Origin of the sequence: Luteolibacter ambystomatis, from assembly GCF_018137965.1 — a bacterium.
Lineage (GTDB): Bacteria > Verrucomicrobiota > Verrucomicrobiia > Verrucomicrobiales > Akkermansiaceae > Luteolibacter > Luteolibacter ambystomatis.
Window position 1 is genome coordinate 4,664,260 of record NZ_CP073100.1, and the last position, 56,222, is coordinate 4,720,481.

The window sequence follows — 56,222 nt, forward strand, 5'->3', positions numbered from 1 at the left end:
CAACAGGCGGCTCGCCACATTGTCCGGGTCGTCCAGACCCATGTCGATCTCGCGGCGGATCACGTCCTTCTCCTTTTCGAACTCCGCCTCGGGAAGAGTCGGGAAGAACACCAGGCCTGTTAGAATCTTGAGAAATTCAGGAAGGGAGGAAGAGGGGCCGTCGATGTAATAGACCGTGCGGTCGAAGCTGGTGTAGGCGTTCCAATGGCCGCCCGCGGCCTGCACCGTATTGGCGAGCGTTTCGCCATCGTAGTCGCGCGTGCCTTTGAAGACCATGTGCTCCAGGAAATGCGAGATGCCGGAGCCGAGCCGGGCGCCTTCATGGATGCTGCCGGTTTCCACCCAGATCTGCGCGCTCACCACCGGAGCCGAGGGATCGGGATCCAGAATCAGGGACAAACCGTTGGGCAGGGTCTCGGACGTGGCGGTGACAACTGGGTATTCCATGAATTTCCGGCTTGGAGCCCATTGGATGCGCGATAAAGAAGCGGTATGCAACGATGGATTGTAATCGCCGGTGTCGTGTTAGCCCTCCTCCTCGCAGGCGGCGGCTATGCCCGGTATGCGTACAACCAGAACCAGCCGGACCGCATCTGGCTGCCTCTGAAGCTGCCGGAGAAGGATCTCCAACCGGTTTCCAAGAAGCTTGAGGAAGCGTTGCGCAAGCCCGCGGTGCTCTCGGCCATCTCCAAGGAACTCAATCTGGCCGCCAGGTTCAACGTGCCGAACGAAGAGGCCGCGGTCGCGGAACTTTCGAAGCGCATGTATATCGAGGTGGGGGAGGCGTTTCCTCCCTCCGACCGGACGCCGGCCATCAATGTGGGCGTCAGCGGCAAGCGCAAGGAGCACGCCCTGTTGGGCGAAATATCCCAGCGCCTGCAGAAGGAAGTGTCGGCCTTGTTCGGCATCAAGCAGCCGGCTTCAGGTCCGTTCTAACATCCCGGAATCTCAAACGATCCGCCGGATCACATTGTCCGCTTCGTAGCGCGCCTTCGGCCGCCGGGCGGTGTGGTCGTCTTCGGAGCGGTAGCCCACGGCGCAGGCCACGGCGGTGGCGTAGCCGCTGTCTTCGAGGCCGAGTATCTGGTCGTAGGCGTTCGGGTCCAAGCCTTCCATCGGGCACGTATCGATGCCCAACAGGGCTGCGGTGGTCATGAATTGCCCGAGCGCGATGTAGACCTGACGCACGTTCCAGGTATGACGGGCTTCCTGCGGCATGGAGCTGACGAAGCCTTCGATCATGCCCTGCATCGGGGCCAGCGTTTCGGGAGTGGTGCCTTGGACACCGGCCAAACGTGCGACCCAACCGGAGATGTCTTCCACCGACAGGTCCGTCCGGGCGGCAAACACGACGAAATGCGACGCGTCCGTCACCTGGCCCTGGCCCCATGACTTCGCGCGCAGTTCGGCACGCACCGCGGGATTCTCCACCACGAGGAACTGCCACGGCTGGAGGCCGAAGGAGGAAGGGGTGAGGACAAGCGATTGCTCGAGCGCGGCCCATGTTTCCGCCGGGATCCGGCGGGCGGGATCAAATACCTTGGTGGCATAGCGCCAGCGCAGGGCGGTGACGATGGAGTCAGGGGTCGGAACGGACATGAAATGGATTATTGGGCCGTGTCGGTGTCGATTTCGAACGGCAGGGTGACGTCCGGGAAATCCTTCAGGGTGAGGCTGAAGATCACGCCGTATTCGTCGTGCACGCGGTTGTCGCGCTTGGTGAAACCCACGCCGGCCACCCAGTTGCCCAGGTCGTGGCTGATGGTGTACTGCTGGAGTTCCAGCGTGTGGTCATCCAGCTCCCACACATGGAGCATGCCAAAGCCCCAGTCCTCGTGGATGCGGGCGTAGGCGCGGAAGTCCACGCGGTTCGAATCCGGCAGTACCGGGTGGTTGTTGAGCAGGCGGTCGCCGATCGAGAACTCGAAATCCGGGGTCGGCATGAAGCGAAGGCGTGGCGAAAGCTCGCTGTAGCCGTTGCCATCGCTGACGACGGGGAACTGGGTTTCCAGGTCGACGGACATCCACGGCAGAGGACGCCAGCGCGCATCGTTGTAGAGGTTGGAAACGCTGCGGCCGAGGTTCTGCGGATCGTCGCCGATGAAGGCGTCCATGTAGGTGTCCAGATAGAGCCACTCGTAGCTCTGCCCATCGCGATGGGTGATCAGGCGGTTCCGCATGCCGAGGCGGATGATGTTCCAGTCCGCGATGTCATCGATGGCGGTGAAGCGTCCCAGGTCCAGGGTCTGCGGGCGGGTGGAGAAGGAAAGGCGGTCGATCTTCGGGAAGGAGGAGTCGAGGTCGTCGGCATTGACCATCGACCAGCGCGCATACGGCTGGATGACGTGGAGCAGGCCATCGAGCCCCAGCGCGCGGTTCTGGTAGTTTTCGTAATCCTTCGAGAACTTCACCGAGGCCTCGGCGCCGGTTTCGACATAGGCGCGGGTGATCGCGTCCTGCGGGCCGCTCACATCCCAGTAGCGGCTGAGACCCGCTCCGACCTCCGGCACGATGGTCAGCCAGCCGCCGATGTTGAGCGGCATCGAGAACTCGTGATAGGTGTGGAACCGCGAGTAGGATGGATCGAGAAGCTGGTTCGCCAGCGACGGGATCGCGGCGTTGCCTGGTGGCAGGGCGCGGATTTGCTGGACCAGCAGGCGCTCGTAGGGCGGGAGCTGGGCGAGCAGCCCGGGGATGCGTGGATCGCCGGGTGGCAGGGTCAACAGCGGCAGGATCACCGCATTGCGGGTCGGATCGCCGGTTTCCTCACCGTAGATGCCCACCGAGGTGCTGCCTTCGTGAAGGATCTGGGTGCCGAAGATCGGCGTGCGGGCCTGGTCGTAGGCCAGCTCGACACGCTGGTCGCTGCGGTAGAAATCATTCAGGCGCAAGCGGGTGTAGAACGAAGCCAGCGAGGCACCATCATTGCGGAAGACCCCCAGCGTGTTGTCCGGGAAGGGATTGGTCCGGAAGGCTTTCGGGTCGAAGTCTTCCAGGTAGTACTGGTCGCTGATCCGGGTCAGGTTCGCGTCCACATACCACTCGGCGTCATCGCCCGGCTGGAAGGGGATGCGGTATTTGAACTGCGCCAGATAGCGATCGTTGTCGATCGGCAGGCGCGGAATGCCGGAGCGCTGGATCGAGGGATCGAGGTCGTACAGGTAGTAGAGGTTCAACCAGCCGAGGTTCGGGTTGTCCTTTACCCGGGTGTCGATGAGATCCACCCCGGTGCCGACGCCGCGGCTCCCGCGCAGGTCGAGATGCCATTTGGACAGCAGCCATTCGTCCTTGGTCTCGCCGGTCTTCGGGTCGCGCTCGCCACCGAGCATGATGCCGTAGGTATTGAGAAGGAACGGACCCCAGTTCGAACGAGCGCCCGGCACGATGTGGTAGCCGAGCTCTTTGTTCAGCGGCTGGCTCAGGTAGGGCAGCCAGAAGACCGGTGTGTCCCCGGCGTAGAAGCGGAGGTTTTCGAAGACCACCTTGTCACCCGGATAGACGGTCGTGCGCTTGGCGCGGATCCAGTAGTTCGGGTCCTCCACGTCGTTGGTGGTGATGCCGGCGTCCTCGCCGCGGAAGACCTGCTTGCCCTCGGCATCGGTATCCACGCTGAACTTGCCGGCTTCCAGCAGCAGCGGATCGACCGAGGAGCGGAGGCCGGTGGCGTCCAGAGACTTGCGACCGTAGTCGTACACCGCCTGTTGGCCGCGCTGGAGCATGTTGCCCTGATAGACACTGACGTTGCCGATCATGGTGATCGTCTTCGTGTTGGTGTCCACCACCGCGCGGTCGGCGAAAATCTCGATCTTGTTATCCGTCAGCGCCTTCACCGGGCCGGCCAGCTCGATGGTCTTGGCGTTGAGATTGGCCACGGCGCTGCGGGCATCGAGGACCGTGCCATTGTCCGTGGTCACGTGTACCGCCGAGGAGTAGGTCAGCAGGCCGGTGGGCTGGTCATATTGGATCTGGCCGCCGCCCACGTTGGTGACGACCACGTCCTTCGGCAGGGTTGGAGTGGTGGTCTCCGGCGTGGTGAAGGGGATGGAGGGCGGAGGGACCGGCTGGATTTTGTCCACCGGCGGCGCGCCTCCCGGATTGGGAAGAACTTCCACTTCCTGGGCCAGCAGGGGCAGGGTGAAAAGAAGCGGTAAAAGGGGCGCTCCGGCTTTGATCCTCATCGCGGGCGATCACACGGGTTAGACCCGGTGAAGTAAAGGTCAAAGCCCGGGCTGGCGGGTGTCTTGGGAGCGGCTAGATTCCCGTTCATGGAAAGTGCTCCTGTCGCCATTTTCGGTGCCACCGGCTTCATCGGCAGGCACTTGGCGGCCCGGTTGGCTTCCGAGGGCATCCGGGTGACCGGAGTCAGCCGTTCCCCGGATTCGCGGGTGGATGGCGTCGGCCGCTGGCAGACCTTCGGATCCCTGGATCTATCCGGCCACCGGGCGGTGGTGAACTTGTCCGGCCACCGGGTGGATTGCCGGTGGACGGAGAAAAACCGGCGTGCCATCGAGGACAGCCGGACTGGTCTGACCCGGCGTCTGGTGGAACATCTCCGCGGGCTCGATCCGGCGGTGCGACCGCAGGTGCTGGTCAATGGCTCCGGGATCGGGGTCTATGGCGATGGCGGGGATACCTTCTTGGACGAAACCTCCCCGCAAGGCGCGGATTACCTCGCCCGCGTCTGCGTGGACTGGGAGGCCGCGGCCCGCGGGGCGGAAACGCTGGGGGTCCGGGTGGTGCTGCTCCGCACCGGTGTGGTTCTCGGTGCGGGTGGAGCGGCCTTCGACAAGCTCCGGACGATCTTCCGGCTCGGGCTTGGGGGAAAATTGGGTTCCGGCCGCCAGTGGATGCCGTGGATTCATCTGCACGACGAGGTGGAGGCGATCCTTCATGCCCTCCGTTCTCCAGTCCTTTCCGGGCCTCTCAATCTTGTGGCCCCGCATCCGGAGAGGAACGCCGAATTCACCCGGAAATTCGCCGCCGCATTGCACCGGCCCGCCTTCCTACCGGTGCCGGGTTTTGCGCTGAAGCTGGCGCTCGGCGAATTCGCGGAAGCGATGCTGGGGGGCCAGCGGGCGGTCCCCGCCGGATTGGACCACTCGGGATTCCGCTTCCGGTTTCCGACTTTGGAGGAGGCATTGGTGGATCTCCTTGGCGAACGCTGAGGGGCGTTCGTTGACACCACTTTGTCATCGGATTAAATCCGGAGGGTGAACCAGAGGGGTTTTTCGATTTTTGCTGGCGTGGTTTTTTTCTGGTCCGCCGGTATCCATCAGGTTTCAGCCTGCCTTTGGGACCGGGATACCTTGGATGCGGAGAACTCGCGGTTTCCCGAGATAGAGGATGTCATCACCGGGAATTTCCCCCGTCACTCGACCGATTTCTACACTTGGAGAAAAGGAAACTGCGAGCAGCAGCTGGCGAAGGATCCGTCGCAGGCGGCACTCTACGACGATCTCGCCGTGGCCCAGCACAAGCTTGGCGATCAAAAGGCGGCGATCGCCACGATGATGGCCAAGGAGAAGATCAAACCGGGCCTGTATGAGACCTACTCCAACCTCGGAACTTTTTGGATCTATGCCGGAGATCTCCAACAGTCGCTGGTGTGGATCGACAAAGCGTTGGCCGTCAATCCCGATGCCCATTTCGGGCGGGAGAAGTATCAGCGTTGGTTGGTCGAATGGGTGTTGGCGGGAAAACCGGCTGCTCCTCCGGTTCAAAAGGTGGAAACGCTGCTGGCATCCGGCTTCGCGGCGTTCGTGTTGAAAAAGGAAGCGGAACCGGGCGAGGAGCCCGAACTCGTCATGGATGAAGTCTCCCGTCTGAACGCACTCAAGGGGGTATCGGGCATGATGAGATTCGCGGACTTCGACAATCCGCTACTGCTGGAAGCGCTTGGAGACATCCTCTGCCAGGGGGCGGGAAACAAGAACGCCATCCACCTCGCCTGCCAGGCCTATCTTCACGCCGCCAGCCGCGTGCCGGCTCCGGAGAAAAAGGCGCTGGTGGAGAAGATCAATGCGATTGGCAGGACCGTCAGTTCATTCAATCCGGCTTCGGAAGCGAAGGATTTGAAAAAGGGACTTCAGAGGGGTCAAAAGCTTGCGGGAGCGACCCACGATGACGAAGTCGCCTGGATCAAGGCAGGGAAGGATGCCTCCGCGGAATTCACCCGGGAGTATTTGAAACCGTGAAGGCCGCACGGCGGATGGCTCCCCGCTCTTGCCCCGCGTGCGGCTTTCCCGTTTTCTAGCGCCATGGCCGCCCCGCAAAACGTCATCGCTCTGGTCTATGACTACGATCAGACCCTCAGCCCCCGCTACATGCAGGATGACGTGTTGTTTCCGGAGTTCGGCATCGATCCGGCGCAGTTCTGGAAAAAGTGCAACGCACTCGTCAGCGAGCAGAAGTGGGACGGCGAGCTGGCCTACATGAAGTGCCTCTTGGATTACCTCGGCATGGACAATGTCTCGAACGCGCGGCTTTCCGAGCTGGGCGCGGGCCTGCGCTTTTACCCGGGACTGCCGGAGGTGTTCACGGAATTGCCAAAGGCGGTCCTGACACCGGAGCACGAGCTGGCGGGCATCAAGATCGAGCACTACATCGTCTCCTCCGGCCTGAAGGCCCTGCTCGATGGCTCCCGCCTGGAGCCGTTCGTGAAATCGATTTTCGGCTGTGAATTCGGCGAGGACAGCGAGGGCCGCATCAGCTTCCCGAAACGCGCCATTTCCCACACCACCAAGACCCAGTTCCTCTTCCGCATCAACAAGGGCATGCTCCGCTACGACCAGGATGTGAACGACCACATGCCCCATGACCAGCGGCCGATCCCTTTTGAAAACATGGTCTATGTCGGAGACGGTCCGACGGATGTGCCGTGCTTCACCGTGATGAACAAGAATGGCGGAAATGCCATCGCCGTTTACAATCCGGAGGACGCCACAGGCCGCAGTTTCCGGAAGTGCTTCCAGCTTTCCACCCACGCCGGGCGGGTGAAGCACATCGCTCCGGCCGACTACCGCCAGGGCTCCCACCTGTGGCTGCTGCTTTCGGAAATGGTCCGGGAAATGGCGGACCGCATCCTCTACCGCCGGATCGAGGAGCGGGAGAAGAGCACCGTGGCGGCGCCGACGTTCTGAACTTCCGGAATCATGAAGGCTGTTTGGATTTTCGCAATCTTCTGGGTGGCTGCCCTTGGCTACTGGGTGTTCCGCTTTTTCTCCCAAGTCGACTATCTCACCACGGGATTTGCAGGGGGGCGCGTGCCGGACTCAGCCATTTCATTGAAGTTGCAACTGCTGAGCGTGGTGTCCTTGAGCCTGTTGGTAGGATGCCTGATCGGGCGGAATACCGGCAGTCGTGGCCCGAAATAGAGCCAGCGACGGGTTGTTAGGCCTTGGTGACGAACGGATGATTGACGGCGGGACATCCGCGGGAAAGATGGCCTGAACCGGCCCGCGCGACGCAAAGGCGGCCGATTTTCATCCATCCCATTACCGAGAATTTCCACGTGTCCGAAAAGAAACGATTCCACTTCACCGGCGTCTGCGGCACCGCCATGGGCGCGGTCGCCGCCGCCATGAAACAGCGCGGCTACACCATCACCGGCTCGGACACGAATGTCTATCCGCCGATGTCCGACTTCCTCCGGAACCAGGGCATCACCATCACCGAGGGCTACCGCTCGGAAAACCTCCCCGCCGATGCCGACGTGATCGTGATCGGCAACGCGATCTCCCGCGGCAATCCGGAGGCCGAGGCCGCGCTCGACCGCAAGCTGCTCTACATGTCCCTTCCGGAGGTGCTGAAGGAGTACTTCCTGCGCGGAAAGCGGAACTTCGTCGTCTCCGGCACCCACGGCAAGACCACCACCACCTCGATGCTGGCCTGGCTGCTGCGGAACGCGGGCCGTGATCCGGGATTCCTTATCGGCGGCCTGCCGAAGAACCTCGGCCAGGGCGCCTACTTCACTTCCTCCGAGTTCAACGTGCTCGAAGGCGACGAATACGACACGGCCTTCTTCGACAAGCGTTCGAAGTTCCTCCACTACCTGCCGGAATGCGTGGTGGTGAACAACATCGAGTTCGACCACGCTGACATCTACAACTCGATCGAGGAGATCAAGCTGACCTTCAAGCGCCTGCTCAACGTGGTGCCCCGCACCGGCGTGGCCTTCGTGAATGGCGATGAGGCGAACTGCCTGGAGGTCGCAGCCAACGCGCCCTGTCCGGTGAAGACCGTTGGTTTCGGCGCATCCTGCGATCACCAGATCCTCGAGGTTTCCTACGATAGGGATGGTAGTTCGTTCACGCTCGATGGCGAACGCTACACGATCCAGATGACCGGCGAGTTCAATGTCCGCAATGCGGCCATGGCAACGGTGTCCGGTCAGTTCGCCGGTCTCACCATCGCCGAGATCCGCGCGGGCCTCGCGTCCTTCGAAGGCGTGGCCCGCCGTCAGGAAGTCCGTGGCGAGGTCAATGGAGTGCGCGTGATCGATGATTTCGCCCACCACCCGACGGCAATCAAGCTGGCTGTGCAGAGCCTGCGCCAGCGCTACAATGGCGGCGGCCGCCTGTGGGTGCTTTTCGAACCGCGCTCGAACACCACGCGGCGTGCTGTGTTCCAAAACGAACTCGCCGAAGCACTCGCGTTGCCGGACTTCGCGGTCGTGGCGGCGGTGCCGGATCTTCATAAGGTGCCGGAAAACGACCGCCTCGATCCGGACAAGCTCGCTGCCGACATCGGTCGTCATGGCGGCCATGGCCGTTATGTGCAGACGGTGGATGAGATCGTCTCCATCGTCGCGGCGGAAGCCCGTCCGGGTGACACCGTGGCCGTGCTCAGCAACGGCGGCTTTGGCGGCATCCATGGCAAGCTGCTGGAGTCGCTCAAGGAAGGCGCTCCGGTCTGAGGAGCGCGCTGCTTATTTCTTCCGCTTCGTGCCGCGCTGGCGTGCGCCGAATTTCACCTTCTTCGGATCGAAGGGGATCGGATCGTAGCCGGGGTTCATCCACTCGATGTCTCCGGCCAGCGCCTGCATGAAGGCGAAGGCACCGCCGAAATCCTCCGGCGGGCACGCGCGGTCGCCGCCGATCATTTCCGGTCCGCCTGCTTCACCCTCGATCTTCTTCTCGAAGACCACCTCGTGGATCCATTCGTCCGCGAAGTCATAGCGGTAGAGGATGCGCACCGGCGGCCGCTGGCGGCCGATGAACTGCTTGATGGTGATGCCGAGTTCGTCCTGGAACTCACCGGGAACCAGCTCCTGCAGGCCGACCGGACCGATCACATCGACAAGGCGCTTGCCCTTGCCGTGGCGGAACTCGTGCGGGTGCTTCGCCTCCCAGCCCATCGCGTCCTGGATCGCCTCGTGGAGATCGCGGAAAGTCGCATCTTCCGAGATCGAGAAGCTCCGCCAGATCTGCGGGGTGATCTGATAGAGGAAGACCTTGATGACGTATCGCGCGGCACTCACGGCGGAAGCCTACCGGATTTGAAGTGCGTTCTGCAAGTCCGCGGGACCTACGTGATTTTCCGGCGCGAAAGATATTATCGCGCTTGTTTCAACAACGGCCTCGCGCCCAGCCACAACAGCACTGGAATCACCAGACTGAGAACCATCGCCCAGCCGGGAGCTTGTTGGCCCGCCGCTCCGATTCCGGCGAAGATCAATCCCGTCGGCACGCTGCCACAGGCCACCGCGACCACGAACCGCCCGAACGGCATTCGTACGACGCCCGCCGTACATGACAGCGCCTCCGGCAGCACCGGCAGCGCCCGCGAAAGCGCGATCATCCACCCGCCTCCGCCGCTGAAGAGCCTCCGGCTTCTCTCGAAATCCCCCTCACCAATCCACCGCCGCGCGACTTTCTCCGGCATCAAGCGCCCGACGCCATAGCCCGCGATGCCCGCACCCACCGATCCCGCCACCGCGAACAAACCACCCGCCACCACGCCATACACATACCCGAGCGCGGACATCACCACGGTCCCGGGAACCGGCAGCAGCAGATCGGACACCAGCAAGCCCGCGCCTGCCAGACCGCCCCAACCGGGCCGCGCCCGCAACCATGCCACCGTGGCGTCAAAACCGAATGTTTCCTCAAACCTGCCGCCCCACAACAACCACACCCCGATCACCAGCGCGGCGAAGACCAGGAATACGATCACGATCCGGTTCATCGCGGAAGAGTCGTTCGGAGAAGGCTTGGCACGGCCCGATCCCTAGCCGCAAATCCCTCCATGGACAAGGAAGTGATCGTGCGGCACCCGGATGGCGGGGAGGCACCCGACCGCGTGGCGGTGGAGGAGCCGCTGCAGATCACCGTCGATGGCCATCCGGTGGCCGTGCTGATGCGCACTCCCGGCGACGATGCGGATCTGGTCCGCGGCTTTCTCCGGACTGAGGGCGTCCTCCGCCACGGCGAGGAAATGCGGGCGCTCGATCTGGAGGCCCGTCCGAACCACGCCCACGTCTTTCTTCGCGATGACACCGAGTGGGACGTCACCAAGCTCTCGCGGAACCTCTTCAGCGCCTCCTCCTGCGGGATCTGCGGAAAGGCCACCATCGAGGCGGTGATGGGCGAAAGCCCGCCGTTGCCCGAGGGACCAATCATTCCCCGCGCATCGCTGTTGGCGGCTCCGGAGCGGATGCTGGAGCGGCAATCGGTTTTCGCCCGCACCGGCGGTCTGCACGCCTGCGCGTGGTTCACGGCGGAGGGGGAGCTCGGGCTGATCCGGGAGGACGTGGGCCGCCACAATGCCATGGACAAGGTGATCGGCGCGGGGATCGCGGCCGGATTACCGCTGGCGGAGGGCTTTCTGATGGTTTCCGGGCGGTTGTCCTTCGAGCTGGTCCAAAAGGCGCTCGCGGCCCGGGTGGGGGTGGTGGCCGCCGTTTCCGCCCCGTCCTCGCTGGCGGTGGAGTTTGCGGAGCGGGCGAACCAGACGCTGGTCGGATTCCTGCGCCCGCCGCGCTTCAATCTCTACACCCACCCGCTCCGGATCGGGTGAAAGGACGGCTTCTAACGCCTGGTTTTGCGGATTGATCGCCCGCGGCGCGGCGGCTAGCGTCCGCGCCCCAGCCCCTCTCACGCGATGCCAAAGGTCCACATCCGCACGTACGGTTGCCAGATGAACGAGCGCGACTCGGAACAAGTCGCGCGCATGTTCAGCGAAGGCGGCTACACCGTCACCGCCGACGAAGCGGATGCCGATGCCATCCTCATCAACACCTGCTCGGTCCGCGACCAGGCGGAGCAGAAGGCGCTCGGCAAGATGGGCCTGATGGGCGCGCACCGTCGCAAGAAGCCGCACGTCGTCTATGGCTTCATGGGTTGCATGGCGCAGTCCCGCGGCGAGGAACTGTTCGAGCGCGTGCCGCACCTCGATGTCGTCGTCGGCACCCAGAAGTATCACAAGGTCTTCGAATACGTGGACGCCATCCTCCAGCGCCGTCTGGAGACCCGCATGGACGATCCCGCGTGGTCGCTCATTGGCACCAATGTCTGCGATACCGCCGAGGAGGAAGGCTCCCAGAACGCCATCCGCGATCACGTCCCGAAGGAGCTCCAGGCCACCGCCTTCGTCTCCATCATGCAGGGCTGCAACATGCGCTGCTCCTTCTGCATCGTTCCGGACACCCGCGGCAAGGAACGCGGCCGCCCGATCCAGGACATCGTGGAGGAAGTGAAACGCCTCGCCGACCGCGGCATGCGCGAGATCACCCTGCTCGGCCAGATCGTGAACCTCTACGGCCGCACCGAGTTCCCGAAGGTCGGTGGCAAGAGCCCGTTCGTACAGCTTCTGGAAGCCGTGCACGAGGTGCCGGGCATCGAGCGCATCCGCTTCACCTCGCCGCACCCCATCGGCTACCGCGACGATCTCGTCGCCGCCTTCACCTACCTGCCGAAGCTCTGTTCGCACATCCACTTCCCGATGCAGAGCGGCTCCGACCGCATCCTGAAACTGATGCGCCGGCCGTACAAGAACGAGAAGTTCGTCGAGATCTGCGAGAAGATGAAGGCCGCCCGCCCCGGCATCGCCATCACCACCGACATCATCGTCGGCTTCCCCGGCGAGACCGAGGAAGACTTCCAGGCCACGGTCGATACCGTGAAGCGCCTCGAATTCGACAATGCCTTCGTCTTCCGCTACTCGAAGCGCAAGGACACACCCGCCGCCATCATGGACGGCCAGCTCGAGGAAAAGGTGAAGGAAGAGCGCAACCAGCGCCTACTGGATGTCGTCAACGAGTTCGCCCGAGCCAAGAACGATGCCCTCGTCGGCACCGTCCAGCAGGTCCTCTGCGAGGGCATCTCCAAGCACAACAAGGAGCGCCTCCACGGTCGCACCAGCCACAACAAGATCCTCATCTTCGAAGGCGACCCCCACAAGCTCACCGGCCAGCTCCTCGACATCCAAGTCGAGGAAAGCACGGGCTTCACGCTGTATGGTACGGTGATTTAAATAATTCGGTCTCGTTTCTCAGTTGCCCGTCCAATCATCCGCCAGTGCCTCGGCCTGTTTAAGAACAAGCGCAATCGCCTCCTCACACCCTTCCGGTGGATACTTGTACTTCCTTAGTAGCTGCCTGATAAGAATCCGCATCTTCGCCCGCACGCTGTCCCGGAACTGCCAGTCCACCGTCGTGCTGTTCCGCAGCTTCTCCGTCAGTTCGCTGGCCAGCTTCTTCAAGGTCGCGTCGCCCATGCTCAGCAGCACCTCCGGACGATCTGCCAGCGCATCGTAAAACGCCTCCTCATCGGAATTCAGGCCCAACTCCTCGTGGCGCAGCATCGCCTCCTGCATGTCCTTCGCCATCTGGATCATCTCCTCGATCACCTGCGAGCTCTCGATCATCCGGTTGTGATACTTCCGCAGCGCCTCGATCAGGCGGTCGCTATACTTCTTTTCCTGCACCAGGTTCGTCCGCGTCTGTGCCTTGATCTTTCCTTGCAACAAGCGCTCCAACAGTTCCACCGCCAGGTTCTTCTTCTCCATCCGCCGCACGTCTTCCAGAAATGCGTCGGATAGCAGCCCGATGTTCGGCCGCTCCAGTCCGGCCATCTTGAAAATGTCCTGCACATCTTCCGCCTGCACTGCGTTGTCTAGGATCTGCTTCAGTGCGCTGTGCTTTTGGTCCGCGCCACGCTTCTTGTTCACGCCGTCGAATTTCCGCAGCACCGCGCTGATGGCGGATAGAAACGCCAGCTCCTTCTTGAGATCCTTGGCCCCGTCCAGCGTCGAGCACAGCGAATAAGCCACGTTCGCCGCCGCCATCGCATCGAGGAACCGCTTCTTGCCGTTGATCTCGTTCTTGTCGCCCAGGCCGAGGATGTGGTTCGCCGCCGCCGGCAGCAGCGCCAGCACCTCCGCCGGTGTCCCTTCGAACTTGCTGTAGTCGAAGCCATGGAAGAGCCCGCGCAACACATCCAGCTTTTCCAACAGGACCTCCAGCGCCTTCTCCGCCCTCAAGGTCGGCGTGCCCTTGCCCTTCGCATCGGTGTAGGTCTTCAGCGCGTTCTTCAGCTCCGCCGCGATCCCGATGTAATCCACCACCAGCCCGCCTTCCTTACCGGCGAACACCCGGTTCACCCGCGCGATCGCCTGCATCAGGTTGTGGCCCGCCATCGGCTTGTCCACATACATCGTGTGGCAGCACGGCGCGTCGAATCCCGTCAGCCACATGTCCCGCACGATCACGAGCTTCAGCGGATCCTTCGCATCCTTGAACCGCTTCGCCAGCCGCTTCTTCTGGCCCTTGCTGTACACATGATCCTGCAAGCCCGGCCTGTCCGAGGCCGTGCCTGTCATCACGATCCGGATCGCGCCATCCTCGGGATTCCAGCCGATGTCCTTGCCGTCCTTCGTCAGCTTCGTGCCCGCCCACTCCGGGCGCAGCCGGATGATCTCATCGAAGAGGCTCACGCAAATGTCCCGGCTCATCGCCACCACCATCGCCTTGCCTTCCAGCACGCTCGTCCGTGTCTCGTAGTGCTCCACCAGATCCGCGGCGATCTCCTCCACGCGTTCCTTCGCGCCCACCAGCTTCGCCAGCTCCGCCCACTTGCCCTTGGTGCTCTCCCTCGCGGAAACATCCTCCTCGTCCTCGATCACCTCCTCCACGTCCTGGTTCAGCCGGTCGATCTCCTCCCGGTTGATGTCCAGCTTCGCCAGGCGGCTTTCGTAATAGATCGGCACCGTCGCCTTGTCCTCCTTCGCGTCCTCGATGTCGTAGATCGACACGTAACCGCCGAAGGTCTCCTGCGTGTTCGCATCCGCCTTCTCGATCGGCGTACCGGTGAAGCCGATGAACGACGCACCCGGCAGCGCATCCCGCATGTGCTTCGCATAGCCGTAAACGTACTTCCCCGTCCTGGTGTCCAGCCGGCCCTTCGTCCCGTACTGCGAGCGATGCGCCTCATCCGAGATCACCACCACGTTCGTCCGCTCGCACAGCACCGGATGATCCTCCTCCGCGCCTTCCAGCGAAAACTTCTGGATCGTCGTGAAAATAATTCCGCCGGACTTCCGGGAGGCCAGCATCTCGCGGAGCTGCTCGCGGCTCTCCGCCTGCTCCGGCGTCTGCTTCAGCAAATCCTTAGCGCTGCAAAACTGCTGGTATAGCTGGCCATCCAGATCATTGCGATCCGTCACCACCACCAGCGTCGGGTTGTTCATCTCCGGCTGTTGCAGCAGCTTCCCGGCGTAGCAGCACATCGAGATGCTCTTGCCGCTCCCCTGCGTGTGCCAGAAGACGCCCGCCTTCTTCGATCCCGGCACCACCTCCTTACCATAGGGCATTCGATCCTCCTTTAACTTCGTGCCATCTTCTCCGGCCGCGGCGATCAGAGTCACCCGCACCGCCTCGCGCACCCCATGGAACTGGTGATAGCCCGCGATCTTCTTGATCAACCCGCCTCCGTCCTGCTCGAAGAGAATGAAATACCGTATGTAGTCCAGAAACAGATCCGGTTGGAAAAACCCGCGCACCATCTTCTCCAGCTCGAATTCCACCTGTGGTCGGTCGTTTTGGTTTAGGATCGTCCGCCATGGCATGAACCACTCCTTGCTCGCCGTCAGCGATCCCAGCCGCGCGTTCATCCCGTCGCTCACCACCAGCGCCTCGTTGAACACCAGCAGATCGGAAATCTCCGCCTGATAGGTCTGGAGTTGGTCGAATGCCTTCCACACGTCCGCCTGCTGGTCCGCCGGATTCTTCAGCTCGATCAATCCCAGCGGCAGCCCGTTCACGAAGCACACCAGATCCGGCCGCCTCGGCTTCTTCGTCCCCGTGATCGTGAACTGGTTCACCACCAGGAAATCATTCGCCTTCGCCCGGGTGAAATCGACCAACTGCGCATGATCCGCCTCCTTCTCTCCCTGCGCGTTGGTGAACTCCACCAGCACCCCGTCCATCAGGTAGCGGTGAAAGGTCCGGTTGTTCTGCACCAGCGACGGATGCTCCGGCTTCGTCACCACATGCACCACCTCTTCCACCGCGGATTCCGGCAGCTTCGGGTTCAAGCGCCTTACCGCCTCCGCCAAGCACCCCTTCAAGACCACCGCCCGGAAATCCTCTCGCTCCGCAGCCACGCCTTCCGGCGCGATCACCGCGCCGTGGACGCAAGTCCACCCGGTGTCCTTGAACCACTGGATGGCAAGCTGTTCGAGTTGGCCTTCGGTGATCATATTATTATATCAGACAGCGGCTGCAACTAGCCGATCTGAGTTCCATCCAGTTGATCGAATAGGGTATGCTCCTCTTGAGCTGGCGGCCCCAAAGGACCTTCGTCGACGCCTTCTCCTCGATCAGGACAGATCCTTATCCAAACTGCTCCACGAGCAGAGCGAAGCATCTCCCACCCAGGACTGAGCCACCCAAACGTCTCGACTGTGTCTTCAAGAATGAGTCCAACCTTAGCACCCTGTTCAATTAGTTCTTCTATTGAATAGCACTTGCGTTGCCCTAGCTTCGTGTTGCAAGTCGCGTGCCCCCAAGCAACCGATGAGGCGACGTGATCCAGGCGGTCGTAGCGAAGTGGTTCCAGATGGAACAGGTTCACGATCGTGGAACGAGTCGCTCCCTCAACCTGTAAGCCAGCGTTCTCAAGTGCGTCCTCTTCGTCGAGCGCTAACATGTCGTGCAATTCACCATACCTGATGAATCTGGTACACAGGGGACACGCAGTAAGGGCATGCCGCATCACCCCCCTGCTTTCCCATTGCCGGTCGCTTAAAAGCCCTTCAGAACGCAATATTTCCCTCAAGTGAGAGGCTTGGTGAGTTGTATAGGGGCTATGAACAGAGTGAATAATGAGCCATGCGAGAACACACTTGCTCAGAAAGTTAGCTTCTTCATGGGCATATTCAGGAGCAAATATCCCTTGAGGAGGGCCTTCGACTCGTTTGGGGTTTCTCCCAAGCTTAGGAATTCGGAGTACATAGTGTCCATCATCGGTCACCACTCCACGCCTCTTAGCCACCTCAACTCCATCTTGAAGTAATCTCCTCACCCTCCAACCCGGAATGGGAGGAAAGTCAGCAAGTGCTGCGTGACTGCCGTAAAGGATAAATGCGTTTTCACCCACCTTCACAGGAGCGTCCTCAGCGACAAACTCACGCTTTGGTAATCCCCGAGATTGGAAATACTGATCAGGAAAGAGCCTCACCACGTATCCATCCCTGAATTCGTCAAGAGGCACCACACCGAGTTTTTCGAAAGGAACGATTACCCGATTGGATCGAACCACGTGATTTTGATATGCTCCTTTAGCTCCTCCCCTTGGTGTAGCAAACCCAGCTTTTGCCAGCTTATTTCGATCCTTTTCGGTCATGAAATCCCAAGCCTTTGTTGGAAACTCAGAATGACTCCCAGAATGTCCCTCAAGCAACCTACAATTATTCTCACCGCAAAGAGTTGGCATATACTGAATTTTTATTTCGATTTTTGAAAATCGCGCGGATCTAGCTGTCCGGAAAGAAGCAGGGGAATGAGCCTCGAACAAGCAGCATCTAGTCGAGCTGTTTCGCCTCTGATCCTTCTTGTTTCGATCAGTTCAGATGAAGTTTGCTCAAGCGGAGCACCCAATAAAATTGCGAACTCCAGGGAAAGAATGGCGTTTACAATTTGGTCTTGAGTTTCGACGCTTGGAGCACAGATCTCAAATTCAAAAAGGTCATTCTTATAAAGCTCAGGGTAAGTCGATCCGTTGGCAACTCGATCCAAGTATGTGATATTGGCTTTCAACCAGAGTGCTAGGTAAAGAGGGCGGAGTTTATGCCCACACACAAAATTCATGAATCCTTGGTTCGTCGCCATGGGCACTGTATTGACAGCAACCGCGCCTACCGGAGCACGTTTTGAAAGCATCACCGTACCGGGTGGCAGCAGTTTCGCGGAAGAATTCTTCAATCCTTCTGAAGTGATGTTTCTTTCTGTGGCTGAAACGTAGAGGCCTTTGAAGTCGCCGGTGATTTCTTTGGGAGTAAGCCAAGGAACGTCACCATCCCAATATTCATCGACAGTAGTCGCTGGAGTGCTGCCCGTAGCCACGGAAACAATCAACCCCTTGAACTTGTCAGGCTCCAAGGTTGCTTTTTCCCAGTCCTTAGGACAATCAAATAGGGGTGCTGCCATTTGCGAAAGAATATAGAGTTTGAGACGCTTGAGTGGCGGAAATTGTGATCTGTTCAAGTCGCGCAGCCAAAGCTTCCAGTTCCGTTTTCAAATCAATGTGAGTGAGGTCTGGCTTCTCTTCCGCTGAGAACCCAACGTAGCGCCCAGGAACGAGAGCGAATTTGTGAAATTCAATTTCTTTGAGAGTAGCTGAACTGCAGAACCCAGGGATGTCGCGGTATTCCTCTTCGCCTTCATCGCTGCCACGCCACCGCCTATATGCACCAGCCACCATAGCAATATCCTCATCGGTAAATTCTTTGTGCACACGGTCAACCATCCGCCCCAAACGACGAGCGTCAATAAAGAGGGTTTCGCCTCTTCGCTCAGTGCCTCTCTTCTTTGAAGCGCCTTTGTTTTTTGCCAGGCACCAAATACATACCGGAATCGAGGTGGAATAGAAAAGCTGGCTCGGCAATTGAACCATGCAATCCACAATATCGGCCTCGATCAAACGGCGACGGATGTCCCCTTCGCCTGATTGGTTTGCCGACATGCTCCCATTTGCGAGCACAAAGCTAGCGATGCCGTTTGGCGCGAGGTGATGAAGCATATGCTGAATCCAGGCAAAATTGGCATTCCCTTTCGGGGGCGTGCCGTATTTCCATCGAACGTCATCGGCTAGTTTTGAATTCCACCATTCTTTAACGTTGAACGGCGGGTTCGCCATCACGAAGTCGGCGCGAAGGTCCGGGTGCTGGTCGCGGGTGAAGGTGTCCGCCGGTTCCTTGCCGAAGTCGAAGTCAATGCCGCGGATGGCCATGTTCATCGCCGCCAGCCGCCAGGTGGTGGGATTGGATTCCTGCCCGAAGACCATGATGTCGCCGATGGTGCCGCCGTGCTCCTCGATGAAGCGCTCGGATTGCACAAAGAATCCGCCGGAGCCCATCGCCGGGTCATAGACGCGGCCCTGATAGGGCTCGATCATTTCCACGATGAGGCTGACGATGGACTTGGGCGTGAAGTACTGCCCGCCCTTCTTTCCCTCCGCCAGGGCGAACTGGCCGAGGAAGTATTCGTAAACGTGGCCGAGGATGTCCTTCGCGTGAAGGTCCGCGTGCTGGAACGGGATGGTGGCGATGAGGTCGATGAGCCCCGCGAGATTCGCCGGATCGATCTGGAGCTGGGTGTAGTTCTTGTTGAGGACGTTTTTGAGCTTCGGGTTCTCCTTCTCCACCGCCTCCAGCGCGTCGTCGATGAGCTTGCCGGTGGAGGTGATCTTGTACGTGGTGGTTTTCCCGTTCTTGACGGTGATCTCCGTCCCCGCCGGAAGCTTGGCGGAGTCCTGCAAGGTCTGCCACCGCGCCAGCGCCGGCACCCAGAAGACGTTTTTCTCGATGTAGTAGTCCCGTTCCTCCAGCTCCTGGTGGATCGCTTCGTCATACTTGGCGGGCTGGTCGTAGCCGGCCGGGTCCACGAAGAAGTCGTTTTCCGGATCCTTCAGCATCGCCTCGATCTCCGCCTGCCGCTGGGCGAACGAGTCCGACACGTATTTGAGGAAGATCAGCCCGAGCACCGCGTGCTTGTAAACGGCGGCATCGAGATTGGAGCGGAGCTTGTCGGCGGCGGTCCAGAGCTTCTTATCGAGGTCGCGGAGAAAAGATTGGGAGTCGGAAGGGGGCATGATGCGGAAAGCTAACCCGGAAGTTAGAGAACGCGGGATGGGGGGTCAATGGCTGGATTTCGCGCCCGCCGGGATGCCACGTCAGCCAACCGCCTGCCGCTTCACGGCGTCCAGCGTCTTGCCGTCCTTGGTCTTCCAATCGATCCAGCCGTTGGAGGTTCGTCCCATGAGGGCGACCGCGGCCATGCTCGGGGAGCGGAAGAGATGGTCCTTTTCGAAGACGATGGAGTCTCCCTCCGCACGGACGGCACCGGTCTCGATGAGGCGCAGGCGGAAGCGTTCTCCGGCGGTGCCTACGATCGAGGGGACGCTTTCCCGGCGGCCGGTGGAGCCTTTCAGCACGACGAAGCCTTCCTGCGTGTAGAGGCCGCGGCCATTGGCTCCGGAGGCGGAGCAGAAGAAGACTTCATCCGTCGCTGGATTGGCGGTGGGCTTCGCGACCGGATCGAACAGCGGAAAGCCGAGCGTGGAGAGGAGGACCTGACCGGTCTCGAAAATTTCCAGGCAATCGGCCTCCAGCGGGGCGGGGGTGTGGGGCTTGCTGCCGGTGTTTCCGTTTTCAAGGGTGTAACGTCCAGCCTTGGTGGCGATCTGGATGCAGTTCCATTCCAAGAACAGCCCGTGGGTCTGGGTCAGGCTATTGGTGCGGGAAATGAGCACCAGGGCCCGTTGCCAGAAGGCTTTTTCCTTGTTGTGGTTGACCAAGCGGGAGCGCAGGTCGCCGGTCTGCCCGATGTAGACCTTCTGGTCCTCGCCGTCCTCGCTTTCCCCGAAGAGGAAATAGACCGCCACCTGGCTGCTCTCCGGCATTTTGAGGAAGTCTCCGAGAAGGCTGCGGGGGATCTCCAGGATCTGCACGATGCGGGTCGTGATTTCCGCGACGCGGATGCCCTGCGGATCTCCGCTTGGCAGGAAAATCTGGATGGTTTTCGGCGTGGGGAGCATGTGTCAGAGCAGGAAGAGACAAGACACGTTGCCCCAACTGTATGGGGCGGGAAGAAAAATAGTCTGGGCGGATATGTCTTTTCCCACGGAAGGGCGCCTTGCATGGACACTCACAGGAGTTTCCAGATCATACCGAAGGCCGCACAGGCACCGAGAACCGGAATCACTCCGACCTTGAAACGTTCCATGGCGAACCAGGCACTGAGTCCAACCGTAGCGATGAACCAATCGTAGCGCCCCGGTTCCGGATGGATGGCGTGGAGGGAGAACCAGATGGCGAGGTTGAGGATCACGCCGACCACGGCGGCGGTGACGGCGGTCAGCGTGGTGGCGACGGCGGGGCGCTGGCGCAGGTGGTCGACGTGGGGAGCGCCGAGGAAGACGAAGAGGAAGCAGGGCAGGAAGGTGGACCAGGTGGTGATCAACGCGCCAAGCACGGCGGCGACCGGGGAGGAGAGGTTGCCGGGGTGTTGCCAGGCGGAGACGAAGCCGACGAATTGCAGCACCATGATCAGCGGGCCCGGTGTGGTTTCGGCGAGGCCCAGTCCGGCCATCATCTGGTTTTGGGTGAGCCAGCCGTGATGCTCCACCGCCATTTGGGAAACGTAGGGCAGGACGGCATACGCGCCGCCGACGGTGACGAGCGCGGCCTTGCTGAAGAAGAGACCTTGTTGAAAATGGATGCCGCTCCAATTCGTGAGCCATCCGGCGGCGAGAATCGGCAGCCACCATAGCGTGAGGCAGACCATGGCGACGGTCAGGGATCGGCGGCGGCTGGCGACCGGGGGTGGAGGGAGTTCCACGCAGCTTGCTTCAGCAATATCGGCCATCCGGGCGTGGCCTTTGCCTGCGGGGAATTGATTGGGGAAGCGTTTGCCGCCGAGCCAACCGATCAACGCGGCGGACAGGATGATCAGCACGAAGGACACCTTGAAAAAGAAGATCGCGATGAACGAGGCGAGAGCGAGAGCCCACAGCGCCGGAGTCTTCAAGGCCTTCGTGCCGATCCGTTTCACCGCCGAAGCCACGATGGCGATCACCGCTGCAGTCAGGCCGTAGAAGAGGCCGTTGATCCACGCGACGTTCGCGCCCGTCACATACAGCCAGCTCAGTCCCATCAGGATGAAGATGGAGGGGATCACAAACAACGCTCCGGCCGCGATGCCGCCCTTCGCCCCATGGAGCCGCCAGCCGAGATAGGTCGCGAGCTGCTGGGCTTCCGGGCCGGGCAGCAGCATGCAGAAGTTGAGCGCGTGGAGGAAATGATCCTCGGACAACCAGCGGCGGCGCTCGACGATCTCACGATGCATGATCGCGATTTGTCCTGCAGGACCGCCGAAGCTGATCCAGCCGAGCTTCCACCAGAACCGCAGCGCTTCACCGAAGGTTGGTGGCGCGGGTCGCGGGTTGGTTTCGTTCGTCGCGGGAGCAGTCATCCGCCGCGAGGATCGCATGGCTGTCCAGTCTGGAGCGGATTGAACCGTGAGACGGAAATGTAACGGCAGATGAGGGGAGATGAAGGACCACAGATTTCACAGATTACGCGGATTTTTCAGAGCAGGGGTTCGAAGCCCGTCCCTTTCTTCCATCAATCTGTGTAATCAGCGTAATCCTTAAAATCTGTGATTAATGGGCACGTAGTCCTAGGCGTCGCGTTGGGCAGGAGATTTGGAATTAGAGGCTTGGCGGTTAAAAACCGCCGCCACGGCCTCAGCACTCCACCACGTTCACGGCGAGGCCGCCGCGGGAGGTTTCCTTATACTTCGACTTCATGTCGCGGCCGGTGTCGCGCATGGTCTTGATGACCTTGTCGAGGGAGACGAAGTGCGAGCCATCGCCCGCCATCGCGAGACGTGCGGCGTTGATGGCTTTCACGGAGGCCATGGCATTGCGTTCGATGCAGGGGATCTGCACCAGGCCGCCGACCGGATCGCAGGTCAGGCCGAGGTTGTGCTCCATGCCGATCTCGGCGGCATTCTCGACCTGCTTCGGCGTGGCACCGAGATATTCGGCGAGACCGGCGGCGGCCATCGAGCAGGCGACGCCGACTTCGCCCTGGCAACCGGCTTCCGCGCCGGAGATGGAGGCATTGCGCTTGTAGAGCAGGCCGATCGCGGCGGCGGTGAGCAGGAAACGATGCACGCCATCCGGATAGGGCGAGTGCTTGAAGCGTACCGCGTAGTGCAGCACCGCGGGAATGATGCCCGCCGCTCCATTGGTGGGCGCGGTGACCACGCGGCCACCGGCGGCGTTCTCCTCATTCACGGCCAGCGCGTAGAGGTTCACCCAATCGAGGATGGTGAGCGGATCGGAAAGCGCCGCCTCGGGCTTGGCGCAGAGATTGTCGAAGATGGTGGCGGCGCGGCGTTTCACCTTGAGGCCGCCGGGGAGGATGCCTTCCTGGGTGCAGCCGCGTTTCACGCAGCTCTGCATGGCAGCCCACACCGCATCGAGGCGCGCGCGCGTCTCTGCTTCCGGGCGGCGGGCGTTCTCATTCGCCAGCGCGAGGCAGGAGATGGAAAAGCGCTGTTGCTCGCAGTGCTGCATCAGTTCCGCGGCACAGGTGAAGGGATAGGGCAGGGCGCTGTCGTCCTCCGGCACCGCCGCCTTCAGATCCGCCTCCGCGGCGATGAAGCCACCGCCGAGCGAATAGATGATGTTTTCCCCGACCAACGCGCCCGCAGCATCGTAGGCCTGGAAGTGCATGCCGTTCGGATGCAGCGGCAGCGGCTTGAGGCGCTTGAAATCGAGATCCTCCTTCGCGTTGAATGGGATCACCGTGCCCCACGGCAGCGTCAGCGAACCGGAGGTGGCGACCTCCGCGAGCAGTCCTTCGATGGCATCCACATCCACGAACTCGGGGTCCTGCCCGAGGAAACCGAGGATGAGCGCCTTGTCGGTGCCGTGGCCCTTGCCGGTGGCGGCGAGCGAACCGTAGGTGTCGCAGCGCACGCGCGCGACCTGGCCGGCAAGTCCGCGTTTCTGCAGATCGAGCACGAATTCGCGCGCGGCGTGCATCGGGCCGACGGTGTGGGACGACGAGGGGCCGATCCCGATGGTGAACATGTCTAGGGCGGAGGGCATGGCGGGCGGGCAACGAACAAAGCCGGGAGATGTGAAGGCGACCGGGAGCCTGCTGTCAAATGGCGGATGCTGCTCAGGTCGAATTCGCGGTTATTCAAAGAAGAATGCACCAAAAGTGAACTGCAACAGCGGCAGGTTCCTTCGCTTTTCTCTTCCGATGTCCCGAACCCTCCGTCACCGTCACGGGTGTGACCACGCTGAGAATCGGGCTGGTTTCGGATTACTTCCGCGCGGGCGTCGCGGAGGGAGCCGCCGCCTACGGTCGTGCCCATGGCGTGGAGATCGACCCGCGGTGGTTCGTGCGCGGTGATTGGATGGGGGATCATCCGGCATGGAGCGCGGTCATCACGGAGGTGGTGAACATGCCGGAACTGGCGGACCGGGTGCTTTCCTTGGAGTTGCCAACCGTCCTGATGGCACCCATGGCGCAGGCACCGCCCGGGCTGCCGGTGGTCACTGCGGATTTCCGTGCCTGCGGCATGTTGGCCTTTGAAGAACTGGTGGCGACCGGTGTTCACAGCCTGGCCGTGCTTCGTACCAGCCCGCGCAATATCGATCAGGAAAGTTGCGATGGCTTCATCGAGGCGGCGCATGCCCGTGGCCGGAAGGTGATCGATCCGGAGCCCGCCCGGAGGATGGCGCAGAGCCCCGTGAGCCCCGCGCACTTCAATGAGCGTGTATCGGCCTATGTGGACTTGCTGGAGGAAATGCCGAAGCCGGTGGGGCTCTTCCTCGCGCACGCCGGATTCACCTATTCGCTTCAGGTGGAGTTGAAGCGCCGCGGCTTCCGCGTGCCGGAGGATTTCTCCATCGTCGTGATCCAGAAGGACGTTCAGGGCACCGCGGAGATGGCTCCCGTTCCGATCACCACGGTGGACCCGGACAGTTGGCAGCAGGGTTACTTCGCCGCCCAGTTGCTGCACCAGCACTTGTTAGGCGAGGCGCTCGCCGCAGCGGTTCATCACATCCCGCCGGTAGGGGTGACCCGCCGGGACAGCACCGGCTGTCCGTTGGCGAAGGACCCGGCGGTGGCGAAGGTGCTGCATTTGATCCGCGAACGCTTTGCCTCCGAGCTGAAGGTGGATGAGCTGGCCCGGCTCGCCGCCGTGGGAAGACGCAGCCTGGAGGAACGCTTCCGCCGCGAGATGCACATGAGCATCCATGAGGCTCTCACCCGCCGCCGCATGGAGGAGGCGAAGAAGCTGCTGCGTTCCACGCCGCTCGGGATCGGGGTCATCGCGGAGGCTTGTGGTTATTCGTCGGTCCACTACTTCTCCACCGCCTTCAAGCGCGAGACGGATGCCAGCCCGGCGGCATTCCGGGCCTCAGGTGGATCTACGTAATTTCCGAAGTCTGGATTTCAAATATTGCGCACCTATTTTGCGCAAAAGTGCCTTCGATGAATCGGGGCAAAATGCACGGAATCCTTGCTGTTAGAAGGATTGCAGCGCGCGGAGGGGCTGTCGCCCATGACCGGCTAACAGATTTCCACCCGTCCCGGCCGGTGTCTCTGCAAACCCTGCTTTCAAAGGGGTTCCGGCGGCGCGGATCGCACTGTTAGAATGCGGCATGCAACCCGCTGAGGCGTCTGAGGAGACCCGGAATGTTGGTTTCACAGGGCATTTGGGAAATGCTTAAGATCTTTCAAGGAGAGTCCTAACCGTTGGATTTTCAGGTTGCCACACGGATGGAGTGCCCGCTTAATGCGCCAGTCTCCGGTGAGACGCTGTCCCAACACCACTATCCCACTCCCGAACCGCATGCGCCAAAGACTCCTTCCGCTTGCTGCCCTCGTCGCGGTGGCTTCCCTTTTCTCAAGCTGCGCCTCCAAACCCGGCATCAACGTTCTCTCGAAGAACTCGATCAAGAAATCTTCCTCTTCCTCCGGCTGGGCCCTTGGCTTTGGTACGACCGAAAGCCTGCCCATCGCCGCTCCGTCCGCTTCCGTGATGGCCGCCGCTTCGTCCCACACCAAGGACAAGCACGGCATGCCGGTGTATGCATTCAGCGAGCGCAACCGCCTCGTCCGCACCACCGCCTATCATCCGAACGAAAGCGATCACCTCGTCTATGGCAGCTCGAATGCCACCGGCACTCCGCTCCGCTACACCAACCGCGTGCGCAGCGCCGCCGCCGACTGGTCCTTCTACCCGGTGGGCACCGTGTTCCGCATCGCCGGTCTTCCCTACCTCTACGTTGTGGATGACTACGGTTCGGCCCTGACCGGCACCGGCACCATCGACATCTTCACCCCGACCGGTGAAAGCATGAACCAGTGGGGCCGCCGCAATGTGGAGATCACCATCGTGCAGTGGGGTTCCTTCACCCGGAGCAAGGAGATCCTCGCCCAGCGCACCGGCTACCAGCACTGCCGCTCGATGCTCGCGAACATCGTCCGCCAGCGTCCGGACCTCGCCTCCACCAAGGGCGGCTCTTCCAACAAGGGCTGAAGCGGATACATTCAAACGTTTTCAAAAGCCGCGGTTCCGGATCGGGACCGCGGTTTTTGTTTTTGCGGGAAACGGGTTCGCGTGGCGTTCATACCGGTTGTTGCGAGGTGTCGTGATGGTCACCAAGAACTCATGGCGGAAAAGGTTCCGGATCACTCATCTAGGCGTGTTCCCGGTCCCCCGCCGCCATGTTCCTCCCCTCCCACTTCCGTGGCACGTCCGTGCCTTCTTTCCTCATCGTGATGGCCTTCACCGCTGGCGCGATGATGTCGGCCCACGCCCAAACCTCGCTCGCCACCGGAGACATCCAGATCACCGGTGTCACCTCGGATGCGAACGATTCGTTCACCTTCGTGCTGTGGAAGGACATCAGCGCGGGCACGGTGATCCGCTTCATGGACCAGAGCTTCACCAACGCCTCCAACGGCCTGCTCGGCACGGAGACGGACATGTCGCTCACCTTCACCAGCGGCCTCACCGCGGGTACGGTGATCCGGGTGGAGGACGCTGGCACCACCTTGGTCAATGGAGGAACCTTCACCGGCACCAAGAGCGGCAGCCTCAGCGGCATCTCCGCCAGCGGCGACCAGGTCTTCATCTATCAGGGGGCTGCGGTGACCAATACCGGAACCTCCATGTCCGGGCGCACGCTGCTCTATGGATTCAACATCGCGGATACGAACTGGCTTTCCAGCGGCACAGCCGATTCGAACACGTCCTATCTCCCCACCGCCATCAGCGGCCAGGATCTGAATCTCGACTCCGGCAACTTCGACAACGCAGACTACTCCGGCGTCCGCACCGGCATGACCACCGCCGCCTACCGTGCCGCGATCGCCAACGTCGACAACTACACCCAGAGCGACACCCGCTCCGATCTGGCGACCGGTGGCTTCACCAGCTCCTCCGCGGTTGATCTGACGTGGGATGCCAATGGCAAGACCGCCGGCACCGGCGGCACGGGTACGTGGGACACCACCACCCAGAGCCGTTTCTCCAACAGCGGAAACACCACCTTCCTCCACTGGGTGGATGCTTCGGCGGGCAACGGCCAGAAAGCGGTCTTCGCGGGCACCGCGGGCACTGTGAGTGTGGCGTCCTCCGGCGTGAAGACATCCGGTCTCCAGTTCAGCGTGAACGGCTACACGCTTCAGAACAACACCATCACTCTTTTGGACTCCGGCAGCGGCACGCCGGCGGTGAACGTGGTTACCTCCGGCCACGTTGCTACGATCAACTCCGTACTGGCCGGCACTTCCGGCATGCGCAAAACCGGAGCCGGGGATGTGGTGCTCGGTGCCGATAACACCTACACCGGCGGCACCACCATCGACAGCGGCAAGGTCACCATCGGCAGTGGTGGCACCACTGGCAGCCTCGGCGGCGGTACGGTGACGAACAACGGCGCTCTGGTGTTCAACCGCTCGAACAGTTTCACGGTCTCCAACGGCATCTCCGGAACGGGCACGCTGACGAAGACCGGCAGCGGCACGATGACGCTGGCTGGAGTGAACGACTACAACGGTGCGACCACCGTGGATGCGGGTAGAATGGTCATGGGTGGGAGTGCCGCCAGCAGCGCTTTCACGGTCGGCAATGGCGCGGCTCTTTCCGGCACCGGCACCATTGGTTCGTTGACCGTGTCCAGCGGCGGCACCGTGGGGGGAGATGCGCTCGTGGGCGCGCTGGCGACCGGAACGGTGAATCTCCAATCCGGCAGCACTTTGTCCTTGGATCTGAATGGCACTGCCGCAGGCACCCAATACGACCAGATCACCGTGACTGGCACCGTCTCGCTGGCTGGTGCTCTCAGCGCCAGCCTCGGCTACACCCCGGTGAACGGGGACATGCTTTTCATTCTCGCCAATGATGGTGTGGACGTGGTGACCGGCACTTTCAGCGGTCTGGCAAACAACGCGATCTTCAACGTCGGCGGCCAGGATTTCCGCATCAGCTATTTTGCCGACAGCGTGGGCCAGACCATGACCGGCGGCAACGATGTCGCGCTCCAAGCGGTCCCCGAACCCGCCGCCGCCGTGCTGGGCGGGCTCGGCCTACTGGCGCTGTTGCGCCGCCGCCGGAACTGAAAAAGCGTTCCCGGGCGGCCGGGCATCACTGCCCGGGACGGGCCGGTTTTTACGAAGGGCGGGGGGATTTTTCCCGCTCAAACCGTCGAAATCCGACCACTTGGCAAGATTGTTGCAGCCGGTTCGCGCCGTTTCCCTTGCCAGAGGGCCGAAAACCGGGCATAGCGCCCCGCCCTCACCGCCACTGTAACCCGCTTATGTCGCTCAAGATCCGCAACCTCGCCATCATCGCCCACGTTGACCACGGCAAAACCACCCTCGTCGACCAGCTTCTCCAAGCCGGCGGCACCTACCGTGAAAACCAGGCCGTGCAGGAGCGCGCCATGGACTCCATGGACCTCGAGCGTGAAAAAGGCATCACCATCAAGGCCAAGAACACCGCGGTCCATTGGGAAGGCTACACGATCAACATCGTGGACACCCCGGGCCACGCCGACTTCGGCGCCGAGGTGGAGCGCGTGATGAAGATGGTGGACGGTGTGCTGCTGGTGGTGGACGCCTTCGGCGGTCCGCAGGCCCAAACCCGCTTCGTGCTGCGCAAGGCTCTCGCGGAAGGCCTCAAGCCGATCGTGGTCATCAACAAGATCGACCGCCCGCTCGCCGATCCGAAGAAGGTGCACGACCAGGTGCTGGAACTCTTCCTCGATCTCGACGCGACCGAAGACCAGTTCAACGCGCCCTTCGCCTACGGCTCCGCCCGCGACGGTTACTTCATGGACTCCCCGGACGATGAGAAGGTGGACTGCACGCCGCTGCTCAAGAAGATCGTCAAGTACATCCCCGAGCCGAAGGCCGATCCGGAAGCTCCGTTCTCCATGCTCGTCTCGAACATCGAGTGGGACAATTTCGTCGGCCGCGTCGCGGTCGGCAAGGTGCTCGGCGGCAGCGTCAAGAAGGGTGACGACGTCTGGCTCATCCGCAAGGACGGCTCCAAGGTGAAGTCCAAGGTCATGAAGACCTTCACCTACTCGGGCCTTGCCACCACCGACTCCGAAGGTTGTAGCGCCGGTGGCATCGTCGGCGTCGCCGCCGGTATTGATGGCATCGACATCGGTGAAACCCTCGTCGGCAGCCCCGACATGGAAGCCCTGCCGTTTGTGGAAATCGACCCACCGACCGTGTCGATGCAGTTCTCGATCAACGACGGCCCGCTCGCCGGCAAGGAAGGCAAGCACGTGACCTCCCGCGCCATCCGCGACCGCCTGATGCACGAGCTGAAGACGAACATCTCCATCCAGGTGGAGGATACCGACCAGGCCGGCGTGTTCAGCGTCTCTGCGCGTGGCGCCATGCAGATCGCCGTGCTCGTGGAAACGATGCGCCGCGAGGGCTTCGAGGTGCTCGTCTCCCGCCCGACGGTGATCAACCGCCGCAGCGAGGACGGCACGCTCCTCGAGCCGTTCGAAACCCTCTACGTGGAAGCCCCGGGCGAATACTCGCAGGGTATCCTCAAGGGCATCGCCAACCGCAAGGGCATCCTCGAGAACATGGACACCGAGGCCAGCGGCCGCACCTTCATCCAGGCGGTGATCCCGACCCGCGGTCTGATCGGTTTCGAAACCGAGTTGGTCAACCTGACCTCCGGCCACGGCATCATGTCCCACCTCTTCAAGGAATACGCGCCGTACGCCGGTGAGATCGTGACCCGCACCACGGGCACGCTCGTCTCCATGGACGCCGGTGCCGCCACCACCTACTCGCTGCAGGCGCTGGAAGACCGCGGCATCCTCTTCGTCGGTCCGGGCGACGCCATCTACGGCGGCATGCTCGTCGGCGAGAACCCGCGCGTGGGCGATCTGCCGGTGAACCCGGTGAAGGAGAAGCACCTCGACAACATGCGCTCCTCCGGCAAGGACAAGACCTCCAAGCTGTCCCCGCCGATCCGCTTCTCGCTCGAGCGCGCGATTGAATACATCGACTCCGATGAACTGGTGGAAGCCACCCCGCAGAACATCCGCCTGCGCAAGCGCATCCTTGATGCCAACGCCCGCAAGCGTGCCGCCAAGGGCCCAGGCTACGAGGACCGCTCGAACCGCGGTTGATCCTCATCACGCGATCTATTTATCTGAAAGGCGGACCGGCAACGGTCCGCCTTTTTTTGTAGCCGATGTCGTAAGACTTCGGGCTGGGAAGATTCACGCGCCGGGTGGGAATTTCCGATGCTTCCGCGCGATATAGATGGTTAGGAATCCCACCACGATGACGGTCACCGAAGCGGTAATGCTCCAACCTCCATATCGCTGAAACCACGATGGACGCCGTGAGTCCGGCCATTTCACTACTGCCGTTTGCCCGTCCCATAAGATCGGATCACATAGATCCAGTCCGTCAGGTCCGGACCAAGTTCCATCCGGACGGAGCCGATTATGCACGGCGCTGCCATCGCCCCTCACCACCACGGCCAAGCCGTCCCAGATGGATCGATCAAATCGATGGGTGCCATGGATGAGGGGAGCAACCACCATGGGGCGGCCAGTGTTGCCTGACGATGGCCCATCGATGTAGGCGAAGCCACATTCACCCGGCTGAAGGGCTTCGGCCTCGGCTTTCATCCTGCCATCGGGTTTGTGCATGCCTTGGCCGAGGGCTTGGAAGATCAATTCGGAATCGACTACTCCCGCTGCGATCAGTTGGCGGAACACGTCATTCGCGGTATCGGCCTTGAGGTTCCAAGTGCTGCCGGTGCGCTCCTTCACCATCGCCGCAGTGGTGGCATCGGGATAGCGGCCATAGGTCTTCCGGAACTTTTCCAGCGCAAACCAGATCCGGCGGCCATTCGCCAAGGTGTTTTCAAGAGCCTGCAACTGGGCATGCCTCTGGCGAGACGGGATGGAGGTCAGCTCCATTGCAACGAATGGCAGGATCAGCAGCAACAGGGATCCAACCGCCAGTCGCCGGTTTAGCTTGGCTAGCTTCGCTTGTTTCGGCGTGAGTCCTGGCGGAGAAATCGTGGGCATGATTTGTTGGATCAACGGTTGTTCATTCGGTGAACGCCGATGGATACTTTTTCAGCAGCATCTTCCGTCCCCGCATGATGGATAGGATCAGTATCATGACTGCCGTCGCGATCGATGCCGGCACCACCCACGTCATCCATTGCGGGGATGCGATGGATGCGGGAGGAACCGGCAGGTCCGCCCACTTTACATCGGGAGGCGCTCCTCTCCAATAGGGCTGTGACGGATCGAAGAGATCCTTTCCTCCCGGTGCGATCACCGTGCCGTCTTTTCGGATGATGTAACTGGCGGCGGAATTGTCGGCGCGCAAGATGATCGCTCTGCCATCGAATGGTTTCGGATCGAATTTGAATGTTCCCGGGATGAGAGGGGTGACGGCCAACGGGCGCATCGGGTCACACTTGGTGGCCGCACCTGCTATGTAGGCGAATCCACATTCGCCCTGTGCCAGGGTTCTGTCTTCGGTGACGATCACACTGTCGGGTTTCCGCGCGCCGGAGGCCTTTGCGTAGAAGATCTCCTCCGAGGTGGTGATGCCGCTGACAATGATCTGCTTGAATAAATCGTTCGACGTCCGGTCTTTCAGATCCCAAGTGGAATCGGTTACCGCTTTGACGGCGGCGATCGTCGAGGCGTCCGGAAACCGGCCGTAGTCCGAATCGAAATCGAAGAGCGCGAGTCCGATCGAGCGTGCATTGCTGACGGCCTGTGTGCCGGATGCTTTCTTGGCCCCATACAACACGTAAGGAGCAAAGAAGTGGAGGCTGACAAACAGAAGCACCAGCGAACCGATGCCCAGCAAAGCGATTCTCTTCATCCAGCGTCGCGAGCGCAATGCCTCCACCCCGGGAGGAGGCGCGGGGATGCCGGGCGGTGGTTGGGGCAATGTTCCAGGGTCCATGCGCATTGCTTATTTCTTTTCGACGGGAGATTTCTGGTCCCGGAGAGTCGGCCACTTTACATCGGGCGGCGCGCCTTCCCAATAGGGCTGCGAGGGATCGAATAGATCCTTTCCGCCGGGGACGATGATTCTGCCGTCCGGAGCGATCTGATAGCTGAACGCCGAATTGTCCGCGCGGAGAACGATGGCTTTGCCGTCGAATGGCTTGGGATCCGCCTTCAGAGTTCCCGGAATGAGAGGTGTCACCACAAGAGGCCGGGCTGGGGCGCACTTGCTGGATGCGCCCGCGATGTAGGTGAAGCCGCATTCTCCTAGTGCGAGGGTTTTGGTTTCATCGGAGATCACATTGTCCGGTTTCCGTGTGCCGGGGACTTTCGCGTAGAAGATTTCTTCCGAGGTGGTGATGCCACTGACAATGATTTGCTTGAACAGATCGTTCGACGTGGCGGCCTTCAGATCCCAGGTGGAACCGGTTGTCGCTTTGACGGCCGCGATCGTCGAGGAGTCCGGAAACCGACCGTAATCCGCATCGAAATCGAAAAGTGCGAGTCCGATCTGGCGGGCGTTGCTGAGAGCCTGGGTACTGGCCGGTTTCTTCCTACATGTGATAACCTGCGGAGAGAGGATGAATGCCAAGCCGAGAAAAATTCCCAACCCGATCACGATGTTCGTCAACCATCGTGTCGCCGAACGAGTGGAGCGTTGACGATCTTCGATAGGATCAAGCGGTGGATACGAAGCCGGGTCCATGGATTCGGTGATCGTAACCCGGCCCCATGCGTCGCGGAAGGAATCAATGGATGTTCGCGAATTCTTCACGCCGCCTTCACGCGACAGCGGAACGTAGCACAAGCATTCCTGCTTGTGAGTGTGGGCGGCTCATCGCCGGAGGGATTTGCAAATTCCGGTCTGATCCGGTTCATGCTCTTGGGCGATAGCGCGCCGTCCCCGCTCGCAAGCAGGAATGCTTGCGCTACCTCTTCAACCACGCCTTGAAGGCCTCTTCATCGGCGGCCATTTGGATGGCGACCTTCTCGCGGTCGGCGAGGATGGCGAGGCGTTCGGGGATCTCCACGACATCCTTGCCGAGCTCCTCTTCCATCACGTCGAGGAACTTCGCCGGATGTGCGGTGCCGAGCGTGATGGTCGCGGTGCCGGGATGAGCGGCGCGCCACTTCTGGGCGGCCAGCCAGCCGACGGCGGCGTGAGGATCGAGATCGTAGCCGAGCGTGGCTTTCACCGTGCGCATGGCGGCGCGGGTCTGGTCATCGGTGAAGGAGTAGCCGCTGATCTTGCCGCGCATCGCTTCCCACGAGCCGCCGAAGAGCGCCTGCATGCGTGCGAAGTTCGAAGGCGCGCCCACATCCATCGCATTCGAGATGGTGGCGACGCTCGGACGCGGTTGGTAGTCGCCGCTCTTGAGATACTGCGGCACCACGTCGTTCGCATTGGTGGCGGCGACGAAATGCTCGACCGGCAGACCGAGCTGCACCGCGAGCAAGCCTGCCGTGAGATTGCCGAAGTTTCCGGACGGCACCACGAACACCGGCTTCACGCCCTCCGGCAGCGAGCGCGCGGCTTCGAAGTAGTAGAAGCTCTGCGGAACCAGGCGAGCGAGGTTGATCGAGTTCGCGGAGGTGAGGTTCAGCGATTCGGAAAGCTCGCGATCGAGGAAGGCGGACTTCACCAGGCGCTGGCAGTCATCGAAGGTGCCATCGATTTCCAGCGCGGTGATGTTGTCGCCGAGGGTGGTGAGCTGCTTTTCCTGAAGACCGGACACCTTGCCCTTCGGATACAGGATGATCACGCGGGTGCCGGGCACGCGATGGAACGCGGAGGCCACCGCGCCACCGGTATCGCCGGAGGTGGCGACCAGCACGGTCAGCTCGCGGTTGTCGCCGCGCACCAGCCACGCCATCAGGCGGGCCATGAAACGCGCGCCGAAATCCTTGAAGGCGAGCGTGGGGCCATGGAAGAGCTCGAGGATGTGATCGCCGGGAGCGATGCCTTCCACCGGAGCGGGAAAGGACAGCGTACCCTCCACAATCTCACGCAGTGCGGCAGCGGGCACATCCTCGCCGAAGAACGCCTCCGCAATCGCGAAGCCGATCTCCTGGATGCTGAGATGGCGCCAGATCTGCCAGAACTCCGCCGGGAGCACCGGCAGGATCTCCGGCATGTAGAGGCCGTTGTCCGCAGGCAGGGACCGCAGGATTGCTTCCTTCAGATCGACGGGCGCAACCTGCTTGTTCGTGGAGTGGTAGAGCACGGCGGTGGCAGGGTCAGTGCTTCGCGTCCTTTTCGCCGATGACGTGGACGCCGTGCGGATTGATCTTCGAGATGTAGGCCTGGTTGCCGAGCGGCACGGCTGAGAACACCTTGGAGATCGCCTCCACCACTTTGCGGGCGCTTTCCTTGCCCTCGCACAGGGCGAAGACGGACGGACCGGCACCGGAGATGGAGAAACCGAGCGCACCGGCTCCCATGGCCGCGCGCTTCGCCTTGTAGAAATCCGGGATCAGCTTCTGGCGGCGCGGCTCGGCGATCACATCGTGGATCGAGCGGGCAATGAGACCGTAGTCTTCCTGGATCAGGCCGCAGAGCAGGCCGCCGAGGTTGCCGATCTGCTGGGTGGCGTTTTCCAGCGGGATCTCCTTCGGCAGGATCTCGCGGGCGACTTTGGTGAGGATCTCGATGTCCGGGTGGACCACGGCGGCCCAGAGATTCTTCGGTGCGGGGATCTGCGCCACATCCAGCTCGTCGTTCGAGCGGATGAAAACGATGCCGCCGAGCAGGCAGGGGCCGACGTTGTCGGCGTGCCACGCGCCGTCGGCGGAGGCTTCACCGGCCATCGCGAAGGGCAGGAGCTGTTTCTTGGTGAGCGGTTCGCCGATGAGCTTGTTCACGGCGTAGGCACCGGCCACGGCGGAGGCGGCGGAGGAGCCGAGGCCGGAGCCGAATGGCATCTTCTTGTGGATTTCCATCTCGATGCCGCGGTCGGTCATGCCGAGGTGCTTGAGAAGGTCCAGCGCGGCCACACCAGCGGTGTTCTGGGCCGGATTTTTCGGAAGCTTGCCGTTGTCGCCGGTGATCTTGGTAATGTGCAGGCCGGGTTTGTCGCAGAAACGGACCACTACCTCGTCGCCGGGGGCGTCGATGGCGAAGCCAAGGACGTCATAACCGCAGGCGACGTTCGCCACCGTAGCGGGGGCGAAGACACGGATTTCTTGGGAAGAGCTCATGAGCGGGCCGGGAGTGTGCACATCCACCCCCTACCGGCCAACCTCGCAATTTGCCCGTTTCTAGAACGAATGTTCTAGATGGGCGAAGCTCAGGCTGTCTCAAAAATCGTCCTCGTCGCCCGGCACGGGAGGGATCACGTCCTCGCGCATCAGCAGGCGCTCCAGATCGAGGTCATCCAGCAGGTCTTCCGGGGTGCGGACCACGATCTGGCTGTAGGGAGTGATCCGGTCCAGCTCCGCCACGGCGCAGTGGACCATGGAACTGACGATGTCCGGGTCGTATTTTTCGCGCTCGAAGAGGTTGGTGATGCGGAAAACGAGCTTTTCGCGGTCCAGATCGAACTCGAAGCCGCCGAGCGTGAGCTGCTTGTTCGCCCGCGCCAGCAGTTCCAGCACCGGCTGCAGATGCTCCTCGGAGGGGGACAATGGCCCCTCCGCCACCACCACGAGGGCGTTGAGCTGCGGGTAGGACTGGGCGTGGAGTTCCACGCGGGTGTGGTGGGCGTCGAAGACGGCGCGGAGCACGTCGCGGCCTTCCACCAGCTCGCAGTGCCAGCCATTGCGGCCGAAGGTGTCTTCCACGGATTGGATCTGGAGCGAGGGCGGGCGCATGGCGGGAGAGGTAGGGGAGCGGGGGCGGGAATCAAGAGAAGAGGTCCGGAAAAGCCTCCTTATTTCGAGAACCGGCCCTCCATGGCGGCGATCAGCAGCCGCCGCTTGTCACGGGGGATCGGGGCGAGCGCGAGGTGGACCCCGGCGGTTTTTTCCGCGGTGAAATGAAGGGTCAGCCGGGAATCGTCGATCTCCACCGCCGCGATCTGCGCCCACGGGATCACGTTCAGGCCGGTGGACGGACGGAAAAACGGGAAAATCTCGATCCCGATGGGGCTGAGCAGCAGGTAGGCATGGCGGATGCAGCGGGCGGCGGTCCACCCGGAGGCCAGCGCCACGGCCAGCGGCAGCAAGCCCCAGGCGGGGTGCGGCAGCTCCGGATTGTCCGCCCGGTAAGGGGCCAGCAGGAAAAACACCAGTGCGGTCATCGCCAACATGCCTGCGGCTACGGCGAAGCCCGCCCCCTGCCGGGCGCGGGTGAAGCGCAGTTCCTTGTGGGACTCGGCGACCGGCATGCAGGCGGAGTTTTGGCGGTGCGGGGCGGCGGTTGGAAAATTATTTCGCCGGAAAATGAAATTTTTAGGGAATAATCGGGGTCTGTGGTGTTTCACAGAGGTGGTCCAGCCGCCAGGATCACTATAACCCGAACCACTACCTCATTATATGAAACTGTTCTACACCGCTCTCTTCGCCGCCCTTTTCTCCGCTCCGGCTTTCGCTGGCGCCGATTGTGACAAGTGCAAGAAGGGTGAAGAGAAGAAGGAGCAAGGCACCGTCCTCGCCGGCGATTGCGACAAGTGCAAGAAAGGCGAAGAGAAGAAGGAGCAGGGCACCCTCGCCTGCGACAAGCACAAGAAGGATGACTCCAAGGAGCAGGGCACCCTCGCTTGCGACAAGCACAAGAAGGACGACTCCAAGGAGCAGGGCACCCTCGCCTGATCCCGGTTCCGTCCGAATCCGATTTCAAAAAAGCCGCCGGTGCGAACCAGCGGCTTTTTTCGTTTCAGAGGCGGTTCGGCTGATCAGCAGGTCCTGCGGCGACGTCCCAGCAGCAGCATGCCGCCGCCGAGCGCCAGCAGGCTGCCGGATGGTTCCGGAACAGGTTCGGCCGGTACGGTCGAGCGCACGGAGAGGAGTGAAAAGGGATCGTTTGTTGTGCCATTGGGGTTCAGGTTGGTGAACTCGATGCCCTTGATGGCGAGAGGCCCGGAGTAGAGATCCGTGATATCGAAGGTTTGTCTCGAGACATATTTCCTCGCCTGAATGTCGAGCGTTCTCACGGCGGCGGTGGCGTCGATGGTCAGCGTGTCGGTGTATGAGCCGTCCGACAGGAGGAGCCGGACATCGAATCCGGAGCCTGGAAGGTCCGGAAAAATCCTCAAAGTGGAGTCCACGAGGATCTGGCCGGTACCGTCATCGAAGAGTGCGGTGCTCCAGGTCAGCGTGAGAGTCTGGCCCTCGTCCAGAGCCACTCCGTTCCAGCCGGTGTTGTTGGTCTGGTCGGTGACCGGGCCGGGATTGCTGAGATAGGTCGGAGGGGCGTCGAGCACTCCATCCACCCAGTAGGTGGCTCCGGAGGCGGAGGAACAGGCAAGCAAGGGCAGGATGGCGGCGGCCGCGCACGCCATGGCGGGTGTCAATTTCATAGGGTCAAGGGGCTTCCGGAGATGCGTCTAACAGCATGATCGCACCTCCGGGTGTAGGGATTCAGCAGGCCCCCTGTATCTGTTAGATAAAATTGATCAACGGGAAATTTTGATGGTTTGCGAGAGATGGAATCATTTGATGATCAATGAATTAAGTGATTTTACGTAGTGGCCGAAATTGATGCCAGCCGGGTGCATCTGTTTGAAACAATCTAACAGATTCAAGTTCCGGAAGATATGTGGAGCCACCGTTGCGATGGTGCAAAATGCCAAGCGATTGCAGGCCGGAGCTTGTTGCCAATGCCCCTCAAAAAAAATGCGCCCGGCTTCCCGTGCGTCGGGTGACCAGCGGTCGGTTAGGCAGCGTGCCTCAAGCCAGCCATCCGAAAGCGCAGCCCGCGACAAAGCGGTGGCGTGGGGGAAGAAACGTGGCTCATGAATCCCCGGCACGAAAGACCTATCGCGAGGCCGGCAGATGGCAGGCGGCCGGCACCATGAGGCTCCGCGTCAGGAAACCATCCAACACCGCAACAGCGGCCCATGCTGTGATAAGAGTGACGACGAACCACCTTCATTGTGAGATGGCGATGGAGCGTTCATCGGCGGAGCGGATCAATACTCCCGGTCCAGCAGGTAGTGCGCGATCTCGGCGAGGCGTTCGCCCTTTTTGCCAAAGGGCTTGAGGGCATCGAGTGCTTCCTTGGTCAGGCGCGCGGCTTCCTTGCGGGATTTCGCCAGACCGAAGAGAGCGGGGTAGGTGGTCTTGGCTGCTTCCGCGTCCTTGCCTGCCGTCTTGCCGAGGACTTCGGTGGACTGGGTCACGTCGAGAATGTCATCGATCACCTGGAAGGCCAGACCGAGGGCGTGGCCGAAGGTGGTGAGCGCTTCCAGTTGCTTTGGCGTGGCATTGGCGGTCATCGCACCGAGCCGCAGCGAGGTCGTGAGCAAGGCCGCTGTCTTGGCCTCGTGGATCTTCAGCAAGCGCGCCTTGGACGGCTTCTGGCCCTCGCCTTCGAGGTCGAGCACCTGGCCGCCGATGAGGTGGCGGGAGCCGCCGGTCAGTGCGAGTTCGGCCACGTAGTGGCGCACTCCGTAGCGATCGGACGCTGGGGTTTGGGCTAGGATGTAGAAGGCCTCGGTGAGCAGCGCATCCCCGGTGAGCACGGCCATGCCCTCGCCATAGACCTTGTGGCAGGTCGGGCGGCCGCGTCGCAGGTCATCGTCGTCCATGCACGGCAGGTCGTCGTGAACCAGCGAGTAGGTATGCAGGACCTCCACGGCACAGGCCGGGGCGATGGCGTCCTCCGCCTTGCCGCCGCAGGCTTCCGCAGCGGCAAGGGCTAGGATCGGGCGCAGGCGCTTGCCGCCGGCGAAGACGGTGTAGCGCATCGCCGCGTGGATGGTTCCGGGCGCGGCGGTTTTCTTCGGCAGGAATTGGTCGAGCGCGGCATCGACTTCCTTGGCGCGGGCGGCGAGGTAGGGTTTGAGTTCCACGGCGCGGGCGCGTTCAGAGGATTTCAGCGATCTGCACGGCGTTGAGAGCGGCACCCTTGCGGACCTGGTCGCCGACCACCCAGAGGTCGAGGGCGTTGTCGAGGACGAGGTTCTGGCGGATGCGGCCGACGAGGCAGTCGTCCTTGCCGGTGGTGTCGAGCGGCACCGGGAAGAGCTTGTTCGCCGGATCATCCACGACATGCACGCCGGGCTTGCCCGCATAGGCGGCACGCGCGGCCTCCGGGGTGATCGGCTTGTCGAAGACGGCGGTGATGGACACCGAGTGCGAGCGATAGACCGGCACGCGCACGCAGGTGCAGGAAACCTTCAGATCGTCATGGCCGAGGATCTTGCGACCCTCGTTGAGCATCTTGAGCTCTTCCTTGGTATAGCCGTTCTCCGTGAAGGAATCGACCTGCGGGATCACGTTGAAGGCGATCTGGCGCGGATAGACGCGCGGGGTGAACTCACCGCCGGTGGCGATGGCCTTCACCTGTTCCTCAAGCTCGACGATGCCCTGCGCGCCCGAGCCGGAAACGGCCTGGTAGCTGGAGGCGATGATCGACTTCAGGCCGAACTGCTCGTGCAGCGGCGCGAGCGCCATCAGCGAGATGATGGTGGTGCAGTTCGGGTTCGCGATGATGCCCTTCGGGCGGTTCTTCGCGGCCTCGGGATTGATTTCCGGCACGACGAGCGGCACGCCCGGGTCCATGCGGAAGGCGGAGGAATTGTCGATCACCACGGCACCCGCCGCAGCGGCGGAGGGACCGAACTCCAGCGAGATGCCGCCACCGGCGCTGAACAGCGCGATGTCCACACCGGCGAAGGAGTCGTGGGTCAGCTCCTGGACAATGATGTCCTGGCCGCGGAAAGGAATGCGTTTGCCAGCGGAACGGGCGGAGGCGAGCAGGGTCAGTTTTCCGACCGGGAAATTCCGCTGTTCGAGACAGAGCAACATTTCTTCGCCGACAGCGCCGGTGGCGCCGACGATGGCCACGTGGGGTTCCGCATTCATGGTCAAAGGGTCCGGGCGACGCGCCCGGGGCGCGGGAGTCTAGAGCCTTTCCGGCGTCTGGCAATCGAATCCTCCGGAGCCCTTCACTAACGGAATTCTCCTTGCGCCAGAAGGGAGTACGGTTAGAGTCAGATTGCCTTTGGGCTCTTGCTCCGGGGTGTCCAAACCAACTCAACCGATAAACAGATGAAACTCCTCAAAATCGCCGCCCTCGCCGCTGCTGCCGCTGGCACCCTGCTCTCCGCTTCCTGCTGCCACAGCAAGCCGGCTCCGACCCAGACCTACGTCCAGCCGACCAAGTAATGGTCCGGCGAGCCGGGAGCGGGCTCTGACCGCTCCCCTCAGATTTCCGGGGTAGGTTGCGAATCCAGCCTGCCCCGGTTTTTCTGTGGACAGACCCAAACCCACTCCCTTTATTCAGAACCCATGATTCGTATTCTCCTTGTGTCGGGCGCTTCCCTCGTCGCGCTTTTCGCCTCCTCCTGCTGCTGCACCAGCGAAGCCAAGGCTCCGAAGCTCCGGAAGCTGCCGCAGTTCCAGGAACTGCCTGCCGCCGCTCCGCAGCACGAAATCATCCCGACCAAGTAAGCTGGAAGGCGCCACCCGCGCTTTCGACGCCAATTTTACAAAGCCTTCCGCCTGATCCGGGCGGAGGGCTTTTTTTTGTAAAATTTCCGTAAAGAAGAAGTCACGAGGTTGACAAATCGTGGCCGATTTTGTGCATCATGCACTGATCGGTTTCCCGAGAGTCCCGTTTCCCCCCATGAAACGTTCCTTCCCCTCCAACGATGAAGCGCGGTTCCGCGCCATGCGCCATTATCACCGCTCCACCCACCGCGAGGAGAACTCCTGGGAGGACTGGGTCGGTGATAAGGAAGGGGCATCGGTCAAATTTTGGTTCAAGCTCGTTCTCTCCGTTTCCGTGGTGGCGGTTGTCGCTGTCGCTGTGGTCGGAGCGCTCCGAATGGGGGGGATCTGAACTTTTCCCGGTTGGGACTAAGACCTTTGTTCTAGAACAGGCCGCATTCCCAGCCGGGATGCGGCTTTGACATTTCCCGGAGGGAGGTGCAGCTTCGCCTCCCCGCCAGAGGGCGTTTTCCAGCCATGGGCAAGAGTCTGTATCAGAAAGTTTGGGATGCCCACGCCGTGGGCACGTTGGCCGACGGTCGCACGCAGTTGTTCATCGGAACCCACCTTATTCACGAGGTCACTTCCCCGCAGGCCTTCGGGATGCTGCGCGATCTCGGGCTGACGGTGAAATTCCCGAACCGTACCTTCGCCACCGTGGACCACATCGTCCCGACCGAGCACCAGGACGCTCCGAGCGATCCGCTGGCGGCGGAGATGATGGATGCCCTCCAACAGAACTGCGAGGATTTCGGCGTCACCTATTTCGATCTCAAGTCCGGCAAGCAGGGCATCGTCCACGTGGTGGGACCGGAGCAGGGCATCACCCAGCCGGGCACCACGATCGCCTGCGGCGATTCCCACACCGCCACCCATGGTGCTTTCGGTGCGATCGCCTTCGGCATCGGCACCACCCAGGTGCGTGACGTGCTGGCCACCCAGACGCTGGCCATGGAGCCGCTCAAGGTGCGCCGCATCGAGGTGAATGGCGGGCTGCGCCCGGGCGTGTATGCCAAGGACGTGACCCTCCACATCATCCGCCTGCTGGGTGCGAAGGGCGGCATCGGTTACGCCTATGAATATGCCGGCGATGTGTTCGACCGCATGACGCTCGAGGAGCGCATGACCGTCTGCAACATGGCCATCGAGGGCGGCGCCCGCTGCGGCTACGTCAATCCGGATGAGACCACCTTCGAGTATCTCAAGGGCCGCCCGTATGTGCCGCAGGGCGCGGAATGGGATGCAGCCGTGGAGCGCTGGAAATCCTTCGCCTCTGATGCGGATGCCCATTACGACGACGTGCTGGTCATCAACGCCGGGGACATCGAGCCGACCGTCACCTGGGGCATCTCTCCGGACCACGGCATTGCCGTTTCCGAAAGCATCCCGGACCCCGCACTGGCCGCGAACGTGCTGGAGAGGCAGTCGATTTCCGAAGCTCTGGAATACATGAAGCTGCCTGCGGGCACCCCGATCAAGGGCGTGAAGATCGACGTCGCCTTCATCGGCTCCTGCACCAACGGCCGCGTCTCCGATTTCCGCGAGGTCGCCCGTTACATCAAGGGCCATCGCGTGGCCGAGGGCGTGAAGGCCATCGCCGTGCCGGGCTCGCAGATCGTGGCCGTTCTTTGTGAGAAGGAAGGCATCGACCAGATTTTCCGCGAGGCGGGCTTCGAATGGCGCGCCGCCGGTTGCTCGATGTGTCTGGCCATGAACCCGGACAAGCTCGTGGGCGACCAGCTCTGCGCCTCCTCCTCGAACCGCAATTTCAAAGGCCGCCAGGGCTCCCCGACCGGCCGCACCATCCTTATGTCTCCGGTCATGGTTGCCGCTGCGGCGATCGCCGGTTCGGTGGCGGACGCCCGCGAGGTGTTCGGCATCGCGCTGGAAGAGGCCGTGGCTTGAACACCGGCTCCGATTCAATTCCCCACAGCTATGAAGCTCGCTTCCTTGATCGTGCCCCTCGCGCTTTTGGTGTCCGCACCGGTTCGCGCCGAGGACAAGACACCGGCTGAAAAGCTGTTGGAATTGATGAATTTCGACTCCACGGGCTTGGCTGCGGCCAAGGCCTCGTTCAAACCCGCGCTCGAAAAATTCAAGGGCATGGGTTTGCCGCCCGAGGGGATCCAGGAGATCAGCGACGCGGCGGACGCCTTTTTCAAGAAGGGGCTCGGTGATCCCCAGCTGCGCAAAGATCTCGCGAAATTCTACGAGCAGCGGTTTTCGGCCGAGGAACTGGAGGAGCTGACACGGTTCTATGGCAGTCCCCTGGGCCAGAAATCCCTTCAGGTTTTCCCTGAAGTCAAAGCCGAGGCTGGCAAATACGCCCAGGAATACGCGAAGAAGAACTCAGCGGATTTCCAAGCAGACCTTCAAAGGATCCTCACCAAGTACAAGAAGGACTTGGTGCCTGCCGCCGGAAAGGAAAAGAAGGAAGAAAAGAAGGAACCGTGAATCACCCACGGTCCTCCTGGCGGTTTCCGTTCCCGTAACCAGGACACCCGATGAACTCTCTCCTCCGCATCACTTGGCTCGCGATCACGATCGCGCTGCCGGGCCTTGCCCGCACGGAGGAGCCCGCCTGCCCGGTCAAGCCGATGCTGTGGCGGATCGACGGCAAGGATCTGGCGAAGCCGTCCTTCCTCTTCGGCACGCTGCATGTCGGCAACAAGGTGGTGACCACCTTCCATCCGGCCACGGTCCGCGCCTTCAACTGCGCCGGGATCGTTTACACGGAAGTGCCGATGGATCCCGCCTCGCAGGTGGCCGCGTCCGCCGCCGTGCTCCGCACCGATGGCAAGACGCTCACCGAGGCGATCGGCAAGCAGCTCACCCGCCAGATCGAGGAGGAACTGCGCGCCATCAAGCCCGGGCTCGATGTCACACCCCTCCAGCCGCTGAAGACCTGGACCGCCGCTACCGTGATCCCGGTGCTGCGTTCCCAGCTCACCGGAGGCAAGGCTCTGGATGCCTTGGTCTGGGAACGTGCCACGAATGCGGGCAAGCAGACCGCCGCCATCGAGAAGCCCGAAGACCAGCTCTCGATCTTCGATGAACTCAGCGAGGGCGAGCAGGTCATTCTGCTCTCCGAAACCCTGCGCCAGATGGAGGAAGGCCGGAAGAAAGGCTCCGATCCCGTCGATGTTCTCATCGCGGCATACATTTCCGGTGATGATGCCAAGCTCGAAGCCGAGGTGGACCGCCAGCTCTCCGACATGGAGGAAGGCGAGCACAAGGAACTCGGCGAGCGTCTGCTGAAGCGCATCCTCCACGATCGCAACATCACCATGTCCGAGACCATGGCCGGCCTTCTCGCCGCCAAGCCCGGGCAATCCCATTTCTTCGCCGCAGGCACGGCCCACTACCTCGGGAAGGACAGCATCGTCGAGCTGCTCACCGCGAAGGGCTACCGCGTTACCCGCATCACCGAATAACCGTTTTCATCCCGATCCGATCCCACCATGGCACTTGAGAAAGTCACCTCCGTCACCGGCCGCGCCGTCTTCATTCCCGGTGCTGACATCGACACCGACCGCATCATCCCGGCGCGCTTCATGAAGTGCGTCACCTTCGACGGCCTCGGCGAGTTCGCGTTCTATGACGTGCGCTTCGATCCGAACACCGGCGAGAAGACCGATCACCCGCTCAATGACGAGCGCTTCCGTGCCGCCACCATCCTGCTCGCCGGCGTGAACTTCGGTTGCGGCTCCTCCCGCGAGCACGCGCCGCAGTCGCTCAGCAAGTACGGCTTCAAGGCCGTCATCGCCGAGTCCTTCGCGGAAATCTTCTTCGGCAACTCGACCGGCCTCGCCATGCCCTGCGTGGTCGCCACCGCCGAGGACATCGCCGCCCTCAGTGCCGCCGTGAATGCCGATCCGTCCGTGCAAGTGACCATCGATCTGGAAAACCTCCGCGTGCGCAGCAGCGCCGGGCAGGACTTCCCGGTCGTCATGCCGGACTCCGCCCGCGAGGCGCTTGTCTCCGGCCGCTGGGACCCGATCCAGGAACTGCTCGACAACGAAGGCAGGATCGCGGCCAAGGCTGCCGAGCTGCCGTACGTTTGATCTTCGAAAGCAACCACGAAAGACACGAAGGCTCACGAAAACGTGGGCCTTCGATTGTTTTCCGGCGGAAGTTTTCTTTCGTGGATTTTCGTGTCCTTCGTGGTTCCTGAATCCGTGGAGTGCTTTTCGGATTCGACGCTGGGGGCGCTCTCCCCGACACTCCGCGCATGGCGATGATCGGTGAGCGGGCGGATTTGAAGGTGGTGAGGGAGCAACCCTTCGGCATCTTCCTTGATGGCGGGGATCTCGGGGAGATCCTGCTGCCGCGCCGGGAGATGCCGGTGAAGTGGTCCATTGGTGAACCGGTGGATGTGTTCCTCTACCGGGACTCCGAGGATCGTCCGGTCGCCACGCTCAAGGAGCCGAAGGTGAAGCCGGGCCAGTTCGCGTATCTGGAAGTGCTTCAGATCACCAACGTCGGTGCCTTCCTCGACTGGGGCCTGCCGAAGGACCTTCTGGTCCCTTTCCGCGAGCAAAAGGACCGCCTGGAGATCGGAAAGTCCTACGTCGTCTATTGCTACGTGGACGAGGACACCGGCCGCATCGTGGCCACCCGCCGGCTTTCCCGCCACCTGGATCAGACCCGCGCTCCTTACCGGGAAGGCGATGAGGTGGACCTGCTGCTCTATGGGAAGACCGAGCTTGGCTACAAGGCGATCATCAACGGCCGCCACACCGGTCTCTTGTTCGCCAACCAGGTGTTCCGCCGTCTCCGCGCCGGTGAGCGGACCAAGGGCTACGTCGCTTTGATCCGGGACGATGGGAAAATCGATCTCTCCCTCGATGCTCCGGGCCGCGAGCGTATTTCGTCGTTGGAAGCGAAGATCCTCCACGAACTCGAAGGCCGTGGTGGCTGGTGGGAGCTTCACGATGATACCCCGGCGGAAGAAATCCACCGTGCCCTCGGCGTGAGCAAGCGCGCCTTCAAGCAAGCCACCGGCGCACTCTTCCGCCAGCGGAAGATCCGAATCGAGCCGGGTGGGCTGAGGCTGTTGTGATGCGATGACACGGGTGACAAGGAAGGCCTGTGGATTCTTACTCTGGACTCTTCCCGCGCTTCGGCCTAAGCCCCTCGGCGTCATGAGCGAAGCCGCCCCGACCCCAACGCACTCCACCGAAGCCGAACTGATCGCCGTCCGCCGCGAAAAGCTCGCGAAACTGCGTGAACTCGGTGTCGATCCTTTTGGATCGCGCTTTTCGACGCCCAATGTCTTGTCTCGGGTTAGGGAGTCCTTTGTGGAAGGTCAGCAAATTAAGGTCGCAGGGCGGCTGACTGCGATCCGCGATATGGGCAAGTCAGTATTCTTTCAACTTGCTGATATTGAGGGCGGTATACAGGGGTATATTGGTCTCAAAAATCTCACCGAAGACCAGGTTGCGATCTGGAAGTGCCTCGATCGTGGCGACTGGATCGGCATCGAGGGCGAGACCTTTGTCACCCGGACCGGTGAGCCGACCGTGAAGGTCGAGTCCTTCACCGTGCTTTCGAAGTCGCTGCGCCCGATGCCGGACAAGTGGCACGGCGTGGCCGACCGCGAGACGATCTACCGCAAGCGCCACCTCGACCTGATGGCGAACCAGGACAGCGCGGACATTTTCCTCAAGCGGTTCCAGATCATCGCCGAGATCCGCAATTTCTTCCAGGCCCGCGGCTTCCTCGAGGTCGAGACGCCGATGCTCCAGGACGTGTCGGGCGGCGCCGCCGCGCGCCCGTTCGAGACACATCACAATGCGCTCGGCATGCCGCTCACGCTGCGCATCGCACCGGAGCTGTTCTTGAAGCGCCTGCTTGTCGGCGGCTTCACCAAGATCTTCGAACTCAACCGCAATTTCCGCAACGAAGGCATCTCCCGCCGCCACAATCCGGAGTTCACCATGCTGGAGGCCTACTGGGCCTTCTCGGACTTCGAGGAGATGGCGGACTTGGTGGAGGAACTCACCTGCCACCTCGCGGAGAAGTTCTGCGGTGGTCTGGAGATCGAGCAGAAGGACCCGGAAGGCAATGTCGTGCGTTCCATCAACCTCGCCCGTCCTTGGAAGCGCGCGAACTACCACGACCTCATCGCCGCCGCCGCCGGTGACGACTTTTTCACCATCACCGCGGAACAGCGCCGCGAACGTTGCGAAACCCTCGGCGTGCAGATCTCGCCGGACATGGCGGATCACGAGGTCATCCAGCAGGTCTTCGAAAAGCTCGTTGAAGAAAAGACCTTCGATCCCTGCTTCGTCACCCGTGTCTCCAGCGAGCTTGTCCCGCTGGCGAAACTCAGCCCCGGCGGCCGCACCGTGGAGGTGTATGAACTCATCATCAACGGCCAGGAAATCTCCCCCGGCTATTCCGAGTTGAACGACCCGGACATCCAGCGTGAGCGCCTGGAGCACCAGTCCGGCGAGGAAACGCAGAAGGTGGACTACGATTTCATCGAGACCCTCGAGCACGGCATGCCGCCTGCGGGTGGTATCGGCATCGGCATCGACCGCCTTGTGATGATGCTCACCGGCGCCGCCTCCATCCGTGACGCGATCCTCTTCCCGCTGCTGAAGCGGAAGGATTGATCAGAGTGTACAATCGAGCTTAAGCAAAATGGGGAGCCCATCACCGGCTTCCCATTTTGCATTCTTGCCGCCGGATGATCCATTGACTCAACTGGGTGACACTCGGAGTTTTGGAACACTATGGATTTGGAGATCCCGTTTCCCCATGAACGCCATCCAAGCCGACATCACCACGCTCGCGGTTGATGCCATTGTGAACGCCGCCAATTCCTCACTCCTCGGTGGTAGCGGGGTGGATGGGGCGATTCATCGCGCTGCGGGGCCGGATCTGCTTCACGAATGCCGGCTGCTCGGGGGCTGCAAGACCGGTGAGGCCAAGATCACCAAAGGTTACCGCCTGTCCGCGCGGCATGTCATCCACACCGTCGGCCCGGTGTGGAATGGAGGTGACAGGGGCGAGCCGGAAAAACTCGCGAGCTGCTACCGGCGTTCATTGGAGGTGGTTGCGGAACATGGCCTGAAGTCGATCGCCTTTCCGGGCATCAGCACCGGCATCTATCGTTTCCCGGCGGATCTGGCGGCGCGGATCGCGGTTGAAACCGTGCGCGCGTTTCTAACAGAAAATCACGCCGTGATCGACGTGATCTTCTGCTGTTTCTCGGAGCGGGATCTGGCGCTCTATCGGGACCTGTTGTCCCGATGAGAAGGGTTTACTTTGTGCCGGGTTCCTGGAGTTGGATCGAGATCGCGCCGCTTTCGAAGCTGCTCGTCATGGGCATGCTCTCGTAGGCTTTCATCTGCTCGGGCGTCAGAATCGGGCGCAGGGCATCACGGCGTGCCTGCTGCTTGTCGACCATGGCCTGCGGATCGAAGCCATTGGAGGCGGGCTGTTCTTCCTCGCGCTGGGCCAGATCGCCGAGTGCTTGATACGCGCGGTCCTTTTGTTCCGGAGTGAGGGTCAGTCCTTGCTGGAGGCGGGTCATCTCGCGGTTGGTCGCGATCTCGATGCGGTTTTCCTTCCGCTCCTGCTGGAAGGCCTTGAACTTGGCTTGCTGCTCGGGAGTCAGAACCTCGGCGATCTTGGCATCCGTGGCGGATTGGGAAGCCTTGTCTCCCTCACCAAGCAGGGACGTCACGTTCACGGCAGAGGCATCGCCGGAGAGGACCGCGCCAATGTCATCGTTGCCGCTTTCTTTTTCGAGCAAGGCCCGCACCTTGGCAGCCTGCTCGTCGGTCAAACCGAGGCGGCTTTTCAAGGCGGCGAGGCGTTCATCGATCTTGCGGGCGCGTTTCTCCTCCTGCGCCTGCTTCATCTTCTCCATGATCTCTTTCATTTCCGGCGTCTGTTCGCCATCGGTGGAGCTGAAGGTCCGGATGACGGGTTTGTCGGATTTTTCCTGCCTTGAAGGCCGGGCAGGACGTTCCGACCTTGTTTCGGCAGCCGGGGACGAGTCCGGAGAGGACGTGATGGACGCCGGGGAGCTGCGGGTGGAGTTCGCTTCGGCTTGAGCCGTAGTGGGAGCGGGGGAAGGGGTGGAATAGGAACCGCCCGCCCAACCAAGGAGAACTCCGATGCCGAGGCCGGATGCGAATACGAGTGGAAGCTTCATCGGTCATTACAGCGTCCGGCCTTCCCGGATTTATCACCGGATTCCACAAAATTTCCCGGTAGCGGGAAAAGAGATCGGGCCACGCGACCGGATCAATACCCCCGCCAGAAGGCGAAGGCGCAGATCACCACGACCACGCCATAGGCCAGACCGGCGGAGCAGAGTGCCTTCCAGCGGCCCTGCGAGGCGGTTGCCCAGGTGACGGCGTCACGGAACAGATAAGGCATGCCCACCCAGAACAGCGAGGCGATGATCAGTCCGTAGGTGTAGATCGGAATCAGCAGCCGCGAGGTTGGATCCTTCAGGAAGGCCGCCTGCAGCAGCGGCGCGGCCACCATCAGTCCCAGTACGCCCAGCGCGCGCACGGCGAGGAAGTCTTTGACGGAAATGGACACCAGCACGATCGAGATCGGCACGATCAGCCGCAGCATCGGTTTCACGTTGTTGAACTCGCCGAGCTCCATGGACAGGGAATTCACCAGCCCCTTGCCCTCCGGGGCCACCAGCAGCCAGAACCAGATCAGGCCGATGCCCAGCAGGATCTGGCCGATCATCTTGTCGCGCGGGAGGCGCTTCAGGAAGGCCTGCACCGGCTGGGCTTTCGCTAACATGATGGCATGCGAAGCGATCAGAGACACCCCCAGAACCAAACCCGTGCTGAACAGCGGCAGCTTCTCGTAAGGGTGCATCGAGTCCATGTGCGCGGGAGATTCGGCGAGCCGGGAGCGGGCGACAAGGCCAAACTCGGGGCCGGATTCAACCCTGGGCTGGTACCCGTCCGAACAGCACATCCAGCTCCGCTTGGGTGACGATGCGCCAGTCGCCTTCCTCCAGATCCTCCGGCAGCTTCAGACCGCCGATGGAGATGCGCTTGAGCGCCACCACATGGTTTCCGGCGGCGGCGAACATCCGGCGGACTTGGTGGTAGCGGCCTTCGTGGAGAGTGATCAGGGCTTCCTTCTCGCCGAGAACCTCCAGCTCCGCGGGGAGCAGCGGCTTGCCCTCGTTGCGGAGGGTCAGGTTGCCACTGGCGAATAGTTCCTTCTCATGTCCCTCCAAGGGACGATCAAGGGTGACGTGGTAGACTTTCCCGAGATTGTACTTCGGATGAATGATACGGTGGAGCAGCGGTCCGTCGTCCGTCATCAGCAGCATGCCGGTGGTGTCCTTGTCGAGGCGGCCAACCGGGCTGAGCGTGGGGTTGCGGTGCTCGAAGCGCGGCGGCAGCAGGTCATACACCGTCACGTCCGGGTCTTCCTTGCTGCACGTGTAGCCGTCCGGCTTGTTGACGATGATCGTGAGCGGGCTCACCTGATCGAGCGGCTCGCCCTGGAAGCGGATCTGGTCATGTGGCGGGAAATCGCGTTCGCCGAGGACATGGCCGTCCGTGTCCGTGACGATTCCGGCCTTGAGGAAGCGTTCGACCTCGCGGCGCGAGCCGTAGCCGAGGTTGGCGAGGAGTTTGACGATTTTCACGGAAGGAAAAGGAAAGGGGAGAGGGAATCAGGAGGCGCGCTTTTCAGCGATGAGGATCTTGAAGGTCGCATCCTCGGCGGCTTTCCGCCAGGCGAACCCGGCGGCATCGAGTTCCGCCTCGTAGGGGAGCTGGCGGTTCGCCACCAGATACAGTTTTCCACCGCGTTTCAAGGCCCGGGCCGAGGAGTGGATGAACGCCTTGCCCAAGCCCACGTCCGTGAGCTGGCCGGAGTGGAAGGGCGGATTCATCACGATCGCATCATAGATATGGTGGAGACCACCCGCGACGTCATTCCACAGGAAGCATACCTCGATGTCGGTGTCGGCGAGGTTTTTCCGGGCCAGATCCAGCGCGCGGGCATCGGCCTCATGCAGGTCGATGCGGGTGACGCCGGTGCAATGGTCGTCGATCCAGCGTGAGAGGTAGCCCCAGCCCGCGCCGAGATCGGCCACATGCCCGCGCAGGCTGCGGGGCAGATGGGTGGTGAGGAACCGCGAACCGGGATCGACGTGCTCGGAGCTGAACACGCCCGCTTGTACGAGGAACGTCGTATCTGGAATCGTCCGCACCGCGCCGAGCTCACGCCACTCCGCCACGGTGGCGGTGTTCCAGCGGCCATCCTTCACGGCGTGGAAGGCGCGGCATTTGTTTTTCGAGAGCGAGGCAATGTGGCCCGCGGCCTTCGCCAGCTCTTTTTCAAAGCGGGCGGCACCGGCGGTATTCGGCATGGCCGCCACCAGCGTGCCGCCGTCTTCCAGCAGATCGTAGGCGGTGGCGAAGAGTGCGAGCGTCTCGTCTTTCGCTTTGCCGGGCAGCACCAGCACCACCGGCCATTTGCCCTCCGGCGTGTCCACGCGCTTGAAGCCCGCCGTTTCCCAGGCATCCGCCAGAGGTTTGAACGGCTGCCAGCCGACAATCTCCGGCCATGCCTTCAGCGCCTCATGCGGCTCCGCACCAAGAAACAAGGCATGCGTCGGCACCGGCAGGTCATCCTCTCCGGCGAAGACAAGCATCAGGGGTTCAAGGGCGGGGTTCATGATGGGTTCAGTCGCCGTCCAGCGGATCGGGGCAGCGGTCGCGCAGGCGGCAGCGTCCGCAGTAGTCGCCGATGAAGAGTTCGTCCACCCATTGTATGAGCTTGCGCAGGTCCGCCGGTTCGTCGGTCAGGAAGCCTGCTTCGAAATTGCGCTTGTCCGGGTGCTTCGCGCCCATGCCCGCGCCGGTGAGATTCGGCGAGCCGATGAAGGCACGCTTTCCATCCGCGATCACCGCTTTGGTGTGGACCCGCGGGCACAGCACGCGTTCGAAGAGATCGCTCCCGATCAAGGCGGGATGGCGGTCGAAGTCCGCGCGGAACCGCGGCCCGGGCTCCTTCGCGTGGATCAACCGGACCGCCACACCCTTGTCCACCAGATCCGCCAGCACATCCAGCAGCGGTATCGAACGCTTTCCTCGAATGACGTGCAGGTCCTTGATGTCCGCCGTGACGATCCACAGGAACCGGCGTGCCTCCGGCATCAGGTCCTCCACGACCCGGGGGTAGATCTCCTCGTTGAGGATCAATTCGCGCACGCCCCGGTGTAGTCCGGAAATGCGTGTGACGGAAAGCGCGGATCACTTCCGCCCGGCGGCAATGATGTCCCGGCTTTCCAGCACCGGCTGCGGCCAACCGTGGCGCGCGACCTCGATCATCGCTCGTCCGACCTCCTCCGTGGTGGTGATGTGGTTGGGAAACATCCGGCGGAGCAGCGGGATGGTGAAGCCCGTCAGGCGATAGAGCGTATCGTAGAGCCGGGTTTTCGAGCGGATGCCGTGCAGCGGCTGGATCATGCCCGGGCGGAACAGATGGACCGCTTGGAAGGGAAGCCGCAGCAGGGCGTTCTCCGTGGCGCCCTTGACCCGCGCCCACATCACCCGGCCATGCTCGGTGCTGTCGGTCCCGGCACCCGAGACGTAGATGAAGGTCATTCCGGGGTTCAGTTCCGCCAGCGTCCGTGCCGCTCCGAGAGTGAGATCGTAGGTCAGTTTGCGGTAGGCCTCCTCGGTCATGCCTCCGGCCGAGACGCCCAGCGGGAAGAAGCAGGCGTCATAGCCTTTGAGCTGTTCCTTTACCGAGGTGAGATCGGAGACGTCTGGAATCACCAGCTCGCTCAATTTCGCATGGGATTGCCCCAGCGAACTGCGGGCGACTACGAGTACCGCCTCGACTGTCGGGTCGAGGAGGCATTCGCGCAGCACGCCCTGCCCCACCATTCCGGAGGCACCGAATAGAATCACCTTCATGTTCATCGTTTCGAGGACGGTCGTCCGCCACGTCTTCCCTTCGGGTAGTTCACCGGCTTCGGGGATTCGGGCTGCTTGCCATCTCCCTTGAGGGCGGCGATCTGGTCGCGGAGGTGGGCGGCGCGTTCGAATTCCAAGCGACCGGCGGCCTCGCGCATTTCCTCCTCCAGTTCGGCGATCACACGGACCTTGTCGTAGGCGGCTTCGTCCTCCGCCACGAGTGACGAGGCCATTTTTTCCGCACCTTCGCGCTGGTTCGAGTAAACTTGGAGGCTTTCCTGCACGGCGCGTTTCACGCTCTGCGGCGTGATGCCATGTTCCTCGTTGTGCTCCTGCTGGCGGGTGCGGCGATGTTCGGTGACATCGAGCAGCTTCTGGATCGAGTCGGTGACCTGATCGCAGAAGATCACGCACTCGCCGTTCAAGTGGCGGGCGGCGCGACCGGCGGTCTGGATGAGGCTGGTTTCGTTGCGGAGGAAGCCTTCCTTGTCCGCATCGAGAATGCAGACCAGCGAGACTTCCGGCAGATCGAGGCCTTCGCGGAGCAGGTTGATGCCCACGAGGATGTCGAAGGCGGCGGCGCGGAGCTGGCGCAGGATTTCCACGCGCTCGACCGCGTCGATGTCGGCATGGATGTAACGGACCTTGAGGCCGGTTCCCATGAGATACTCGGTGAGATCCTCGGCGGTTTTCTTGGTGAGCGTGGTGACCAGCACGCGCTCGCCGCGCTCCACACGCTGGCGGCAGAGCTCGATGGTCTCATCGATCTGGCCTTTCAGGGGGCGCATGATCACGACCGGATCGAGCAGGCCGGTGGGGCGGATGATTTGCTCCACGATCAAGGGTGTTCCACGCCTGGTGGCATCGAAGGCTTCCACCGGCTGGTCGCTGCCGCTCGGGATGATGCGGAGTTTTTTCAGGTCGATGATCTTGTTGCCACGGCTGTCCTTCTCGTTGACCGGGATGAAGCCTTTGTTTTCCGGGCGGGAGTTCACCACTTCGAAAGGCCCCGGCGTGGCGGTCACGTAGAGCCGCTGGTCGGTCATGTGCATGTACTCGTCGAAGCGCAACGGCCGGTTGTCGAGCGCGCTGGGCAGTCGGAAGCCGTGATTGACGAGCACCGTCTTGCGGCTCTTGTCGCCCTCATACATGCCGCCTACCTGCGGGATGGTGGCGTGGCTTTCATCGACCAGCAGCAGGAAATCGCGCGGGAAGAAATCGAGCAACGTGTGCGGCCGCGCGCCGGGTTCGCGGCCGGTGAGGTGGCGCGAGTAGTTCTCGATGCCTTGGCAGAAGCCCATTTCCTGCATCATCTCCAAGTCGTACTCGGTGCGCATGCGCAGGCGCTGGGCCTCGAGCAGCTTGCCCTCCTTCTCGAACTCCGCGATGCGGCCGTCGAGCTCCTTGCGGATCTCCACCACCGCGCGCTTCAGCTTGTCGCTGGAGGTGACGAACTGCTTCGCGGGGAAAAACGTATGCTTGTCGATGCGCTCGATCACCGCTCCGGTGAGCGTGTCGATGGATGACATGCGGTCGATCTCATCGCCGAAGAACTCCACGCGGATCGCCGTTTCATCGAGATAGGCGGGATGGATCTCGACCACATCCCCACGCACGCGGAACTTGCCGCGGCCGAAGGCGATGTCGTTGCGTTCGAAGAGCATCGAAACCAACGACTCCAGCAGCTCGTCGCGCCGGATCTGCTGGCCCACCCAGATGGGCAGCATCGCTCCCTCGTAGTCTTCCGGCGAACCCAAGCCGTAGATGCAGGACACCGAGGCGACCACGATCGTGTCGCGGCGAGTCAACAGCGAGCCCATCGTCGAAAGCCGCAGCCGCTCGATCTCATCGTTGATGGACGAATCCTTCTCGATGTAGGTGTCGGTGCGCGGGATGTAGGCCTCGGGCTGGTAGTAATCGAAGTAGCTGACGAAGTACTCGACCGCGTTGTGCGGGAAGAAGTTCTTGAACTCCGAATAGAGCTGTGCGGCCAGCGTCTTGTTGTGGCTCATGATCAGCGCGGGCCTGCCGAGCCGCGCGATCACGTTGGCCATGGTGAAGGTCTTGCCCGAGCCGGTCACGCCGAGCAGCGTCTGGTGCTTGTTCCCCGCTTCCAGGGATTTCACCAGTTTCTCGATCGCCTGCCCCTGGTCGCCCCGGGGTTCGTAGTCGCTGACCAGCTTGAAAGACACGCCCCTCTGTAATGGCGGAATGCCCGGGCCGCAAGGGGGCGGGTTGGGCGTTCCTTCACTCCTTGAACTTCAGCGCGCCATCCGCGGTGAACTCGAACATCGGCCCCCACACGATTTCCCAGTGGTAGCCATTCGGGTCGCGGAAGTAGCCGCTGAAACCGCCCCAGAAGGTGTCCTGCGGTTCTTTGTCCACTCTCGCTCCGGCAGTGCGGGCGCGGTCGAGGATGGCGACCACTTCCTCCTGGCTGCGGGCATTGTGGGCCAGGGTGATGCCGCTGAAGCCGGAACGGGTGCGTGGCGTTTCCTCCGAGATATCCTCGGCCAGCTTTTCCAGCGGATAGAGCGAGATCCAACAACCGGGCAGCGGGAAGAACACCACATCCTCGTGATCGCGGTTCGGCGGAGTATCGAAGATCGCGCTGTAAAAGCGGGCGGAAGTTTCGAGGTCTGCCACGCCGAGCGTGACCACGGTGAGTCGGTTCATGAGTTCAGGCCTTTTTGTTCCGCATGGCGTGGACCTGTTGGAGGTCCTTGCGTTTTTCGAAGGCACGGTATTCCGCTGATCCAGCAGGCACCACGGCGATCTTTCCTCCCTCATCAAAATGGAAGCCCCATCCGTAGCGCTTTGCGAGGGAGGAACAGCGAAGGCAGGGGATCGGCTTGGAACGCACGCGCTTCACGATTTCCGCGCGGGTTTCCTTTTCCTCCGGATCACGGCGCAGCTCGCTTTCCACCACCAGAGCCTCGTGGGTGTAATGATAGGGCGCATCCCTCAGCAGACCGAGCTGGATGGTATGCACCGGCACGGTTTTGCCTCGCGCGGGCGGCTCGATGGCGTGGCTTTCCGGACAATCCGCGGCGATGCGAACGAAGGTGTTCGTGTAGCTCATGGCTTCGGCGGCAGATACTCGAAACTGGATGCCCGCAACTCCGCTTCCCGTTGGAGCACCCAGGGCCGTAGCGCGACCAGATCCTCATCCTTCAGCGCCATGGCGATCACGTTTTCCGGATCGGCATGGATCGTGCGGTTGAGAAAATCCTTCGCCTCATCCATCCGGCCCTGCACGCAGGCATAGCACGCGAGATTGTAGAGCACGATGCCCTCCGGCGGGTGATGGGCCAGCGCGCCACGAAGGATGGCGTCCGCGGCCTCGATCGAATGGGCGCGGCGTTGCGCATACGCTCCCTGGATCCACCAGAAGATCTCGCTGGGCTCTTTTTCCAACATCGGCAGGCACAGTGCGGCCGCATCGCCCCACCGTCCCATCCGGCCGAGGATCTCCACGCGGAGCTGCCGTACCGGCGAGTGCTCATCATGAGCGGCAGGGAGCTCGGACATCTCGTTCCAAGCGTCCTCGGCCATGCCGAGTTCGAGGAAGCCCAGAGCGCGTTGGCAGGTGGCGGCGGTTTCGGGTGTCACGGAAGTACGTTCCTCCGGCAGGCCGGAATGGCAACCATTATACATGTCCCATGCCGCTATGGCAAATGGTCCCGGAGGGCCGATATTCCCCGCTGGCGGACGATCCCGATCTGTGGAAGAGTGGGAGCGGCATGATCGAACTATTCCGGGTCAGGGATTTCACGGTGGTCGGATTTTACCAGAGCCTCTTGGAAGCGGAAGGAATTCAAACCTTTGTCCGCAACGAGAACCTCTCTTCCACCGAGGTTTCCATCCCCACGTTCTGCCCCGCGTTGTGCATCCTGAACGAGGAGGATCATCCTCGTGCCCTTGA

The 56,222-nt window shown here is 61.9% G+C and carries 55 protein-coding genes (2 of these 55 only partly in view); 23 read left to right on the forward strand and 32 right to left on the reverse strand.

The window, feature by feature from the left end; all coding sequences use genetic code 11:
- Positions 1-447, reverse strand: partial view of a M16 family metallopeptidase gene (locus KBB96_RS18090; RefSeq protein ID WP_211630898.1) — the 5' end (the start) only. 2,064 nt of this gene lie to the left of the window's left edge; only the first 447 of its 2,511 coding nucleotides appear in the window; its start codon is at positions 445-447; its stop codon lies beyond the left edge, outside the window.
- Between the two features lie 75 nt (positions 448-522).
- On the opposite strand from KBB96_RS18090, the gene KBB96_RS18095 reads away from it, so the two are divergent.
- Positions 523-936: a hypothetical protein gene (locus tag KBB96_RS18095; RefSeq protein WP_211630899.1), complete on the forward strand. Its 414-nt coding sequence runs from the start codon at positions 523-525 to the stop codon at positions 934-936.
- A gap of 12 nt (positions 937-948) precedes the next feature.
- Here KBB96_RS18095 and KBB96_RS18100 read toward each other — a convergent pair whose 3' ends face one another.
- Both KBB96_RS18100 and lptD read right to left on the reverse strand, forming a co-directional pair.
- Positions 949-1,599 carry an NAD(P)H-dependent oxidoreductase gene (locus KBB96_RS18100; RefSeq protein WP_211630900.1) on the reverse strand — a complete coding sequence of 217 codons (651 nt, stop codon included), beginning with the start codon at positions 1,597-1,599 and terminating at the stop codon, positions 949-951.
- An 8-nt stretch (positions 1,600-1,607) separates the two neighbouring features.
- Complete coding sequence (gene lptD / locus KBB96_RS18105; RefSeq protein WP_211630901.1) at positions 1,608-4,178, reverse strand: LPS assembly protein LptD; 2,571 nt, start codon at positions 4,176-4,178, stop codon at positions 1,608-1,610.
- Between the two features lie 87 nt (positions 4,179-4,265).
- Between lptD and KBB96_RS18110 the strand changes: the two genes are divergently transcribed.
- From KBB96_RS18110 to mpl, 5 genes are all read left to right on the forward strand, one after another.
- Entirely contained in the window at positions 4,266-5,165 is a 900-nt protein-coding gene (locus KBB96_RS18110; protein ID WP_211630902.1) for a TIGR01777 family oxidoreductase, read from the forward strand.
- 78 nt (positions 5,166-5,243) lie between these two features.
- The gene (locus tag KBB96_RS18115; RefSeq protein ID WP_211630903.1) at positions 5,244-6,194 is read left to right on the forward strand and encodes a tetratricopeptide repeat protein; all 951 of its coding nucleotides are present in this window, start codon (positions 5,244-5,246) and stop codon (positions 6,192-6,194) included.
- Positions 6,195-6,257: 63 nt separating this feature from the next.
- Positions 6,258-7,139 carry a haloacid dehalogenase-like hydrolase gene (locus KBB96_RS18120; protein ID WP_211630904.1) on the forward strand — a complete coding sequence of 294 codons (882 nt, stop codon included), beginning with the start codon at positions 6,258-6,260 and terminating at the stop codon, positions 7,137-7,139.
- A 12-nt stretch (positions 7,140-7,151) separates the two neighbouring features.
- Positions 7,152-7,373, forward strand: a complete 222-nt coding sequence (locus KBB96_RS18125; RefSeq protein ID WP_211630905.1) for a hypothetical protein — start codon at positions 7,152-7,154, stop codon at positions 7,371-7,373.
- Positions 7,374-7,510: 137 nt separating this feature from the next.
- Positions 7,511-8,914: a UDP-N-acetylmuramate:L-alanyl-gamma-D-glutamyl-meso-diaminopimelate ligase gene (mpl, locus tag KBB96_RS18130; protein WP_211630906.1), complete on the forward strand. Its 1,404-nt coding sequence runs from the start codon at positions 7,511-7,513 to the stop codon at positions 8,912-8,914.
- A gap of 12 nt (positions 8,915-8,926) precedes the next feature.
- Here mpl and KBB96_RS18135 read toward each other — a convergent pair whose 3' ends face one another.
- Entirely contained in the window at positions 8,927-9,478 is a 552-nt protein-coding gene (locus KBB96_RS18135) for a plasmid pRiA4b ORF-3 family protein (RefSeq protein WP_211630907.1), read from the reverse strand.
- Positions 9,479-9,552: 74 nt separating this feature from the next.
- Entirely contained in the window at positions 9,553-10,185 is a 633-nt protein-coding gene (locus tag KBB96_RS18140) for a TVP38/TMEM64 family protein (protein WP_211630908.1), read from the reverse strand.
- Between the two features lie 60 nt (positions 10,186-10,245).
- On the opposite strand from KBB96_RS18140, the gene fdhD reads away from it, so the two are divergent.
- Both fdhD and miaB read left to right on the forward strand, forming a co-directional pair.
- Positions 10,246-11,016, forward strand: a complete 771-nt coding sequence (gene fdhD, locus KBB96_RS18145; protein ID WP_211630909.1) for a formate dehydrogenase accessory sulfurtransferase FdhD — start codon at positions 10,246-10,248, stop codon at positions 11,014-11,016.
- A gap of 84 nt (positions 11,017-11,100) precedes the next feature.
- On the forward strand, positions 11,101-12,471 hold the full coding sequence (gene miaB, locus KBB96_RS18150; protein WP_211630910.1) for a tRNA (N6-isopentenyl adenosine(37)-C2)-methylthiotransferase MiaB: 1,371 nt from the start codon (positions 11,101-11,103) through the stop codon (positions 12,469-12,471).
- Positions 12,472-12,489: 18 nt separating this feature from the next.
- On the opposite strand, the gene KBB96_RS18155 is transcribed toward miaB, so the two are convergent.
- From KBB96_RS18155 to KBB96_RS18185, 7 genes are all read right to left on the reverse strand, one after another.
- The gene (locus KBB96_RS18155) at positions 12,490-15,696 is read right to left on the reverse strand and encodes a type I restriction endonuclease subunit R (RefSeq protein ID WP_211630911.1); all 3,207 of its coding nucleotides are present in this window, start codon (positions 15,694-15,696) and stop codon (positions 12,490-12,492) included.
- Positions 15,697-15,722: 26 nt separating this feature from the next.
- Entirely contained in the window at positions 15,723-16,841 is a 1,119-nt protein-coding gene (locus KBB96_RS18160; protein ID WP_211630912.1) for a hypothetical protein, read from the reverse strand.
- Between the two features lie 101 nt (positions 16,842-16,942).
- Positions 16,943-17,644, reverse strand: a complete 702-nt coding sequence (locus tag KBB96_RS18165; RefSeq protein WP_211630913.1) for a restriction endonuclease subunit S — start codon at positions 17,642-17,644, stop codon at positions 16,943-16,945.
- A complete protein-coding gene (locus KBB96_RS18170; protein ID WP_211630914.1) occupies positions 17,625-19,307 on the reverse strand; it encodes a class I SAM-dependent DNA methyltransferase in 1,683 nt (560 codons plus the stop codon). Before KBB96_RS18170 ends, KBB96_RS18165 begins: the two co-directional genes overlap by 20 nt.
- 81 nt (positions 19,308-19,388) lie before the next feature.
- Positions 19,389-20,252 (reverse strand): GIY-YIG nuclease family protein, encoded by an 864-nt coding sequence (locus tag KBB96_RS18175; protein WP_211630915.1) that lies wholly within the window; start codon positions 20,250-20,252, stop codon positions 19,389-19,391.
- 110 nt (positions 20,253-20,362) lie between these two features.
- Positions 20,363-21,688, reverse strand: coding sequence for a chromate efflux transporter (gene chrA, locus KBB96_RS18180; RefSeq protein ID WP_211630916.1), 1,326 nt, complete (start codon positions 21,686-21,688; stop codon positions 20,363-20,365).
- A gap of 274 nt (positions 21,689-21,962) precedes the next feature.
- Positions 21,963-23,336 (reverse strand): L-serine ammonia-lyase, encoded by a 1,374-nt coding sequence (locus tag KBB96_RS18185; protein ID WP_211630917.1) that lies wholly within the window; start codon positions 23,334-23,336, stop codon positions 21,963-21,965.
- 188 nt (positions 23,337-23,524) lie between these two features.
- Here KBB96_RS18185 and KBB96_RS18190 point away from each other — a divergent pair, with 188 nt between their 5' ends.
- From KBB96_RS18190 to typA, 4 genes are all read left to right on the forward strand, one after another.
- Positions 23,525-24,679 carry a helix-turn-helix domain-containing protein gene (locus KBB96_RS18190; protein WP_211630918.1) on the forward strand — a complete coding sequence of 385 codons (1,155 nt, stop codon included), beginning with the start codon at positions 23,525-23,527 and terminating at the stop codon, positions 24,677-24,679.
- A 417-nt stretch (positions 24,680-25,096) separates the two neighbouring features.
- The gene (locus tag KBB96_RS18195; protein ID WP_226373580.1) at positions 25,097-25,786 is read left to right on the forward strand and encodes a 3D domain-containing protein; all 690 of its coding nucleotides are present in this window, start codon (positions 25,097-25,099) and stop codon (positions 25,784-25,786) included.
- Between the two features lie 188 nt (positions 25,787-25,974).
- Complete coding sequence (locus KBB96_RS18200) at positions 25,975-27,873, forward strand: beta strand repeat-containing protein (protein ID WP_211630919.1); 1,899 nt, start codon at positions 25,975-25,977, stop codon at positions 27,871-27,873.
- A 197-nt stretch (positions 27,874-28,070) separates the two neighbouring features.
- Positions 28,071-29,915 (forward strand): translational GTPase TypA, encoded by a 1,845-nt coding sequence (typA, locus tag KBB96_RS18205; RefSeq protein WP_211630920.1) that lies wholly within the window; start codon positions 28,071-28,073, stop codon positions 29,913-29,915.
- 93 nt (positions 29,916-30,008) lie between these two features.
- Here typA and KBB96_RS18210 read toward each other — a convergent pair whose 3' ends face one another.
- The 7 genes from KBB96_RS18210 to KBB96_RS18240 form a co-directional block, all read right to left on the reverse strand.
- Positions 30,009-30,830 carry a hypothetical protein gene (locus tag KBB96_RS18210; RefSeq protein ID WP_211630921.1) on the reverse strand — a complete coding sequence of 274 codons (822 nt, stop codon included), beginning with the start codon at positions 30,828-30,830 and terminating at the stop codon, positions 30,009-30,011.
- Between the two features lie 22 nt (positions 30,831-30,852).
- Entirely contained in the window at positions 30,853-31,647 is a 795-nt protein-coding gene (locus KBB96_RS18215; RefSeq protein ID WP_211630922.1) for a hypothetical protein, read from the reverse strand.
- 93 nt (positions 31,648-31,740) lie between these two features.
- A complete protein-coding gene (locus tag KBB96_RS18220; protein WP_211630923.1) occupies positions 31,741-32,367 on the reverse strand; it encodes a hypothetical protein in 627 nt (208 codons plus the stop codon).
- A 337-nt stretch (positions 32,368-32,704) separates the two neighbouring features.
- Positions 32,705-34,000 (reverse strand): threonine synthase, encoded by a 1,296-nt coding sequence (thrC, locus tag KBB96_RS18225; protein ID WP_211630924.1) that lies wholly within the window; start codon positions 33,998-34,000, stop codon positions 32,705-32,707.
- A gap of 13 nt (positions 34,001-34,013) precedes the next feature.
- Complete coding sequence (locus KBB96_RS18230) at positions 34,014-34,973, reverse strand: homoserine kinase (protein WP_211630925.1); 960 nt, start codon at positions 34,971-34,973, stop codon at positions 34,014-34,016.
- A 99-nt stretch (positions 34,974-35,072) separates the two neighbouring features.
- Positions 35,073-35,585 (reverse strand): YbjN domain-containing protein, encoded by a 513-nt coding sequence (locus tag KBB96_RS18235; protein ID WP_211630926.1) that lies wholly within the window; start codon positions 35,583-35,585, stop codon positions 35,073-35,075.
- Positions 35,586-35,644: 59 nt separating this feature from the next.
- Complete coding sequence (locus tag KBB96_RS18240; protein ID WP_211630927.1) at positions 35,645-36,100, reverse strand: hypothetical protein; 456 nt, start codon at positions 36,098-36,100, stop codon at positions 35,645-35,647.
- A gap of 148 nt (positions 36,101-36,248) precedes the next feature.
- Between KBB96_RS18240 and KBB96_RS18245 the strand changes: the two genes are divergently transcribed.
- A complete protein-coding gene (locus KBB96_RS18245; RefSeq protein ID WP_211630928.1) occupies positions 36,249-36,524 on the forward strand; it encodes a hypothetical protein in 276 nt (91 codons plus the stop codon).
- An 83-nt stretch (positions 36,525-36,607) separates the two neighbouring features.
- Here KBB96_RS18245 and KBB96_RS18250 read toward each other — a convergent pair whose 3' ends face one another.
- The 3 genes from KBB96_RS18250 to KBB96_RS18260 all read right to left on the reverse strand — a co-directional run bounded on the left by KBB96_RS18250 (position 36,608) and on the right by KBB96_RS18260 (position 39,740).
- Positions 36,608-37,231, reverse strand: coding sequence for a hypothetical protein (locus KBB96_RS18250; RefSeq protein WP_211630929.1), 624 nt, complete (start codon positions 37,229-37,231; stop codon positions 36,608-36,610).
- A 612-nt stretch (positions 37,232-37,843) separates the two neighbouring features.
- Complete coding sequence (locus KBB96_RS18255; RefSeq protein ID WP_226373581.1) at positions 37,844-38,725, reverse strand: polyprenyl synthetase family protein; 882 nt, start codon at positions 38,723-38,725, stop codon at positions 37,844-37,846.
- Between the two features lie 13 nt (positions 38,726-38,738).
- Positions 38,739-39,740, reverse strand: a complete 1,002-nt coding sequence (locus tag KBB96_RS18260; protein ID WP_211630930.1) for an aspartate-semialdehyde dehydrogenase — start codon at positions 39,738-39,740, stop codon at positions 38,739-38,741.
- Positions 39,741-40,166: 426 nt separating this feature from the next.
- Between KBB96_RS18260 and KBB96_RS18265 the strand changes: the two genes are divergently transcribed.
- The 9 genes from KBB96_RS18265 (at position 40,167) to KBB96_RS18305 (ending at position 47,630) form a co-directional block, all read left to right on the forward strand.
- Positions 40,167-40,328, forward strand: coding sequence for a hypothetical protein (locus KBB96_RS18265; RefSeq protein WP_211630931.1), 162 nt, complete (start codon positions 40,167-40,169; stop codon positions 40,326-40,328).
- A 175-nt stretch (positions 40,329-40,503) separates the two neighbouring features.
- Entirely contained in the window at positions 40,504-40,719 is a 216-nt protein-coding gene (locus tag KBB96_RS18270) for a hypothetical protein (protein WP_211630932.1), read from the forward strand.
- A 125-nt stretch (positions 40,720-40,844) separates the two neighbouring features.
- Positions 40,845-42,272: a 3-isopropylmalate dehydratase large subunit gene (gene leuC / locus KBB96_RS18275; RefSeq protein ID WP_211630933.1), complete on the forward strand. Its 1,428-nt coding sequence runs from the start codon at positions 40,845-40,847 to the stop codon at positions 42,270-42,272.
- A gap of 30 nt (positions 42,273-42,302) precedes the next feature.
- Positions 42,303-42,821, forward strand: a complete 519-nt coding sequence (locus tag KBB96_RS18280; protein WP_211630934.1) for a DUF2059 domain-containing protein — start codon at positions 42,303-42,305, stop codon at positions 42,819-42,821.
- A 50-nt stretch (positions 42,822-42,871) separates the two neighbouring features.
- Entirely contained in the window at positions 42,872-43,801 is a 930-nt protein-coding gene (locus KBB96_RS18285; RefSeq protein WP_211630935.1) for a TraB/GumN family protein, read from the forward strand.
- 27 nt (positions 43,802-43,828) lie between these two features.
- Entirely contained in the window at positions 43,829-44,431 is a 603-nt protein-coding gene (gene leuD, locus KBB96_RS18290; RefSeq protein WP_211630936.1) for a 3-isopropylmalate dehydratase small subunit, read from the forward strand.
- Positions 44,432-44,598: 167 nt separating this feature from the next.
- Entirely contained in the window at positions 44,599-45,429 is an 831-nt protein-coding gene (locus KBB96_RS18295; RefSeq protein ID WP_211630937.1) for a CvfB family protein, read from the forward strand.
- An 82-nt stretch (positions 45,430-45,511) separates the two neighbouring features.
- The gene (lysS, locus tag KBB96_RS18300) at positions 45,512-46,987 is read left to right on the forward strand and encodes a lysine--tRNA ligase (protein WP_211630938.1); all 1,476 of its coding nucleotides are present in this window, start codon (positions 45,512-45,514) and stop codon (positions 46,985-46,987) included.
- A gap of 145 nt (positions 46,988-47,132) precedes the next feature.
- The gene (locus KBB96_RS18305) at positions 47,133-47,630 is read left to right on the forward strand and encodes an O-acetyl-ADP-ribose deacetylase (RefSeq protein ID WP_211630939.1); all 498 of its coding nucleotides are present in this window, start codon (positions 47,133-47,135) and stop codon (positions 47,628-47,630) included.
- A 7-nt stretch (positions 47,631-47,637) separates the two neighbouring features.
- On the opposite strand, the gene KBB96_RS18310 is transcribed toward KBB96_RS18305, so the two are convergent.
- The 10 genes from KBB96_RS18310 to KBB96_RS18355 all read right to left on the reverse strand — a co-directional run bounded on the left by KBB96_RS18310 (position 47,638) and on the right by KBB96_RS18355 (position 55,909).
- On the reverse strand, positions 47,638-48,537 hold the full coding sequence (locus KBB96_RS18310) for a hypothetical protein (protein WP_211630940.1): 900 nt from the start codon (positions 48,535-48,537) through the stop codon (positions 47,638-47,640).
- Between the two features lie 92 nt (positions 48,538-48,629).
- A complete protein-coding gene (locus tag KBB96_RS18315; protein ID WP_211630941.1) occupies positions 48,630-49,235 on the reverse strand; it encodes a hypothetical protein in 606 nt (201 codons plus the stop codon).
- A 58-nt stretch (positions 49,236-49,293) separates the two neighbouring features.
- The gene (locus tag KBB96_RS18320; RefSeq protein ID WP_211630942.1) at positions 49,294-50,013 is read right to left on the reverse strand and encodes a pseudouridine synthase; all 720 of its coding nucleotides are present in this window, start codon (positions 50,011-50,013) and stop codon (positions 49,294-49,296) included.
- 27 nt (positions 50,014-50,040) lie between these two features.
- A complete protein-coding gene (locus tag KBB96_RS18325; RefSeq protein WP_211630943.1) occupies positions 50,041-51,051 on the reverse strand; it encodes a class I SAM-dependent methyltransferase in 1,011 nt (336 codons plus the stop codon).
- Positions 51,052-51,058: 7 nt separating this feature from the next.
- Positions 51,059-51,586, reverse strand: coding sequence for a phospholipase D-like domain-containing protein (locus KBB96_RS18330; RefSeq protein ID WP_226373582.1), 528 nt, complete (start codon positions 51,584-51,586; stop codon positions 51,059-51,061).
- Positions 51,587-51,628: 42 nt separating this feature from the next.
- The gene (locus KBB96_RS18335) at positions 51,629-52,297 is read right to left on the reverse strand and encodes a Rossmann-fold NAD(P)-binding domain-containing protein (RefSeq protein ID WP_211630944.1); all 669 of its coding nucleotides are present in this window, start codon (positions 52,295-52,297) and stop codon (positions 51,629-51,631) included.
- Between the two features lie 2 nt (positions 52,298-52,299).
- Positions 52,300-54,489 (reverse strand): excinuclease ABC subunit UvrB, encoded by a 2,190-nt coding sequence (locus KBB96_RS18340; RefSeq protein WP_318971841.1) that lies wholly within the window; start codon positions 54,487-54,489, stop codon positions 52,300-52,302.
- A gap of 55 nt (positions 54,490-54,544) precedes the next feature.
- On the reverse strand, positions 54,545-54,973 hold the full coding sequence (locus KBB96_RS18345; protein ID WP_211630945.1) for a VOC family protein: 429 nt from the start codon (positions 54,971-54,973) through the stop codon (positions 54,545-54,547).
- 4 nt (positions 54,974-54,977) lie between these two features.
- Positions 54,978-55,379, reverse strand: a complete 402-nt coding sequence (locus KBB96_RS18350; RefSeq protein ID WP_211630946.1) for a DUF6157 family protein — start codon at positions 55,377-55,379, stop codon at positions 54,978-54,980.
- Positions 55,376-55,909, reverse strand: coding sequence for a tetratricopeptide repeat protein (locus KBB96_RS18355; protein WP_211630947.1), 534 nt, complete (start codon positions 55,907-55,909; stop codon positions 55,376-55,378). The genes KBB96_RS18350 and KBB96_RS18355 overlap by 4 nt, the downstream gene beginning before the upstream one ends.
- Before the next feature lie 50 nt (positions 55,910-55,959).
- On the opposite strand from KBB96_RS18355, the gene KBB96_RS18360 reads away from it, so the two are divergent.
- On the forward strand, positions 55,960-56,222 hold the 5' portion of the coding sequence (locus KBB96_RS18360; RefSeq protein WP_211630948.1) for a putative signal transducing protein. The gene runs 154 nt beyond the window's last position; 263 of the gene's 417 nt are visible here — the first part of the coding sequence; the start codon lies at positions 55,960-55,962; its stop codon lies off the right edge, out of view.

What these genes read in the sequence shown, in the direction of transcription:
- KBB96_RS18100 (WP_211630900.1), bottom strand. Translation starts at nt 1,599, where the DNA reads ATGTCCGTTCCGACCCCTGACTCCATCGTCACCGCCCTGCGCTGGCGC.
- lptD (WP_211630901.1), bottom strand. Translation starts at nt 4,178, where the DNA reads ATGAGGATCAAAGCCGGAGCGCCCCTTTTACCGCTTCTTTTCACCCTG.
- KBB96_RS18110 (WP_211630902.1), top strand. Translation starts at nt 4,266, where the DNA reads ATGGAAAGTGCTCCTGTCGCCATTTTCGGTGCCACCGGCTTCATCGGC.
- KBB96_RS18120 (WP_211630904.1), top strand. Translation starts at nt 6,258, where the DNA reads ATGGCCGCCCCGCAAAACGTCATCGCTCTGGTCTATGACTACGATCAG.
- KBB96_RS18125 (WP_211630905.1), top strand. Translation starts at nt 7,152, where the DNA reads ATGAAGGCTGTTTGGATTTTCGCAATCTTCTGGGTGGCTGCCCTTGGC.
- KBB96_RS18140 (WP_211630908.1), bottom strand. Translation starts at nt 10,185, where the DNA reads ATGAACCGGATCGTGATCGTATTCCTGGTCTTCGCCGCGCTGGTGATC.
- fdhD (WP_211630909.1), top strand. Translation starts at nt 10,246, where the DNA reads ATGGACAAGGAAGTGATCGTGCGGCACCCGGATGGCGGGGAGGCACCC.
- miaB (WP_211630910.1), top strand. Translation starts at nt 11,101, where the DNA reads ATGCCAAAGGTCCACATCCGCACGTACGGTTGCCAGATGAACGAGCGC.
- KBB96_RS18155 (WP_211630911.1), bottom strand. Translation starts at nt 15,696, where the DNA reads ATGATCACCGAAGGCCAACTCGAACAGCTTGCCATCCAGTGGTTCAAG.
- KBB96_RS18160 (WP_211630912.1), bottom strand. Translation starts at nt 16,841, where the DNA reads ATGACCGAAAAGGATCGAAATAAGCTGGCAAAAGCTGGGTTTGCTACA.
- KBB96_RS18165 (WP_211630913.1), bottom strand. Translation starts at nt 17,644, where the DNA reads ATGGCAGCACCCCTATTTGATTGTCCTAAGGACTGGGAAAAAGCAACC.
- KBB96_RS18170 (WP_211630914.1), bottom strand. Translation starts at nt 19,307, where the DNA reads ATGCCCCCTTCCGACTCCCAATCTTTTCTCCGCGACCTCGATAAGAAG.
- KBB96_RS18175 (WP_211630915.1), bottom strand. Translation starts at nt 20,252, where the DNA reads ATGCTCCCCACGCCGAAAACCATCCAGATTTTCCTGCCAAGCGGAGAT.
- chrA (WP_211630916.1), bottom strand. Translation starts at nt 21,688, where the DNA reads ATGACTGCTCCCGCGACGAACGAAACCAACCCGCGACCCGCGCCACCA.
- KBB96_RS18185 (WP_211630917.1), bottom strand. Translation starts at nt 23,336, where the DNA reads ATGCCCTCCGCCCTAGACATGTTCACCATCGGGATCGGCCCCTCGTCG.
- KBB96_RS18195 (WP_226373580.1), top strand. Translation starts at nt 25,097, where the DNA reads ATGCGCCAAAGACTCCTTCCGCTTGCTGCCCTCGTCGCGGTGGCTTCC.
- KBB96_RS18200 (WP_211630919.1), top strand. Translation starts at nt 25,975, where the DNA reads ATGTTCCTCCCCTCCCACTTCCGTGGCACGTCCGTGCCTTCTTTCCTC.
- typA (WP_211630920.1), top strand. Translation starts at nt 28,071, where the DNA reads ATGTCGCTCAAGATCCGCAACCTCGCCATCATCGCCCACGTTGACCAC.
- KBB96_RS18210 (WP_211630921.1), bottom strand. Translation starts at nt 30,830, where the DNA reads ATGCCCACGATTTCTCCGCCAGGACTCACGCCGAAACAAGCGAAGCTA.
- KBB96_RS18215 (WP_211630922.1), bottom strand. Translation starts at nt 31,647, where the DNA reads ATGAAGAGAATCGCTTTGCTGGGCATCGGTTCGCTGGTGCTTCTGTTT.
- KBB96_RS18230 (WP_211630925.1), bottom strand. Translation starts at nt 34,973, where the DNA reads ATGAGCTCTTCCCAAGAAATCCGTGTCTTCGCCCCCGCTACGGTGGCG.
- KBB96_RS18235 (WP_211630926.1), bottom strand. Translation starts at nt 35,585, where the DNA reads ATGCGCCCGCCCTCGCTCCAGATCCAATCCGTGGAAGACACCTTCGGC.
- KBB96_RS18240 (WP_211630927.1), bottom strand. Translation starts at nt 36,100, where the DNA reads ATGCCGGTCGCCGAGTCCCACAAGGAACTGCGCTTCACCCGCGCCCGG.
- KBB96_RS18245 (WP_211630928.1), top strand. Translation starts at nt 36,249, where the DNA reads ATGAAACTGTTCTACACCGCTCTCTTCGCCGCCCTTTTCTCCGCTCCG.
- KBB96_RS18250 (WP_211630929.1), bottom strand. Translation starts at nt 37,231, where the DNA reads ATGAAATTGACACCCGCCATGGCGTGCGCGGCCGCCGCCATCCTGCCC.
- KBB96_RS18260 (WP_211630930.1), bottom strand. Translation starts at nt 39,740, where the DNA reads ATGAATGCGGAACCCCACGTGGCCATCGTCGGCGCCACCGGCGCTGTC.
- KBB96_RS18265 (WP_211630931.1), top strand. Translation starts at nt 40,167, where the DNA reads ATGATTCGTATTCTCCTTGTGTCGGGCGCTTCCCTCGTCGCGCTTTTC.
- KBB96_RS18270 (WP_211630932.1), top strand. Translation starts at nt 40,504, where the DNA reads ATGAAACGTTCCTTCCCCTCCAACGATGAAGCGCGGTTCCGCGCCATG.
- leuC (WP_211630933.1), top strand. Translation starts at nt 40,845, where the DNA reads ATGGGCAAGAGTCTGTATCAGAAAGTTTGGGATGCCCACGCCGTGGGC.
- KBB96_RS18280 (WP_211630934.1), top strand. Translation starts at nt 42,303, where the DNA reads ATGAAGCTCGCTTCCTTGATCGTGCCCCTCGCGCTTTTGGTGTCCGCA.
- KBB96_RS18285 (WP_211630935.1), top strand. Translation starts at nt 42,872, where the DNA reads ATGAACTCTCTCCTCCGCATCACTTGGCTCGCGATCACGATCGCGCTG.
- leuD (WP_211630936.1), top strand. Translation starts at nt 43,829, where the DNA reads ATGGCACTTGAGAAAGTCACCTCCGTCACCGGCCGCGCCGTCTTCATT.
- KBB96_RS18295 (WP_211630937.1), top strand. Translation starts at nt 44,599, where the DNA reads ATGGCGATGATCGGTGAGCGGGCGGATTTGAAGGTGGTGAGGGAGCAA.
- lysS (WP_211630938.1), top strand. Translation starts at nt 45,512, where the DNA reads ATGAGCGAAGCCGCCCCGACCCCAACGCACTCCACCGAAGCCGAACTG.
- KBB96_RS18305 (WP_211630939.1), top strand. Translation starts at nt 47,133, where the DNA reads ATGAACGCCATCCAAGCCGACATCACCACGCTCGCGGTTGATGCCATT.
- KBB96_RS18310 (WP_211630940.1), bottom strand. Translation starts at nt 48,537, where the DNA reads ATGAAGCTTCCACTCGTATTCGCATCCGGCCTCGGCATCGGAGTTCTC.
- KBB96_RS18315 (WP_211630941.1), bottom strand. Translation starts at nt 49,235, where the DNA reads ATGGACTCGATGCACCCTTACGAGAAGCTGCCGCTGTTCAGCACGGGT.
- KBB96_RS18325 (WP_211630943.1), bottom strand. Translation starts at nt 51,051, where the DNA reads ATGAACCCCGCCCTTGAACCCCTGATGCTTGTCTTCGCCGGAGAGGAT.
- KBB96_RS18335 (WP_211630944.1), bottom strand. Translation starts at nt 52,297, where the DNA reads ATGAAGGTGATTCTATTCGGTGCCTCCGGAATGGTGGGGCAGGGCGTG.
- KBB96_RS18345 (WP_211630945.1), bottom strand. Translation starts at nt 54,973, where the DNA reads ATGAACCGACTCACCGTGGTCACGCTCGGCGTGGCAGACCTCGAAACT.
- KBB96_RS18350 (WP_211630946.1), bottom strand. Translation starts at nt 55,379, where the DNA reads ATGAGCTACACGAACACCTTCGTTCGCATCGCCGCGGATTGTCCGGAA.